Source organism: Streptomyces sp. NPDC047886, from assembly GCF_043204435.1.
In the GTDB taxonomy this organism is placed as follows: domain Bacteria; phylum Actinomycetota; class Actinomycetes; order Streptomycetales; family Streptomycetaceae; genus Streptomyces.
Genome location: NZ_JBIDCF010000004.1, coordinates 669,651 through 721,742, shown reverse-complemented (window position 1 = coordinate 721,742; position 52,092 = coordinate 669,651). Strand labels below are relative to the sequence as shown.

Here is a 52,092-nt window from a genome sequence, read left to right as displayed (position 1 = left end):
CCCGCGGAGCGGGTAAGAAGCTGCTGCGCAGCTTCCCAGCGAACACCCCCGCTTCGCGGGGGTGTTGAACAACACAACGCTTCGCGTTGTGAGTTGGGAAGTGAGGCCGGTCCGCGTTGCGGACCGGGACTCGGCTTCGCCGAGTTGTGTTGTCTCCGCTTCGCTCCAACAACACGGGCCAGGGGCGCTGCGCTTCCCTGTCCTGGGCCTCTCCGGCTTCGCCTTCGAGTCCTGGGCCCGCTTCGCGGGCCAATGGCTGGCTATGAGGGGTGGGTGACACTGCATCAAAGTGGCCCGGGATGAAGTTTCTCCTGAGGGGCTACTGCCCCCGTACTGGCGCTGCTTCCTTGCTCGAGAACTTTTGGTGAATCCGGATCTCGCGCTCGTGCCTCTTCTGAAAGCTCCGGGTGACCTCTCGCTGTTGCCGGCGGCCCTGACTGGAGCGGTGCCGGACCGCGTGGATCGGGGGCGCACCCGTCTCCAGGGGTGGGTGTAGGCGGTGCCGCATACGGCGCAGTGGGCGAGGTAGAGCGCGGAGGCGGGGGTGGGGGTGGGGGTGTACTGGCGCTGTTCGATGACGGTGATCAGGCGGGGCCAAGAGGTGGGGCAGAGGCAGGTGTCGTCCTGGTCATCGCTCATGAGCCTCCTTTGACGGGTGACTTGGCGGTGCGCCGGTTGGGTTCCCGGTGGACCTCGCGGGCCACTTCGGTGATCTCGTCCATCCCGTAGGCGGTGCGGATGCCGGAGATGGTCATGCCGCTGGCCTCGGCCAGGGACTCCAGCCGGTACGGGCGGGCGCCGTGGAACTCCCGGCCGTAGGCGAGGAGTCGGCGGATCTCGGCATCCGCCGCGGCCTTGCGCGCCCGGGCGTCCTGCAGCGCCAGGAGCAGCGGGTCGGCATCCAGGCCCTCGCTCGCGGCCTGGAGGTTTTCCGCCTCCTCGGAGCGGAGGCGTTCGGCCTGCTCGCAGGCCTCGAAGTAGAGGTCAGCCGGGGTGACCGAGCCCGGCGCGGGGAGCGGGAAGCGGATCGCCGCAATGTCACTGATCAAATCCATATTGCGATAGTCGCAAAAAATAGCGTTGAGTGCAATAGCTCAAGCGGCTTAAAAGGCAGGCGTGTTGGGACCTACCTCCCGCCCGCGCCGTAGCCCGCTGAATCATTGATCCATGCGGCCATGGACTCGAGGTAGCGCTCCAGGGTCGGGTTCTCCCAGCCGTCGCCGTTGGCGAGCAGATCCTCGCGCAGCTGGCGGATGTGGTGGATCAGGGCTTCTCGGGAGGTGACCGGGGCGTCTGATCCATACGTGGGCTGAGGCATGGCCGCGCCGTACAGCGGGGTCGGTGAAGCGGCTTCGGGCGAGAGCTGCCTGGTGGCCGTCCGGGCGGGGGCGTGGGCGTGGGCGTACCAGTCCCTCAGGTGTGCAGGAGCCGGTCAGTAGGGGGATCCGGACGGCGCCGCTCGTCCGGCGTGTCGGCGCCTGGGGACATAATCGGGCCGTGGACCTGAGACCGGAGCTGCTGCCCCCACCCGTGAGCCGGCAGCGGCTGGAAGAGCTGAGCTGTGAGATCGATCGGATCGCAGGCCTGTTGGCTGACCGGTCCGAGGACGCCGACGAGGCGATCCGGACCTTCAACACCATGACCGGCCACGACTACACGGCCTACGCCTTCACCCATTACTGGCGAGGCAGGGACCTGGAGGACTTCGCCAGGGGGGCGGCCCGGCCGGCCCGCCCCCGCGTCGCAGACATCACAAGGGACGAGCTCGTCGAAATCGTCCGCAGAATCCTCGCAGGCGACCCGGAGATCGACTACTACCTGGTTCTCCTCCAAGCGAACGTGCTCCACCCCGCAGTCACCGGCCTGATCTTCCATCCCCCGGACGGCCTCCAGAACGCAGCTGCGGAAGAGATCGTCGACGAAGCCCTGAAGTACCGGCCCATCGCACTCTGAACTCCATCCGCACCAGCAACGAGTCCCCGGCCCCGCGCGTCCAGCATTCCGGCCGTGCTCACCCCGTTGAAGGCGGCCATGGCCAAGGACCAGGAGGCGATGGCCCCGTGCGGTACACGCAGCAGCCTCACGTGGTCTCCCGCCGTCGCGACGACCGTCGGCGGGCACCGAGGTAAGTCGGCCTCCAGCAGCACCCGCAGCGCCCACCCGCCGTGGGCAAGCCAACGTCTGCCGGTGCCAACACCGCCAGACAGCGGTCCTGGTGCCGGGCAGTCCCGTCCGGCCCGGCAAGGCGACCAATGCACAGGGGACAGCGGCCCGCCTCCTCCGACACCAAGGGGACGATCCACTCGGCTGCCTCCCGTGGCGTCATCCACTCGTGGTCAGTCGTGCGCGAAGGGCGCCAAGCCACTGGGATTGGCTTGGCGTCCCTCACGATCGGAGAAGGACCTCAGCCCTCCGGCTCTCGCGGGACGACACGGGAGAAGAACTCCTTCGCGGCCTGCCCGTCGAGTTCCCCGTTCGTGGTCGCGGACCGCCGCAGCGCTTCGCCCGTCACCTGGGCAGGGATGCCGAGCTGCTTGTCTGCCTCACCCATGATCTCGCCGACGTACCACTGGGCCGAGGTCGGGAAGTGCTGGATGAACCAGCTGAGCATCTTCGCCAGGGGAACCGACAGGACGAGGTCGAAGGCCTTGAGCTGGCCGCCCCGGCGTTCGCTGACGCGCAGCGAGGTGGCGAAGTCCTCCAAGACGGCGTGGCGGATGGTCGGCCCCAAGGCGTCGGTCGGGATGATCCGCCTGAGGCTGTCGGCGACCTCGAAAGCCAGTTGGTCGGCCACCTCCCGCACGCTCGGTTCGTTGCGATGGCGCAGGCCCCACCGCTTGCGGATGTCCGGGCGCTTCCACAGGAAGCTGAAGAAGGTCTCGCTGAAACGGTCGCGGATCTGAGCCGCTCCCGGGGCGAGACGGTGCCGGTCGCCGGCCGACATGGCGTCCTTCAGCCCCTCGGAGGAGCGGCGCCGGGCTTCCGCCCAGTCCTCGGCGACCGGGCGTGACCACTGGGCCCGTCCGCCGACGGTCGCCTGGGGAAGCGGCACGTCGTTCTCGCCTCGGGAGATGTAACCCCGCAGCGTGGAGGCCGTGATGCCGCCCAGCGCGGCCATCTCCGGCACGCCGAGCAGCCGGTCCCCGGCGAGTTCGGGACTGGCCAGGTCGACGACGCACTTTTCCAGCGGCAGGGGGTCGTCCTGCTTCTGGTGGTGCTGCGCCCACCGGGTCAGATGGTCGAGCCAGTCCTTGGGCACCGCGGTGGCCGGGTCGAAGGTGGCGACCTTGTGCACGGGTGCGCGGTCCGGATGGGCGCGACCGTCGAGCATGTCGTCGGCGTGGACGGTGGCCGTGGCGCGTGCCGTGTGGCGTGCGTAGTCCTCGGTGACCGGGTCCCAGATCTGGCCGGGCCGGTACCAGGCGTCGCCGTCCCACCAGTAGCCGCCGGCCCTAAACAGCAGCGGAGCCCCCGCCCAGTAGGTGTGCAGGCTGGCGGTGTCCTCGTCGCGCAGCAGGAGCACGGTGCGGCCGTGCTCGGGGTGGTGGCGGACGGCCCAGCCCAGGTGGTGGGCCATCGGGTCGGTGGTGAAGGCCAGCCATCCTCCTTCGCGGGAGGTGTCGCACCGGCCCCACATGCCTTCGCCCTTGTTGCGGCCGACTGCCTCGATGGCGTCGGGGCCGTCGTCGAGCGGCAGGTGTGAGTCGTCGACGAACGGCAGGCCGGGGACCGGGTGGTCCGTCCGCAGCCCGTTGGCGAGCGGACGAATGTCGTAGACCAACGTGCTCTCCTTCTCAACTCAAGTGCTGTACTTGGCTACAGCACTGCTGATGCCCATTAGTACACGACTGGAAAGCAGATCGGCACAGCGATTTCTGGACAACGTTCCGCAGCGTCGGGGCAACGCGGCTCCCACGCCGGAACGGCACTCCGCCGACAGCCACTACGCCGCACACCGCTTCCCTGGGCGTGGAAAAGGGGGCATCTGCCTTGCGTGCCCGTGTCACCTTGGCCGGTTGGCCCTGGGACGAGGGGAAGGGGACGGGACATGGCGACACGTCACGAGCCTTGGCCGGCAACGGTCGTCACGGCGGTGGCAGGTGTGCTCGGCGGCACCGCTCACGGCTTGACCGGGCGGGAGATCGGGCAGCTGCTGGCCGTCGTGAAGGTGCCGGACGTCGACAGCGGCAACAAGCGGGACCGGCTGGCCGGAGCGCTGCTCGCGCAGCAGGCACGCCAGGGGGCGTCGAACTGCGTGATCGCGTTCATCAAAGTAGCGATGGCCCCGGTGCGTTACGCCCAGCAGCCGCACACGTTCTCGTGCCGGCAGGACGACCTCAACGAGGTCCTCGTCCATGTCGGGCTGCGGGTGAACGACCAGGGACAGGTTGCCAGGGGGCCGGCGGCCGCCACGTTGAGCGAGGCCGCACGGCACGCCAGTTCCCTGCGGACCGAGCTGCGCCGCCGCTCCACGCATCCGGAGGTGCTGCGCTACTGCACCCTGGAGATCTTGGCCAAGAACCCCTTCCACGCCAGCTTGGAGGCGGTCAAGTCGGTGGCCGACCGGCTGCGGCAGCTCACCGGCCAGGGCCTGGACGGGGCGCGGCTGGTCGACGCGGTGCTCATGCCGGGCCACGGAACGGCCCGGGTAGCCATCAACGCGAACGCCACGGGGCCAGAGCTGGATGAGCAGAAGGGGATGGCGAACCTGGTCAAGGGCCTGTTCAGCATGTACCGCAACCCGGCCGCGCACGAGCCGCGCCTTCACCGCACGGTCACCGACGAGGAGTTGCTGGAACTGCTCACCACGCTGTCGATGGTGCACCGGCGGCTCGACGGCGCGCACGTCACCCCCTGATGCCGTCATCAGTGCAACTCGTACCTGTGTCGCACTGACCGCAGCGTTGCCGAACCGGAGATCCGGGCTGCGGCATACAGCGACGCCGGCCGCGGCAGCGAAGGCAGTGCCGCCTCAGGCCCGGATGTCCTCCTGTGGCGGTGATGCCTGGAAGAAGGCCAGCAGGGGTTCGCTGATGGCGCGTGAGCAACTGGTGCAATCGGCTGCGGCGTCAAGACGAGGTGCGAGGTCTTGAGTGTCGCAGGGGGTGAGGATGAGCCAGCGCAGCACGACCTGCCGGACGAGCAGCCTGAGCTCACGCAGTTCGGCCAGCTTCTGGTCGGCGAGCAGGTCTCCGTGTACGTACTTCGAGCGCGCGCTGTACGCCTTCTGCACTCTGCTCTCGACGCCCTCGCGCAGAGGGCTAGGGAACAGAGCCGCCGTCCGCGTCCGGATCCTTTCGCTGATGCCCTCGTGCTTGTCGCCGGGGCTGACCATCAGTGCTTCCAGCGCGATGACGTAGTCCAGGTGCAGCTCGTCGGCTTCTTCCTCCCACACGCCGTCATCCCTGTGGGTGCGCTGGTAGGCCTGCAGCAGGTGACGGGCGGCTCGCTCCAGGCGCCGGGCGCGCTTCCTGGGCAGGCTTCGGCCGCTGGTGATGCCGTTCATGACTGCGTCGATTTTCGCTGTCACGGCGGAGCAGAAGGCCTGCAGCCGTGGGAGAGCGGCTGGAGCAGCGTAGAAGCTGCCTGTCTCGCGGACTTCGACTTCTCCTGGGATGCCGTGAGGGTCGTCGTAGATCTGGATGGTGGTGGGCACCTGGTTTCGGTTCAGGTCGAAGTAGCGGCCGCGCTCGACGCCGAACACCGCGTCGACGTGCATCAGCTCCTCACTCCAAAGGATCAGCGGCAGCAGCGCCCTCCAGTGCCGGGTTTCCGGACGCGGGCCAGCGCCGAGTCGGGCGTGGGAGAGACTGGACCCGCCCGGCGGTGCGCCCTGTGTCCGGCCGATGCTGCCGCCGCCGGGCACCGTCAGCGGCCGGCCTGCTGCCGCAGCAAGCGCCGCTCCACCCACCGGCACGAAGACGCGGTGACGCTCCTACGGGCGGCCTGCCGGCTCCTCGCGCCCGGCTCGACGCCCAAGGCCTCACCGCGGCAATCCGGGCCCGTCGTAGGTCACCGCCGACGCCTTCCGCTCGGCGACGAGGAGCACCAGGCGGTGGCTGGCGCCGCCGGCTCCTCGGCGGCCACGCCTTGCGGGCCGGGCCGGAGCGCCGTGCGCGCCGATCGCGGCCTCGGGGCGCTGGCGCTCCACACCAGTGGTGCGGACCGGGGCCCACCGGCGTGCGGCAGCCGGTACTGCGCATCGAACGCATGGGGGTCCGGCCCGTGCCTGTCTTCGGGGGCGAAGTGTTGGTTGCAGTCGACGAGTACAGCCTCGATGTAGCCGAGGATCTGCTTGGGCCGCAGGCCTGCTGCGGCAGCTCGGTCAGGCGCCTGTCGCCCTGCCGTGAGCGGTAGGAGGGCTTGGGTGAAGCGCAGCAGCGGTGGCCTGGTCGTGACCTGGTGTGGAGGGGGCGGTGCGGTGGGAGGGGCGTGGGGCGGCGTCGGCGGAGTGCTGGGCGGCGGCGGTTGCGTCTGGGGGTGGGAGGTTGCGCACCTGGTCGAAGGTGCGCCCGAGGGTAACGGACAGGGCGAATTCGGTCTGGGTGTCGGCGTAGCGCCGCTCTAGGCCCCGGAGGTCTTTCTCGACGGCGGCCAGGTCGTGGGCGGTGGCGTGCTTCTGGCCGAATTGGGGGCCCGTGTCCAGGCGGGTGCGGAGCTCGGTGCGGGTGCGGCGCCGCGTATCGATGAGCGGGGCCAGTGCGCTGAGGTCCTGGCGCAGCAGGTCCAAGGGGGCCAGGTGATTGCGCATCGCGTAGTTCCGGTGGCCGTCCCGCGGGATGTCGGTTAGCTGCGGGATCAGGTCGGTCAGGGCTTCGTGGGTGACGTCGAGATGGCGCTGGCGCAGGTGGGCGATGCGGGCTTCGCCGGCGGTGAGGACGGGGATGAGGTCGGCGGTGGCCCGCTGCTCGTCGTAGCCGTTCCAGGGCCCCTTCGCAGGGTCGTGCTGGGCGCGGCGTGTATTGGCGATGTCCCAGATGCCCTCTTGAAGGGTGCGCTGTGCCTTGTCGAGGGTGCGAAGGGAGGTGGCCAGTTTGTGCAGGTGTCCGCGAGCGGCGTGGATGGTCACGTGTTCGTCGTTGTAGTGGGTGGCAGCGGTGAGGGCTCGCTGGGCCGCTGCGATGGCTTCGCCCTTCTGCCGTGGTGTTCCGTCGGTGGTGTGGGCGCGGGCGAGGTCGTCAATGCGGTTCGTCTGGACGGTCATGTCCCAGCCGGCCTGCTCGGCTCCCCGGCCGGAGTGGCTGCGCCACAGGGTCGCGGCCTCATGACGGGATAGCGCCGATGGTTCGGCGAGCGGGGCGAGCACGGCGCGCAGCACCGTCTGCGCCTGCGTTTCGGGCGGGCTTGACGGCGGGCGCTCCTTGGTGGTGCGCGGGGCGTGGAGTTCTTCCAGGTATGCGGTGCGGGCCCGGTCGGTCCAGTCAGCGGTGTGCGGCCATAGCGGAAGCACGTGTTGCAGGTAGGCGTGGGTGGCGGCCTGGATAGGGGCGGCGTCGGGGTGGTCTCGGGTGGCGGCCAGGGGTGCGGCGGTGTCGGGGTGGAGGGCGGCGATGCGGTCCAGCAGCCGGTGTGCAGGAGTGCGCAGGTCGGTGCCGGGCCCGTATTTCGGGTCCAGCATCCATTCGTCGAGGTCGTGCAGGAGCTTCCAGGCGGCGTGCAGGTCGGCGAGGCTGTCATCGGTGGCGGGGGTGTGAGCCAGGGTTATCGCGTCCAGGACGGCGGTGGCCTCGGCGCGCAGCAGAGCTCTGCCTGCGGTGGTGGAGGGTGTGCCGGTCGGGATGGGGGGTTGCTCCAGGACCGACTCGCTGGGGGGTTCGCCCCAGACGGCCGCCCACAGGCGGCCGGCGCGGATCCAGTCCGCGGTGGCCGGCTCGTCCGGTACCCATGTCGAGGCGTCGTCGAGGGGCTCGCGCAGGACAGAGTCCAGCCAGTTCGCTTGGGTGTGCTCGATGAGACGGCTCAGGTCCGCCCAAGGGCGGCTGGGAGAGGCCTTCGTGCGGGGGTCGAGAGAGACGGCGTACATGGGGGGCTTCACGTACTGCTGCCGCAGGGCGCTTTCCGCGTCCGCGCGCAGGACGTGCAGCGGCAGTCGTGTCCAGGTGCGGCCGTCGGCGGTGGCGCTGCAGGTGATGGCCAGCGGGCTGGAACTGCTGACGGTCAGAGTGAAGTGCAGCGCGGCGATCGCATCGTCGCACAGCAGGTCCGGGCCGTCCTGTCCGCCAAGGAACTGATCGGTGTAGCGCGTGGTCAGCGAGTACAGGCGTGGTGCGGGTGAGCCAGGCTCCAGGGCATCGCCCTCGTCCTTCGTCTCCTTCTGCCATGTGGCGTCTGTGTCTGGCATGCACGGAGACTGCCCCCAGTTGCGGCTCATCGGGGTGGGGAGGCGGTCGGCTTCCCGTGGGACGGGCGGGACGATCGAACTGCCGGGGCTCCTGGTCCGTATGCGGGGACGGCTGGGCACACGTGGAACCGGTCAACGAAGCGACGTGTCGGAGCCAGGACTCCTCGTCGTGGCTATCGCTGCCGCGGACGAGGGGACGGCCATGGCGCTGCCCGACCATGACGACCTCCTCCTGCGCAGCCGTCCCGTAGAACGAACGGACCGGCTCTGCGCAACCGGCCCCGGTGCGCTTGTCAGGCATCGCCCCCTGGCGCAGGACCACATAGCAGCGCCGCCGCACGCCGGGCTGTCCCGGATCCCGGCCGGTGCGCTCCGAGGTCGCGGTCGCCCACCGGGCGGCGACCACCTCCTGGAACGCCGTGTTCAGGGCCTGTCGGACAAGGAGGTCAGAATGCCGGGGGTGGGGACGTGTATCGGTCGGCATCCCGGGCGGAGATCTCCGCTGCATGCGAGTGCGGGACGCAGAGGCACGATCACGGCCAAGGCCTAAGACGGTGTCCTATGTGGTGAGGCGGATGAGGCGTTTGTAGCAGCAGAGGGCGGCGGCGAGGCCGAGGAAGGCCAGGTAGTTGCGGGGGTGGCGTTCGTAGCGGTGGTTGAGTCGGCGGTAGCCGGTCAGCCAGGACATCGTCCGTTCGATGACCCACCGCCGGCGCCCTAATCGTTCGCTGGACTCGACCCCTTTGCGGGCGATCCGGACGCCAATACGTTTGCCGCGCAGCCACTTCCGCAGGTGGGGGATGTCGTAGGCCTTGTCGGCGTGGAGTCGCTGAGGTTTGAAGTGGCGGCCTCGGTGGGGGTCGTGTCTCGTTTGGTGACCGGCGACCATGGGCTTCAAGGCTTCGCTGTCGTGGGTGTTGCCCGCGCTGACGCCGACAACGAGGGGCAGTCCGTTCGCGTCCGACAGGATGTGCATCTTGGAACCCGGCTTGCCCCGGTCCACGGGGCTCGAACCTGTGAGTTCGCCCCCTTTTTAGCCCTGACGTGGGCGGAGTCGAGGACCACGCGGGAGAGGTCGAGGAGGCCGGCGTCGTCGAGGCGGTGCAGGATCTCCTCGTGCAGCCGGCCCCACACCCCAGCCCTGGACCAGATCAGGAACCGGCGATGCGCGGTTGACTTCGATATGCCGAAGCACGGTGGCAGAGCGCGCCACGCGCACCCGCTTACCAGTACGTAGATGATCGCCGCGAACAGCGTCTCATCAGGCGTGTCCTGTGTTCCGCCGCCCTGCGGCCGCACCTTCGACGGTGGGATCAACGGCTCGGCGATCTCCCACAGCCCGTCCGGAACAATCCAACTCCACGTACCCCGCCCCATGACCAGCCCAACGAGCCGAACCCACATAGGACACCGTCTTATTCCCCATTCTCAGCGGCAGCAACGGTGTGAGCCCCAACCCGGACGTCCGGACCGGGGCTCAGGGAAAGGCCCGGTGGGAGGCTACCGAATCCGACTGTCCGGAAGCCCTTTCACGGACCACACAACGACCCACGCAGAACGCTCGGCGGGGAAACCCGGCCGAGCGTTCTGCGTGATGACGCGGTGCCCCATTGGAACCCTCCGTCTGTCCGGCGGGTTCCTTGGCCGTTACCTCACTGGTCCTCCCGCAGAACGACCACGAACCTGTCGTCGTAGGGCTTGCTCTCGTCCTTCGGCATCAGCAGCAGCGACAGCGTGGAGCGTTCACCCGTGAAACGAACATCGGCGGAGGCTTCCTTTTCGCCCAGGCGGAAGTCCACCGTGGCGGGGCGCTGGGCGGCATCGCCCCAGCGGGCCACCCAGCGCTTCGCGTCCTTCTCCCTCTCGCCGCCCTCCGCGGCGAGCTCGGCCAAACCGTCGCCGTCGCGGGCCTTGAGGCGGGCCAGGACGTGTTCGGTGGTCGAGAGGGTGCCAGGGGAAGGGCGCCCGGTCACGGTCAGTTCAAGCTCGGCCGTGCCGTCCTTGATGCGGTTGGGCGTCTTGTCGGTGGAGAGGACATCGCAGCCGCCGAGCAGCAGCACGAGTGCTCCGGCCAGCCACACCGACGTACCCGCCCGCCTCAACTTCGCTTCCCCGGGCGAATGATGCTGATGGCACTCAGATTCTTGTTGTTCTTGAACCATTGGTTCAGTGTCGTGTGATGGACTCGGCCATGCTGGGTGATGCTGATGTTGCCCCCCTTCGCGGCGGTGACGACTCCGGTGTGGTTCCAAGCCTTGGAAGACCTGTAGTAGCCGAAGATCACGTCACCGGGCCGGGCATCGTAGCGCGAGATCTCGCGGCCACCCCGGTAGTTCTTCAGGTGCTGGCGCAGATTCGCCGCGGCGGCCCAGGTGTAGCTGTCGAGGCGGATCCAGCCGATGTTGTTGCGGAACCAGCGCGCCTGATTCTTGCGACCGCCCTTGCGCTGCTGCATCTTGCCGCCGTAGTGCAGCGCCTTGGAGACGAAGTTCGCGCAGTCGGTGTCGTAGTCGTACTTGATCTTGGCGTTGCGCTTGGCCCAGTTCGCGGTGCCGCTCGCATCGGGCGCGGCGGCGACCAGTGCCGAGAGCTGCATCGTCGTCGTGTCGGAGACGGGCTCCTCGGCGAGCATGCCGTCGGAGTCCAGCACGATCGGCAGCGCTTCCTCGCCCTCCGAGACGTCCTCGACCCTCTCCTCCGCGGGCGGTGCCACAGAGGCGTCCCGTACGGCGTCGCCCGTCGTGGGCAGCGTGACCTCGACAGCGGTGTCGTTGGCCTCGATGCGCAGGACGCCGTCGGCGAAGACGAAGCGGCCGGGCAGCTCGCCCTCCTCCGGCTCCTGGGTGCCGTCGGTGTGGGTGAGCACACTGCGCTCCGAGACGGTGGCGCGCACCACCACGGTGTTGTCGGGGCCGGGCCCGGTCAGCACGTCGTCGAAGGCCGTGGTGACCTCGGTGAAGCGGCGCTCGTGGCGGGCGTACGCCTCCCGACGGCCGTTCAGCTCGGGCAGCTGCCGCGCGAGCAGCTCACGGAACATCGCGCCGTGCGGGCTGCTCGCGGCGGCCTGCTCGACGGTGGTGTACGTACCCTTGAGGACTCCGGCGCGGGCGGCGAAGTAGTCGCGCACCGCCTGGGCATAACGTTCCTGCTCAGCGACGGCGACCGGCTTGGCCGTGGCCGACACGGCCGCCTTGGAGGTGCCGTGCGCGGAACCGGCCGTGACCGTCACGGTGTGGTCGGCGCCGTTGGTGAGGCCGTCGAAGACGGCGCGGGCGTCCTCGGTGGTGGTGCGGGCGACCTCGGTGCCGCCGCGGTGGACGACCACGGTGTAGCTGAGGGCGTCGGTGGCGGCGCCGGGGTCGGCCGGCGGGTTCCAGGTGGCCAGGAGCCCGCCGCCGGCCGGGACGGCCTTGACGTTCTCGGGGGCGCCGGGGGCACCAGAGGGGATGTAGGAGACCGTCAGCACCGGGCGCAGCGCCTGGTTGGCGGCGCGTGAGGAGTGGTAGACGACACCGGGTCCCGCGGTCTGCTCGTCGCCGAGCTGGAGGCTCAAGCCGTGGTTGTCGGTCGCGTACAGCCAGTCCGCGACGAGTGATCCCAGGTTCAGGTCACCGAGTGCGGTGGGCAGCTCGTCATCGGCGAGCAGCGGTTCCTCACTGGCGGCGGCGGCGAGTGCCTGGCCGCTGTGCGTCGGGTCCCACGCCTCGGCGAGATCGTGCACGGTGGCCGCGGGTTCGGTGCACTCGGCGGTCCCGGTCGCGCAGTCGGCTCGGTGCAGCTTGAGCCGTGCGTCGGTGATCCGGGCGCCGGCCGGCACGGCCGTCAGATTCGCCTTGAACCAGCTGCGCCAGGCGGTGCCGCCGGGCGTGCCGACGCGCAGCGTGCCGTCTTCGACGGCCGCGCACGGGCCGGCACCGCAGTCCGTGGGACCGACCGGGGCAGTGGCGTCGCGCAGGGCGGCGCCGGATATGTCGACGGTGCGCACCTGGGGGACCGGCTGGACGGCCGGGGCCTTGGCGGTGAAGGTGCGCCTGGGCGTCCACGCCGAGCACGCCGTGTCACCGCAGGCGCGCATGGCCCATTGGTAGGCGCGCCCGGGCACGAGCGTGCCTTCGGGGATCAGGGTGGCGACGCGCTGGCCGCTTTCCTGGAAGGACGGCGGCAGTTGCACGCCGGGCAGGGGCGCGCCCGTGGCGTCGTACAGGGCGAACTCGCCGTGCAGGTACGCGCCGCGGTTTCCGGACGTCAGCACGCCGGAGAGCATCGGTGTGGGGGTGTCCTGGGCGCCTTCCTGGAGTGCGCTCGGGGCATCCAGGGCGGGCAGATCGGCGGGCTTGGGTCCCCTGCCGAACTGGTAGGCGGTGATGCCGGAGAGTAGACCGGCCGAGTCGACGGTGCGGGCGTGCAGGGTGTGCCAGCCATTGGCCGGGGTGATCTTGACGGTCTGCGGCTTGCCGCCGGTTCCGGCGGGGTCGTTCACCTGCTGCGGGGTGTTGGGGTCGTCCAGCGCCCACAGGTAGCCGCGGCCGTCGGTGGACGTCGTGGTGATGGTGCAGCTGATCTCGCCGCTGCTGTCGGTCCACGCGTCCCGCGGGAAGCCGGTGCAGTCGATCTGTGGTGCGGCGGGCTTGGTCGTGTTCACCCGGAAGGGCACGTAGGCGCTCCACGCGCCGTACACGGAGCCGTCGTGGGCGCGTGAGCGGACCCGGTAGCCGAACGCGCCGAGCTTCTTGTCCTCGGGAAGCATCAGCATGGCGGTGCCGCCGGAGGCGACGGCACCACTGGTACCCGTCCAGCTGTAGGTGCCCGCGTCGTTGAACGCCGGGTCGGGGGTGACCTCGAACTGGGCGCGTACGGTGCCGCCGTCGGGGTCGGCGACCTTCGCCGAGAAGGTGGGGGTCAGCGAGGTGGCGTAGGTACGCTTGTTGAAGGGGTTGTACGACGACGGGGAGAGAGCCGTGGCCGTCGGCGTGCCCGGCGGGTTGTTGTACGTCACCGACAGGACGGGCACGTTGGTCGCCGCGTTGCGCGAGTGGAACCGCTTCCAGGCGTAGGGGTCCGTCTCGTCGGCGGCGCGGATGCCGAGGGAGTTCAGGTCGTACGCATTGGCCGCCCAGGCTCGGGTGAGTGCGGTGATGTCGGTGGCCACCCAGCCGTCCGCACAGCCGGTGCCGAATCCCTTGGTCTGCGCGGACGTCGCCCACAGGCGGTTCCAGGACGGCTGCGCGGTCCAGCGGCTGGCAGTGCTGGGGGTGCTGGTGTCCCACACCTCCCAGTCGCGCGCCTGGCAGGACCACGAGTGGTGGTTCCACAGCTTCAGCGTGGCCGACTTGACGTCCTTGCCCTTCACCGCACGGGTGTCGAAGCGGAGGAAGGAACGGGCGACCTGCCCCGAGCCGTTGTTGCCGAGCTTGAGCTCGGTGGCGGTGGACTGGTCGGTGGTGTAGCCCTCCTGCACGAACGTGGTGAACGTGGTCATCAGACTCACCGCCGGATCGACGGTGATGGGAAAGCGTGTGGCCGGATCTGCCAGGAACGCCGCGTCCGGAGTCAGGGTGAGGTCGATCTCGTCGCCCTGCTGGGTGATGGACATCGCGACGGGCGCGCGATGCGTGTGCTCACCCGAGCGTGCGTCGGTGCGCGCGTCCCACATCACGGGCGCGGGCAGCGCACCCGCGGGCTTGCCGGTGCGTGCGTCGGTGAAGGTCACTCCGCCGTCCGCGTCGGCCGTGGCGGTCAGGCCCTTCGCGGTGAGCGTCATCCGCAGGGTGCCCGCCCCTTCCACGGCCTGGCGGGAGTTGAGTACGAGGAACTGCTCGAAGCCAGTACGGGTGGCGGAGACGACGAGGTCGGCATGCGGCAGCGCGCCGGGATACGTCGCCCGGGTGCCGTCGATGCGCGGCGCGGGCAACGCACCCCGCCAGCCCAGCTCGACGTGTTCCCCCTGCGGCGAGGTGAGCGACACCAGGGGTGCGGCGGCGGCGACAGGCTCAGCGGCCCTCAGCCGACGGGTAGCCGACGCATCCTCCTGTTCGGATGCCGCCCCGCCCAGGGTGAGATCCAGCGGGTGCGCCTTCGCCTCCACTGTTCCATCAGCGGCCTTCGCGAGGCTGATGTCCACGGCGGTCCAGCTGCCGTCATCAGCGCGGAAACGGACCGGTCCGCTGGCTTGGTCCTCCGTCAGCGTGCCATCAGGATTGGCCCACAGGGTGAGCGTCTCCGTGCGGGCGTCGATGACCTCGACGCGCTTGCCTTCCAATCGCGCCCGCAGCAGCGCCGCGGTGACGTCGCCCTTGGGCAGCGGTGTGCCCGTGGGACGCGCGGCCGAGACCGCGGAGGTTGCGGTAGTTGCTATGGGTGCGGTGGTGGCCGAGAGCGACGTGGCCGGTGCGACCACGTCGACAGCCAAGAGGCCGGAAAGCGCCACAGAGGCCACCACCGGCCATCTGAATCTGGACATGCGTATGCTCCGCAAGAAGCCCCTCCCCTAAAAAAACGTTAAAGAGGGCGCAAGTGTAAACAGGAGTATTTGTCGCCGCACAACCGGGCCGATCACCCGAACCGGACAGAGCTGTCCGCGACATCGGCCGCAACGACCGGACGCCGCCCCATGCGCGCTCGCATCGCGTCAGCAAGAGGGTGGACACACGTGTTCCGCCGTCGGCGGCGACCGCACCGACGCTCGGCGTCTGGCGACCGCTCACCGCCGCGCCGTCGCCACCGCCTTCGTGACGGGCGAGCTCGGCGCGCGCACCCCCTGAGCTGCGTGGATGCGGCGCGGCGGTCACGGCGTTGTTCCCGGTCCGCTGGAGCGGGAACACCGGCGATCTCGTGACCCTCCGGGAGGACGGGAGTGTCGCCTTCGACATGGACGGCACGTTCGACCTCCCCGAGCCGTTCGACCGTGCCGTTCCTCCCACGTTGATCACCACCACGACCGGCATGGCGGTACTCAGAGCCGACCACCCGGCCAACCAGACCATCGAGTCCGGGTTCCGGTCTCTGAACATCCCGGTCCCCGACGTGATCCAGGCGCTGAGCGCCCGCGAGGCCGCACTCGCCGGCGACGGACCCACGATTCACTCCTTCACATCGGAGGTGCTGAAGAGGTGGAGCGGATGGATCGAGCCGGTCTCCACCGCCTTGCTCGGCAACTGGGCGGACCCTCTCTACGACCAAGGTCACCTACCCCCTGATGCCTTGGACAAGCTGAAGTCAGAGGCCAGTGTCATCCACCGGCAACTCACCCCGGTCTGGCGCCGCAAGGTCAACCAGTCGCGGCTGCTGCTACTCGACACCCCACTCGGCGAAGGGCTGACCCTGTACGACCTGGTCTGCGGACAAGCCGCCGTCGACCCCGGAATCGAGGCCGGCTTCGAGGACCCGCGCCTGACCCAGATTTTTGAGGTCCTCTCCCCGGCCGAGCGAGCGGTGACTCTCGCTCTCGGCACCCGTGGGGTCACCACCTGGACCGAAGCGGCCATGGCCGCAGGTGCTGCGGACCCTGAGAGGCAGGGCGCGAAGGTCCGCCGGAAGGTGAAGCGGCTCGCTGCGCGCAGCACCGGCAGCTCTCCCGCGGCCGAGGTGGCCACGGTGAGCGACCGATGAGCGCCCCCGCCCCCGTCGCAGCCCGCCCGGCCCGACGCCGGGAGGTGGTGTTGCGGATCGCCCTGCCGAGCATTCCGGCCTGCACCGCAGTACTCGGTACCGGCAGCGTCGGCGCGGCCCTGCTCCACGGCACCATCCTGGCAGCATCCCCGCTCGTGTGGCCGCTCGTGGTCCTCGCCCTCGGCACGATGGCGTACGACATCGGCCTCCGTGCCCTGCGCCGCCGCGACGGCTGATCACACTGCCGCACGGCAACGAGATCCCTCCCGGGCCAGGGTGAGTGCGGCCCACCCAGCGCCTGGCGCTCGCGGCGCTGGGCCTGGACCGCATTGTGCTCGGCCAGCTCCTGCTTGTGCTGAGCCTTCGTGCCCACCGCCTCGGCGGCACGCTCGCTCGGGTGCCCGGGGGGTGAGGACCTGCCTCTAGGCAGGCCCTCGCCGAGAGACGGAGCGCGGCGTGACTGCCCGCGCAGGGGCGTCCGCATAGGGTGCAGCGGCCCCGCGGGGTTCAACCGTGAGTGTCACGCAGGGCGTTGATGACGATCTGGACGGGACGTCCTTCGCGGAGCAGTTGGTCGGCGGTCTTGCCGTTGATGAGGCGGTCGAGCATGTCGGGGGTGCAGCCGTTGAGCCGCAGCTGGGTCGCGATGCCGGGGCGGTACCGTGCGGCGATCTCGGCCCAGACGCGGTCTTCCGCGGCCCGGGCGTCGCGCCGGGCTTGTTCCTCGCTTTCTCGGCGGGTCTTCTCCATGGCGGGTGTGACGCCCTTGCGTCGCAGGCGCAGCGCTGTGTCGAGACCGCCGAGGCCCAGCAGACTGATCCATTCCAGGGCTTCGTCCGGCTCGGTGATGCGGGAGGTTGCCCAGCGCTGTGCGTGCGCGACGGCCGTCTCGCGCGGGATGCGCAGCTCCGTAGTCGTGAAGCGGGTTATGGCTTCCAGCATGGTGGGCTTGCGTCCCCTGCTCCGGCGGGCGCGCAGAGGTCCCCCTCGGCCCAGCCGGTCGCGGCGCTGGTAGGGGGAGAGGTCGCCGAGGTCGAGGCCTTCGCGGCGGGCGATGTCGGAAGCGGTGGCGGCCGGCCTTCGGGACGGCATGTCTGCCGGGGTGGGAGCGCCGGACCCGGTAGCGGGGCGGGCGCCGGTGAGCCAGAGGTAGACGGGGTCATGGGAGACGTCGGGCATGGCTGTGCCTTTCGGGGTGGTCCGCGGCCGGGCGCGGGCATGGAAAAGGCCCCGCTCGGTGGTGAGCAGGGCCGGGTGAAGGGGTGATGCGGCAGCGGGCGGCAGACGGGGCTGCGCCCGCATGCGGGCATGAAAAAGGGCGAGGGAGGTATCTCCTTCGCCCTGGCTGTCCTTCCCTGCCAGTTTCCGGGCAGGGGTGATCTGCAGAGAACTTTCGTTCAGCGTCGCGGGAAAGGCAAGGCCGTCTGGTGACGTCCCAGGTCAGCGGCGTACTGGCGCCTGACGAGGCGACAAGTACTCTTGTCGCATGGCGGATCACCGGGACTGCTTGCACCTCTTGCACACGCTGATCCAGCGGCACGCGGCCAAGTCGGTGAGCTCGAGGGATGTCCGTGCCGGTCTCACGCTGCCGCTGAGCCGGTCATCCACCTCGTGGGGCGTCGAGAGCGACAAGGAAGCCATGCTGGCTCTGCTGGCGGCGGTGGAAGACCACCAGAAGGCACTGGACGATCTGCGGCTGATCTACGCTTCACGGGCCGTCGAGAAGGGCGCCAGCCTCGCAGACCTCGGGCGCGCCTGGCACGTCTCGAGGCAAGGCGCCCGGCACCGCTGGAGCGTCCTCAAGCGCCGGATCCGCCCGGACATCCCCCGGCAACGTCCCGACCCGCACCAGATCAACGGTGCGGGCTGACCCGCGAAGGCCGAGGCGGCGCTGGCACGCATGGGCCGTCTCTCCGCGCCGGTGTCAGTGCCGCGTGCCACACTGCCGGCCATGTCGCTCGCTGATCTCACTCTCGACCTGTGGCGGACCTTCGACGAGGTCACCGCCCGGCGGATCGCCCAGGATGCCGCTGACCACGTGGTCGGCCGGGTGTCACTCGTCGAGGCCACAGAACACCTCGGTGCCCCGCTGTACCGGGTCCGGATCGTGCGGGACGGGCAGGAGTTTGCCCTTATACCCGGAGGCCGGGTGTCCCTGGGCTTCGACCTCAACACCTGGCAGCCGACCGCGCAGCAGGCCGCCGACTACGCCGAGAGCCTGGAACAGGGCTACGGTTACGGGCCCGATCTGCGGACCCACCTCGCGCGGATCCTCAGCGCTCCCCGCAGCGTTCACCTGGCCACCGTCCTGATGGCCGTGGAGGACGAGAACCTGACCGAGCCTCCGGCCGACATGCCGGCTGCCCTCTCCGTCCGTGGTCTGCGGATGCCGAGCTCCGACGAGTGGGAACACGCCTGCGCCGCCGGGTCGGACACCCTGTTCCGGTGGGGGGACGACTGTCCCCTCGACCGCATCCCCTACGGGGACGACACCGGCCCGCACAATGAGCTGAACGCCTTCGGCCTGCACATCGCCTACGACACCTACCGCGCCGAGCTGACCAGCGATGTGACCGCAGTCCACGGCGGCGACGGGGGTGAGTCGGTGTGCGGCGGCTACGGCCACCTGCTGGCCTGGCTCCCCCTGGCGACCGCCAACCGCAACCCCGAGATGGTCGAGTTCGTGTACGGACCGGACGGAGAGGGCCTGTACAACAACTTCTCCACCCGACCGGTGCTCACGCTCTGAGCGACCGCGCGCGGACGGCCCGATCGACGACCGTGCCGCGGCTGGTGGGACAGACTCGCTCCCCCCGCCCCGTGGTGGGGGCGATCAGCGACTGGCTCGCCGACTATCTGGAAACGCCTACCGGTCGAGCTCCTTCTGCCCGCCGTGCCGCCCCTTCCTGGCGGACCGCTCTGTGGGACGCCTCTGTCTCCTCTCGACGCGTGTGCTGGATCCGTCGTAGGTGAGCGGAAGAGCTCATCGGTTAGTGGCCGTGGCGGCCCTTGTGCCACAGTGACCGCGGGTAGCAGACCGTGACAGGGGGCGATCGTGGGGCGTGGCGGAGATCTTCCGGTGCTGCGGGAGAGGGAGCTGGTGGCCGCCGGCGTGGACGTCGGGCCGTGCGGCAGGTCACTGTGGTCGTCGGACGGGCGGGCGGCGGGAAATGGCACGTTCCCGCCAAGGCCTCGGGGTGGCGGAGCCATTGCCGGTATGCGGAGCACCTGACGGGCAGTCGGCTCTCTCTGCTGGATGTCTGTGAGCAGGTGTGCCGTCACTGCGCCCGGGTGGTGAGTGTGGAGCCGGGCGAGGAGGCACTGTGGCGGGCGGCGGCCGAAGTCGTCGTGGCTGACGGGCGGGTGCGCAGGCTGGAGGAGCAGGAGGCGGGCCCGCGGTCCTGGGAGGGCTATGCGGAGGTGTTGTGGGAAGCGGCCCGCCACCGCGATGCAGACGTGCGCGGAAGGCTTGAGCCGTGGACTGCTGACGCCTCGGTGGGTGCGGGTGCGCGGCAGGTGCTTCAGGCGTGGTCGGGAGTACTGAAGCGTTCTGAGGCTGCGATGGCCAGTTGGCGGGCGGCGGCGCCCGCGGCGCGCGAGGTGACGTCGGTCAGCGGGGCGTGCGATGCGGTGGCCGCCGACGGGAACGTGCAGCGCACGGGCCAGGAGTTGGCGGCCGTGGTGCTGCGGTCCCGGTGGGCGGAGCCGTTCGACGTGTGGGCGGCCGTCCGGCGGGCGTGGAGCGGCGTCCGGGACCAGGGCGGCGAGGCGACTGCGGCACGTGCGGCGGCGATGCGGGCGGTGGAAGCCGCCTGGGGCGGGGCGCGGGTGCGTGATGTGACGGCGCTGCCGGAGCCGGCCCTCGTGGCGGGTGCCGGGTTTGCTTCTCCCGCGCATTGGGCGGATGCGGAGTTCCAGCACCGGTGGCAGAAGTACGTGTTGGACTGCTGCGACCGGCTGGAGGAGGCGCTGGGGGCGGCCACGGGTGACGGCGGCGACGGGTGGCAGCTGGTGCTGGTGAGCGGCTGGCCGCTGACCCGCAAGCGGGATGCGGAACTCGCCTACCTCGCGCAGTACGAGCAGCACGGACCCACCGTCCACAGCAGCGGCCCGCCGACCGAACTGGCCGCTGGGGATGCCTTGTTGACTAGAAGATCACTGATCCGTCCAGGCAACAGGGAGCGAGCTTTCCCTGATGTATAGGACCCGTGTCACGCGCTGACCAGCAGGTACCGCAAAGACAATGTGTCCTGTCCTGCAAGCGCCTGCATAGAGGTCTTCGCCATCCGTGGGGTACAAGGGCCTGGGGAACCCAGTCAGTGGTGTCCGCCGCCTACGCGGGGCGGCTGACCACGACCGGCCCGTGCACGGGCGGGGCAGCTGCCCAGCGCCGGCGGTGATGCCCTCCACGCCCCGCGCCCGGAAGGTGCTCAGCGGCCGGACGGGAGCACCGACGAACCTCTTGCCTGCGGCCTTTTTGCGTTCCGGAGCGCTCCGGCTGACCGCCTTCCCCCTGGTCAATAGCCAGTGTGGGAAGCGGCAGCGCCATGAGGGACGACTACCCCGCGAGGTTTCCTGCAGTACGCGAGAGGGGGTGTGGGTCCCTAGGGGAGCAGCGCCGTTGCGGATCCACGCAGTTGGGGCTGCGCTGCCGGGCACCCGGCAGCAGGACCTCAGAAAGGAACCACGTTCGTGAACACCAACCTCCCTGCCCCTGGCGGGGGCGACAGTCCGCGCCTGTCGGTGCTGCTGCTGGTAGCGGCCGCCGCCGTTACAGCCGCGCAGAGCGAGGCATGGGCGAGCGCTTTGGGAACTGCGGTCGCCCTGTACTCCGTCCTGACCGTCGGCAGCCAGGACCGGAGGAATTGACCATGCCCCGCACGAAGCCGTCCCCCGCCCACGAAGCCCTGGTCCGGGGCATTGAAGAGCAGGGGGGCAAGGCCACCACGACGCAGGTGGAGCGCTGGCAGCAACAGGGTTGGCTCCCCAGGGCCTCGGTCTGGTTCGAGCCCGACTCCGCCACGATCCGGCCCCTCATCCTTCATCGGGCCCTGTGGCTGGCGAGCACCGCGCGGCCCGGCCGCAGCATCGGGTGGGTCGGATGGTTCTTCTGGGCAGTCGACAACACCCCCGACAGCGCCAAGCGGCTGCGGAGGGCCCTGGTCGCGGCCCTGAAGCGGCCGCTGGCGCAGGCGGGTGTCGAGAAGATCCCCACCGGGAACTCCGACCGGGCCTTCCAGGCCCGTCAGGACGCCGCCGAGAAGATGCTGCCGAACCGTCGTGTACCTCGGCGCGACCTGGAAGCAACTCTGCGCGCCCACGCTGCCGAGGTCGGGCTCGAACTGCCCCGCCCGCAGGCGTCCGCCCTTCCGAACATCTCCCACCGGACCCTGCAGGAAGCCGGAGCCCGGCTGCTCCTCGGCGGCGCCACCGACCTCGGGATCGAGGGACTGCTGGAAGCGTTGGCACAGGCCATGCCGGACCACGCCGAGGCGATCAAGCACCTTCGTGAAGAGCACCGGCAGGCCGAACTCGCGGGAACCGACCTGCTGGCACAGTCCCCCTGGGCTCAGGGCATTCTCGGCATGGTGCGCACCGTCGAGACGGCCGACGACCAGAACTTGTGCCACGCCGTGCACATCTGCACGAGGGCGACAGGCGTCCTGGAGGAGTTGATGCGGCGTGCCCCGGAGAAGCCAGAAATCCTCGCCCACCTGACGGGGGATGAGATGTGGCAGCGCTGGGCCGTTGTCGGTGGCATCCTCCCAACAGAAAGGGCACCCGGCTTGGCCGCCATCGCCCTCAACGCAGTCCAGTTCCTCGCCGATCCAGACTGGGCAGCTGAATTGGAGCGCTACCTGTCCTTCATGTACAGCTTGACCGTCGCCTACCTTGGGGACCCGGACTCCCCCGGAGACGGAACGGCATGCTGAGCGCAGCGGGTGGTGACTCGGCCCTGCGGCGAGGTCGGCGACCCTGCAGCGGATCTACCGGGCATGGCTGAGAGCCTGGTCGGGTCTTGCCCACCGATCGCCCCGGCTCCTAGCACTCCCTTCTGCCAGGGCGGTCAAAGGTCCGTTGTATGGCCTCGTCGGCGGGCGGGAGGGGCGCGGTGACGCGTGGTCCGGTCGGAGTCCGGCTGCCCGGCGCTCGTCGGTCAGGCAGGAGCAGCGGGGGGTTCGGGAACCGTAGCGGCCCGGGCGCCCGGCACGGGGTGGGTGAGCCAGGTGACGACCTCGTCGGTCAGGTGCTGTAGCTGGTCGAGGGTCCGTGGCATCCGTGGCCGGTGCCAGGAGGTGTGTCCCCACTGCTGGTCCAGGGTCCACGGGGGGCCGCTGCGCTGGGCTTCTGCGAGGAAGCAGACGTCATGGTCGAGGACGGCCTCGAGGACGATGCGCCGTCCTTGGTGGAGGGCGGTGGCCATCCAGAGGGTTCCTCCGTCGGGGACGAAGCCGTCCTCGCTGTTGGGGGTCCAGCTGTACTCGCCGACGGTGGCATCGCCGCTGTCGTGATCGATGCCTTCGCTCCAGGCGCTCGCGTCGCCGGTCAGTGCCTCGGCGATGCGGCGGATGCAGGGCAGCATCATGGCCCGGGTGGCTTCCGCATCGCGGCGGTGACGGTCCAGCAGATCCGGACCCCATCCTCTGCCGATGCGCCGGCCCTTCAGAGGTGTGAAGCGGGCTGCGTCGGAGGCGTGGCGGTCGAGCCAGGCGCGCAGTTCGGCGTGGAAGTCGTCCATGGTCAGCCGGTCACGGGCCTGGAACTGTGTCGCAGCCTCCAAGACGTGCCCCAGGGCGAATGTGGCGTTGCCGCCGCCGAGGGCCCACAGGCTGAACTCCTCGGCGTCGACGCGGTGCGTCCCGTCCGGCGGATAGGGGCCCCGGCTCTGATGGGCGAGGACGAAGAGGGTCTTGGCGAGGGAGTAGACGTCGGCCCGCTCACCGCGGTCGCGGCTGTCAGCGCTGCGCATCTCGGGGGCCGTGAAGTTGGCGGGTCCGAGCTTCTCCCCCACCCGGGTCAGGCCGGCGGGGCTCTTGGTGAAGGCCGCGATCCCGAAGTCGGCCAGCACCGGCGCCTGGTCGTACCAGAAGAGGTTCACCGGCTTGATGTCCCGGTGGTAGGTGCCGTCCTCGGCCAGCGCGGCGAGGGTCTGGGCCACGGTGGCGACGGAGGTGACGACGTCCAGCACGGTCGAGGTGTCGCCGAACGCCTTTTCCAGCAGCTGGGCGCGGGGCATGGCATACCAGCGGGGCTCGCTGCCGTGGGCGTCGTCGATGTCCCAGACCGGAAGGATGCCGGGGGTGCCGTTCATCCGATGCATGTAGAGCGCTTCCTGGTGGAAGCGCCGGCGCCGTGCCCCGTAGACGTTGGACGGGAGGTGCTTGACGATGCCGGCACGGCCGCTGCTCACCTCGGTCGCCTTGCGCACGAAGGACTTCGGGCCCGGAACGAGGGCTCCGTCGTCCCGCCACCGCGGGAGACTGTAGTCGTGGGGTGCCGGGCGCTGTTGGCGGCGCGGGCGAGACTGCCGTGCTCTTCCTGTCATGACGAAAACGCTAGACCGCACCCGCTTCATGCGAAGGGGAAAGGCCGGATTCGATCTCCTCGACCGGGTTCTGGCTTCGCAGCCACCGCTCTGGGCACCGGCCCGCGAGGCAGCCCGGGAAGAGGGCGCCTACGCCACGGCGGCCGGGACGGCGCCCTCGGTCGTCCAGTCGCCGTCGAAGAGCGTGGCGACCAGGCGGGCGTGAGCCTCGGGGAGCTGGCCGTCGCGGTGCTTGGTGCGGGCTTTGGCGAGCCAGGCGCCGATCTTGACCGTGTCGCCGTCGACGCGGATCGTCTCGCGGGCGGCGGGAGCACGGCCTTCGCGGTGGAGGAAGAGCTCCAGGAGCTGCACGGTCTGCTCGAAGCTGCGGCGGGCGCGGCGGGCAGGGGTGAGGGGGTTGGTGTCGGGAGTGAGGCCGAGAGCGGTCAGCAGGTGCTGCTGGCCGGGGTGGAGGGCGGGCCAGGTAGCCAGTTGACGGTGCAGCCAGGAGCCGATCTTCACACCGCGTAGGAGGGTGCCACGGGTGAGGGCGGCCGGGTCGGCTCCGTCGGCGAGGTGGGTGCGCAGGAGGTGGTATTTGCGGTGCCAGTCGGCGCCGTGGGGCAGGCGCCAGTCGGGTGCGAGGGTGGTGAGGGCGTCGGCGCGTGCGGTATCGAGGGTGTTCTTGGTGGCGTGGTGGCGTTGTTCGGCGAGCCACGCGCCGACGGGGGTGGTGGCGGGGGCGGCGAGGTGGCCGTGGGTGCGCAGGTAGTCGGCGGCGGCGGCGAGTCGGGCGCGCCAGGCGGCGTCGTGCTTGTCCCAGATCATGCCGAGGGCGTCGAGTTCGGCGGTCCAGTCGGCTTCGAGGCGGCCGGCTTTGGCGGCGTCGCGCATGGTGGTGATGAAGGTGCCCAGCGTGTAGCCGGTGGGGTCGGTGTAGTCGGCGGGGACGTCGAGGTGGCCGTGCTGGTCGCGGTAGGACTGGGCGGCGGCGATCCCGAGGCGGCGGGAGCGGGAGACGGTCTGGTCGCGGGGGTCGAAGGAGATCAGGTCCATCGCTTGGGCGATGCGTTCGGGGTGGACGGTGAAGTCGAAGTGCCAGCGGCGCTGGATGACGTCGCTGGTCTCTTTCGGGAGGCGGTTGGCCTTGTTCGGGAGGCGTTCGAGGATGCGGTGGTCGTGGCTGGCCAGTGCGCAGGCGATCGCCCAGACAGGTTCGTAGGCGGTGCCGAGGATGTTCTCGCCGTCGGCGCCGGGCGGGATGTAGACGGGGACGATCAGTGAGGCGGTTTTGCCGCTCACGTCCAGGCGCAGGGCGCGGCCGAGGGCCTGGACGCAGCGGATGACGCTGCGGGTGGGGTCGGCGAAGACGATGGCATCCACGCTGGGGATGTCGACGCCTTCGGCGATCAGCTTCGAGTTGGCGAGGATCGCGCAGTCGGCGGCGGCGAAGGCCGCGAATGGCTTTGTTCACGGTTAGCGACAGCAGTTGTTCACGGGTTTGGGAGGCACTCCGATCCACGGTCGGGTGATGTTCACGAGTTTTGACAGCACTGGGGTTCTTGCCAGGGCAGCATCGGGATGCTCCTGGTGAAAGGTGCTGGTCATGCCGCAGATGTCGAAGGTCGAGCTGTATGCGGCAATCCGGCGTGACCACCGGGCTGGTGTCTCGATGCGAGCCTTGGAGCGCAAGTACGGGGTGACGTACCGGACGGTGCGGAAGGCGGTGAACTCCGCCTGGCCTGAACCCCGGAAGAAACTCCCGCCGCGTGCGACCGCGCTCGATCCGTACAAGTCCGTGATTGACCAGATGCTGCGGACAGACCTGGACGCGCCGCGCAAGCAGCGGCACACGGTCACGCGGATCTTCCACCGGCTGGTCGAGGAGAACGGGGCCGAGGACATCTCCTACCAGATGGTCCGCCGCTACGTTGCCGACCGGAAGCACGAGATCCTGGCGGCATCCGGGAAGGCACCGGTCGAGGCGTTCGTGCCTCAGAGCCACCAGCCCGGCATGGAGGCCGAGGTCGACTTCGGTGACGTCAAGGTGTGGCTGGCCGGCGAACTGGTCACCTGCTACCTGTTCTCCTTCCGCCTGTCCTACTCGGGCAAGGCCGTGCACCGCGTCTTCGCCTCCTGCGGGCAGGAAGCCTTCTTCGAAGGCCACGTGCACGCGCTCAGAACGCTGGGCGGAGTTCCGCGGAGCAAAGTCCGCTACGACAACCTGAAGTCCGCAGTCGCCCAGGTCCTGGGGCTGAGCCGGGCCAGGGTGGAGACGGACCGCTGGATCGCGTTCCGCTCCCACTTCGGCATCGAGAGTTTCTACTGCCGTCCAGGCATCGAGGGCGCCCACGAGAAGGGCGGGGTCGAGGGTCAGATCGGCTACTTCCGCCGCAACCACTTCACACCTGTCCCGGAAGTCGCCTCGCTCGCTGAGCTGAACGAACTGGTCGACCAATGGGACCTCCACGACGGACGCCGACGCATCGGCGCGAGGCCGCGGACGATCGACGAGTACTTCGCGGTCGAACAGCCGCTGCTGGCTCCTCTGCCGGACGAGCCGTTCGAGACCGGCCGTCTGTTCACTCCGCGGGTGGACCGCTACAGCCAGATCACCGTCCGCACCAACCGCTACTCGGTCCCCGTCCGGTTGATTGGCAAGAAGGTCAAGGTCATGCTGCACGCCTCTCACCTGGTGGTTTACGACCAGAACGTGGAAGTGGCCCGGCATGAGCGTCTGATCGCCAAGTGCGGAATCCGTCTGGAGCTGGATCACTACCTGGAGGCCCTGGTGCGCAAACCAGGCGCCTTCCCCGGCGCAACAGCCCTGGAACAGGCCCGCTCGGCGGGGAGGTTCACCCCGGTCCATGATGCTTGGTGGGCCGCTGCCCGCAAGGTCCACGGAGAGAGGGACGGCACCCGAGCACTGATCGAAGTGCTGCTGCTGGGTCGGCATATCGCGCACGAACACCTGGTCGCCGGCCTGGCCACGGCCCTTCGGGCTGGAGCGCTGACAGCGGACGCCGTTGCTCTGGAGGCCCGCAAGGCCGCCCAGACCGAGGACGAGTCCACCGCCCTTCCTGCCCCGCGCGATCCGCATCCGGCAGGCCAGTCGTCGGCGACCGTCACGTCCCTGCACGAGTGGCGGCTCGCGCACCTGCCGCCGGACACCAGGCCGCTGCCCTCGGTGACCCCCTACGACCAGTTGCTCCGCCGCCACCGCACCAGTGGCAGCACCCACCCTGAGGGAGAAGCCCAGTGACCCTGCCCCGCCAACGGAAGATGACCGAGCAGGCCGCCGACGCCGCCATCGACACCGCCTGCCGTCTCCTGCGGCTGCCGACGATCCGGGCCGAGTTCCCCGACATCGCATCCGCGGCGGCCAAGGACCAGATGACCTACCGCGGCTTCCTCGCCGAGCTCCTGATGGCCGAATGCGACGACCGGGCCCGGCGCCGCTCCGAACGGCGGATCAAGGCAGCCGGCTTCCCCCGGGAGAAGTCGTTGCGGTCCTTCGACTTCGACGCCAACCCCAACATCGACCCGGCCACCATCCACACCCTCGCCAGCTGTGAGTGGATCAAGAAGAGCCAGCCGCTCTGCCTGATCGGCGACTCCGGCACCGGCAAGTCCCACATGCTCATCGCCCTGGGCACCGAGGCCGCGATGAAGGGCTACCGCGTCCGCTACACACTCGCCACCAAGCTCGTGAACGAGCTGGTCGAGGCGGCCGACGAGAAGCAGCTGAACAAGACCATCGCCCGCTACGGCCGCGTCGACCTGCTCTGCATCGACGAGCTCGGCTACATGGAACTCGACCGCCACGGCGCCGAGCTCCTCTTCCAGGTCCTGACCGAACGCGAGGAGAAGAACAGCGTCGCGATCGCCTCCAACGAGTCGTTCGGCGGCTGGACCAAGACGTTCACGGACCCCCGCCTCTGCGCGGCCATCGTCGACCGGCTCACCTTCAACGGCACCATCATCGAAACCGGCACCGACTCCTACCGCCTCGCCAGCACACGAGCCCGCGCCGAGCAGACGGCAGCGGGCTGATCAACCACTTCAACGCCTGGCCGGCGACCGCTGAAGACCGGCCAGGCCGACGTCACGCGAGCGGGACACGCCCTGGAACCAAGGGCCCGGCGTCCAAATGAGCCGCGATGCGCGTGATGGTCCGGGCGTTGTCCTCGAACAGGTGCGCCTGCATACCCGCCGCCCGAGCGGCCTCGACGTTGACTGCGACATCGTCGATGAACAGGCAGTTCTCCGGCCGCACGTTCAAGCTGGCGCATGCGGCCTCGAAGGCACGCAGCTCGGGCTTCTCGATGCCGATCTCGTGGGAGTAGACGATCTGCTCCACCAGTTCGTCGAAGTGATACAGCCTCGTCTCCCGTTCCCGGGCGCCGACGAAGCTGTTGCTCAGGATGCCCAGCCTGCAGCGTCCCTGCAGCCCCTGCACATAGTCGATGAGGTCCTCGTTCGGCGTCCCCAGATACTCCGCCCAGAGATCAGCCATGAAGGCTTCACCCTGGGGGGCGTCGAGCCCCAAACGGACCTCCACCTGCTCGTGCACCTCTCGCTCGCTGATGCTCCCGACGCTCCCAGCCCGCCACACGTCGCGCATCCGCTCATGGATAGTGCCCAGTGGCAGCTCCAGCCGCTCTTCCCACCGTTGCACCCATCCGGTTTCCGGCGTGATCTCCAGCACGCCGCCGATGTCGAGAATGACGCAGGTCGCGGTCACGCGAACTCCCCCTCTTCGTCCTTGCCCAGCGAGCACAGACTGCCCGCTCATGAGATCGACAGAGACACTGTCGACTCTCCCTCTGGGGCAAGGTCAAGCGATCTTCCAGGCTTGTGACAGCCCTGTCGCAACCCGCTGGCCCGACTCATCAGCAAGTGCCGTCAAAACTCGTGACGATCCGCGAAGCCCCCGACCGGACGATGCCGTCAAAACTCGTTAACAAACGCTGTCGCAAGAAGTGATCGAAGCCATCCACCGGTGTCGAGTTGGTAGGTGACGGGGCCCGGTTCGAGGTCGACGACGCCGTACAGGACGGTGAGGGTCTGCCCGGTGAAGGGGCTGGCGGTTTCTGGAGTGCCGGGCACCGGCCGGTAGGTGAGCTGTCCTTGGCCGGGTTCGTCGTCGGGGTCGAGAAGGGAGATGTCGGGGTCGCCGTGCCATTGGCCGTCATGGTCCCGGAAGGCATAGATCAGAAGGGTCACGCGATGCTCCAGTAGGGCGGTCAGTAGTGGAACTGGATGTGGTGCAGATCGGTGATGGTCGCCGCGGCCTGTTGCTGGTCGGGGCGCAGGGCGCGGAAGAAGTAGGCCTCTCCGATGCCGTCGGCGAGGATGCGGCGCAGGTCTTCCTCGTCGGCGTCCTCGTGGTGGGCGTCGAAGAGGCGGCGGGCGTGCAGGGTCGGCAGGTCTTCGGTCAGCCGCCGCAGGCGGGGATCGTGGAATTCGCCGCTGGCGGTGGTGAAGCTGAAACGGGCGTGGAGTTGGACAGTGACGCAGCCGTCGTGTTCGAGGATCTGCTGGTGGGCGCGGCGGCGTACCTGGGGCTGCCAGGTGCGGTAGGTCTCGCGTTCGATCAGGGTGGCGTTGACGGGGGTGAGGTCGTCGGTGTCGCTGTCCGCCCAGCGGGCCAAGGCCTGGGGCGAGCAGAACAGTCTGGGCGCGAGCAGGGAGGCGGGTTGGGTGCGCAGGAGGTGGCGCACGCGGGCGTGGGGCCGGGTCGGGGGACGGCGGGTCCAGTGCCGGGCATCGGCGATGTCCAGGGCCTGGGCGGCTGAGGTGTTCGTCGGCGGCACGTGGTGAAGGCTCCTGCGAGGCGGCGGCGTTGCCGTGGCTGTGGCCGCGTCGTTGTCCCTGGCAAGAGTCCTTGGAGCGCGGACGGTAGTTAGGTGGAGGCGGTGGAGACGGTTTTCCCCAGGCCGGTGGGGCTGGATCCGGTGCCGGGCGAGTCGACGGGGTCGTTCGTCCGGAGGCTGGCGCACGTCAACGCGGTGCCGGTCGCTGAGGTGCTGAGCGAAGTGGGCGTGCGGGGGCAGCCGAGGGATCTGGAGCCGCGGGCATGCGAGGTGTTCCTGCATGCGCACGCGGTCGACCGTCTGGCGGTGATGGCGTGGCAGAGTCCTCAAGTCTTGCGGCGGGCCCTGCCCACACTGGGTGAAGCGGCGGGCTGCAGTACGCGGCAACTTGTGCGGGTGGTGCCGTGGCCGACGCAGTGGACGGTGCTGGAGGCGTGTGCGTTGTGCGTGGCTGGGCGTGAGGACGCGTCGGTGCCGGTGGTGTTGGCCAGTGGTGAACGCTGGCAGGTGTGTGTGCGCCATGGCCGTTGGTTGCGGGTTCCGAATGGCGGTGGGCCCGCGCAGGTGAGTCTGGCCGGCTTGGAGTCGGTGGTGCGGGCGCATCGGCGGTGGTTGCGTCTGCGGCAGCGGGTCGGGCCCTACGCGCGGGCGTTGCTGGCTGACGCCGTACAGGTCAGTGCGTGCTGGTGGCAGAGCCGTCAGATGGGTGCCGAGACGGTGTGGGCGCAGCGTGAGCGGCTGGTGGGCGTGCAGCGGCAGCAGTGGTCGGTTCCGCTGGTGGTCTACCCCGAGGCCGTGGTGGTCGCCGAGGCGATGGCGGTGTACGAGAGGCAGCGTCGGTGGAACCGGGACTTCGGCAACGGTGCGCCGGGTTGGGTGTCTCGGCGCTGGATCGAGTTCGTCGGGCAGCGGCTGGGGATGCCTGATCAGATACGGCGGGGCGGTTACCGTGTGCTGCGCGAGTGGACGCTGCTGCATCGCGTCACGGCCCCGGTCGCGGTGCGGCTGGCGCAGGAGCCTCCGCCGTCCGACTACCTCTCTCGGCGTCTGGAGCCGATGGATCCGCATCGGGCGCTGCCGGCGCGGGGGGCGTTGGAGGACGCCTCGTGTCTGGAGTGGAGGCTCGGCCGACCGGTATCCGACCTGGGGTGAGCAGTGTGGCTGGGGTGGAACACGGGTTGTGTTCGGGCGGGAAGCAGCGATGCCGGTGGCGGTCACCATGACGGGCAGGCTTCCTTCACGCTCTGTGCGGCGTTGAGGCCCTTGGCGCACTGTTCCGTGAACCAGGTCATGGGGCGGACCGCAACGGGCCTGGCGTGGCCGCATGCGATGCCGAGAGTGAAGGCGCAGTCGGGTCGGTCGGTGACCTCGCCGAGGTGGGGGGTGTGCGTGGCGTACAGGACGTGGTCGCCTGCGACGGCAAGGGGGAAGTAGCCGGTGGCGGCCGCCGTGAGGGACAGCTTGCGGTGCAGGTTGGCTCGGGCGTTGTCCCTGACGGCTGCGAGCAGGTCGGGGCGCCAGGTGGGTTCGGCGGGGGTGGCCCATGCGATCGGGGCGAGCTCGTCGGGTTGGGTAGGGGGCTGGGCCAGTTCGGTCAGAGCGTCCTCGGCGGTGGCGTGGATGGCGTACAGGAGCGCCCGCTGTACGGGGTCGCTGTGGGGCGGGTTCGTCAGGGTCTGGTGGACGTCGGCTGTGTCCGTGTGCCCGGTGACTCCGAGGCCCTCGAGGACGGCGAGCCGTGCCGCGCGGATGCGCTCGTAGAACGGCTTGAGGTAGGGGCCGGCCGCGGTGGCGGAGCGCAGCCATCCTTGGGTCGGTTGGGGGCGTACCTGGCGCGTCACGGCGTAGTTGAGGGTCGGGGTGGTGTGCCAGGCCGGGCCGCTGCCCGCGAACGGCGCGGGCAGCAGTGGGTGCCGTTGCGCGGTGGAGAGGTCGACGAGCCAGCTGCCGGGCGTCTTGCTGTGGAAGTCGGGGCGGGTGACGTACTGGGCGGGTCCCGCGGAGACGCGGATCTCCGCGCTGCCGGCCAGGGGGAGCAGGTTCACGGCCAGGCAGACGACGTGTGCGCGGGAGGCCTCGTCCGCGGTCGGCGGCCGCCACCAGTGGATGTCGGCGTTGGGGTCCTTGGCCGTGGGGTCGGTGGCGAGTCGGTGTCCGGGCGGAGCCTCGCACGGGGCGGGGTCCACGATCTGGGTCAGTGCTCCGCGTGTGCCTGCTGCGATCAGGGCGCCGGTGACGCTGTGGCGGTGCGAGGCAGGGCGCAGATCGCGCATGAGCTGGTGTCCGGTGGCCCCGGGCGGGCCCACGGGGGTGCGCAGCAGCGAGGTGTACTTGCCGAGCAGGCGTGCGAGTCGGCCGGGGGCGAGGTCGGTGGGCAGGTTCCAGGCATCGTGGTGGAGGGCTCCCCAGTCGATGACGGCCAGGTGGATGCTGTCGCAGGCCGGGTCGCCGGTGCTGGGATGCAGCCGCATCCAGGGGCCCAGGCCGTTCTGATCGGTCTGCCAGCCGACGGCGCGGATCTGGCGCAGCAGCGGGTGATCGCTGCGGGGATGGCGCTCCGCGCCGGTCGGGACGGTGGAGGGCAGAACCAGGCGGGCGAGGGCTGAGGAGGTGAGTACCAGCAGCGGTCCGGCGGGCAGGGCTTCGGAACGTAGGGGCTTCGCTCCAAGTCGCTGGCGCAGGGTCCAGTTCAGCAGGTCGGGCAGGTCGCCCGCATCGCATGGGCGGGCGCTGCCGTCGACGAGATGGGCTGTCAGGCCGTGGGGGACGGCCTCGAGTACGGCGAGAGGGCCGTCGTTGGTGCGCCGCCTACTCAGGGGCGGATACGCCAGGCGGGCGCGTGCGGGCACGGACGGCTGGGGGCTGCGCGAGAGGGGGAAGGCCCCAGACGGCTGGGGGATGACAGCGGGATTCTGTTCGGCTGATGCCGGGGGTGACGGAGGTTGGGGAGCGGCCGGTGGCGGCGATGCTGTGGTGGGGGCCGGGCAGCGGGTGCCCAGGTGCTGGGGACGCCCCCCTACGCGCTGGGCTGTCGGCTGCTTACAGCGCCAGCAGGGTTCCTGGGCCGATGCTCGGGTGGGCAGTTCATGGCCCAGGCCTCCTAGTGCCGCCCAGTCGGGCGATGCAGCCGTTGTCGGGGGCGGTCCGGGCGTGCCGGTCAGTCTCGCGTCCAGGGCGCTGAGGAGATGCCGGTAGGTGCCCGCGTTCTGCCGCGGTGTGGTCGTGCCCTGTTCCCAGGCGCGGACCGTGGTCTCGCTCACGCCGCAGGCATCGGCCATCTGGTGCGGTGCGAGCCGGGAGTCCTCGCGCAGCCTGCGCCGCTCGGCGGGGTCCGGCAGGCCTCCCGCCCGTTGTTGGGTGCTGTCGGAAAGGTCGCTGAGGTCGAACAGCCCGTCCACGTCTCTGACTCCCCCGGAAAAGTCGCTGTCGGCGCTCTCGCGTGGCGACGCGAGGGGCGCTTGCCAGCGCAGCTTTCCTTAAACGCATAGCCCATGCGGGTGGCACAAAAGCGTTTCGTCATCAGCCGGAGGGTGGCCGACCTGCGGCGATACGACTGTCGGCACGCACAGATGTGCGCTCGTTCGAGGGAGGCGCACGGCCGGTGTTGCCTTGCGCCCCCTGCGCCCACCGCCGCGGCAGCGCATCGGCGCAGGTGACGGCGGCCGTGGCCGGGGCTTCGTTCTGGAGATCGAGGGGCGCACGGGCCGTTCCTTCACGCTCGCTCGTTCGAGCGCGTTCGAGGCCGATCGCTTCTTGTCCTGCTCCACGGCACGCCAGGGTGTTCGGCACCGCCCGCTCGGTTTCGAGAGCAAGGCGATGTCCGTGCTGCGTGGAGAGGTGTGCCGTGGTGAGTGATCTGGTCTGGGCGCAGGTTCGGTCGCGGGCGGGCCGGCTGGTGGAGCGGCCGGTGCGTGAGCTGCGCGGCGAGAGGTTGGAGGATCACGAGGCGGTGTGGCAGCCGCCGCGGTACCAAGGCAGGCGGGCGATCGCGACGTGGTGGCGGCCGGCGGACCGGGTGCGGCATGCCGGGTGCGCCACCCTTGCCGCTTTGGAGGCGGCGGTATCGCTGGAGGCCGATCGCGAGGTGGCGGCGTTCGCGTCGTGGCCGGTGCGGCTGGGCTGGGCAGGCAGCGGTGAGGGTTACGTGCCTGACTTCTTCGTCCGGCTGGCCGACGGACAGGGCCGGCTGCTGGTGTGCCGCCCTCGAGGAGACACGTCTCAGCGGTGGGAGGAGGCTTCGCGGCTGCTTGAGGCAGCGGGCCGGCAGACGGGCTGGCAGGTACGGGTGCATGAGGGCCTGGCGGATCCGGTGGCCGCGCAGAACATGCAGCGGTTGTCGCGGTGGCGGCATACCCGGCTGGCGGACGCCGGCACGGCGCGAGTCCTGCACGATGTGTTCGCGAAGCCGCAGCCGCTCGCGGCCGGCGTACGCGCGAGCGGTCTGCCGGAGCTGCCCACCGTGGCCAGGGCGCACCATCTGATCTGGACGCGTGAACTCCTCATCGACTGGAGCAGCCCGTTCGTTCCCGCGCGCTCACTGGTGTGGACGCCGGAAGGAACAGGCTGATGACCGCGACCCACACGCCGGCAAGGCCGGCCGAGGTGGGGGTGGGCAGCACGGTGCGCTGGCATGGCCGCAGCTACCAGGTGACGGCGCTGCAGGGCAGCAGCGTGCATCTGCTCAGCCGGCATGCCGACGGCGAGGACGCTGTCGTACTGCTGGACGCCCTGGTCCGCTCCTCTGACTTCGCCGTCCTCAGCACACCGAGCGCCTCGTCGGCCGGCGACAGCAAGAGCGCCGCTTCCCCCGCTACGAACCGAAGCCTGGGAGCTGCGGGCCTGCTGGACGGGCTGCCGGAAAAGGCCCGCGAACAAGCGGAGTTCTGGCTGGACCACGTCCTGGAGGTGCACTGCGGGCTGCCCGGCTTCGCCGATCCTGGAAGCTGGCCACGGCCTGGCTACGACACCGGTGTGACCACACTGCGCCAGCGCTGCGAGACCAAGGCGGACGAGCTCCGCGCGGCCCACCTGCACGTGTCCGCGGCCACGGTCGAGCGCAAGCGCCTGGCGTGGCTGCGCGAGGGCGTGTGGGGGCTTGTCGACAAACGGCGGGTCCGCCGGCCCAGTGCGCATGGGCGCGTCGACGAGCAGGTGGTGAAGCTGCTCCTGAAGATCCACAAGCGGTACGAGGACAGGTCCGTCGGGACCAGGTCACGGCTGTTTGAGCTGTTGCGGAGGGCATGCGTGAGGAAGTTCAAGAAGAAGAGGGCCGAAGAGCTGATGCCGTCCACGGCTACGTTCTACCGGCTGTTGGACCGACTGGGAATCCTGTGTGGAAAAGAGGCTGGGCGCCGCGGCGGTGGCGGGCATCGGCCTGCGCCTCCGTTCACTCTGGCGACGGCGACCACGCCGGGCGAGCAGGTCCAGATCGACACCACCGCGCTCGACCTGCTGGCGCTGGACGAGACCGGCCGGGTGGTCTCTCTGGAGCTGACCGCGGCGATCGACGTGGTCAGCCGCACCATTCTCGCGGCTGTCATCCGGCCCAAGTCCGGAGGCACCAAGACCGGCGCCAGAGCCCGCCGCCACGGCGGGCGTGCCACGAAGGCGGTGGACGCCCTGCTGCTCCTGGCCGAGATGTGCACGCCGCAGCCGATGCGGCCGCACTGGTCACCGCGGGCCGGCGCACAGGGATCCGGTCTGCCGTACGCGCAACTGGTGGAGGCCGACGAGCGGATGCAGGGGGCGGCCGCCCGGCCGGTGATCATCCCCGAGATGATCGTGATGGACAACGGAAAGGTGTTCGCGGGGCGGGCGTTCATGGACGCCTGCGCCCAACTGGGCATCTCCGTGCGGCCTGCCTGCTACAACTCCCCCACCCACAAGGCGATCATCGAGCGGACCTTCAGCTCGGTCAAAACGCTCTTCAGCCAGTTCCTTCCTGGCTACACGGGCAAGGACCTTCGTCATCGCGGGAAGAAAGTCGCCAAGGAGCGACTGTGGCGGGTCGACCAGATCAATGACTTCCTGCAGCAGTGGATCGCGATCGGATGGCAGCAGCGCCCGCACGAGGAGCTGCGCAATCCGTTCCTGCCGTCGATGCCGGCGCGTACTCCGAACCAGATGTTCGCCGCTCACGTCGCTTCCAGCGGCTACGTTCCCGTCTGTCTCGGCGAGGAGGACCGGCTGCGGCTGCTTCCCACGGAGTGGGCGAGGGTCACGGAGAAGGGTGTGCGGCTGAACAACCGCACCTACGACAGTCGGGCCCTCAACGTCTACCGCCATGCGGCGTCGGGCTGGCCGGGTAAGGGACAGCGCTGGCCAGTGCGCTTCCACCCGCATCAGCCGGAGAAGGTGTGGCTGGAGGACTTCCGCAACGGCAGCTGGGCGGAGGCCGGTTTCGTCTATCAGCGGCGGATCGGTGACACGTGGAGCGAGCACGTCTGGGATCAGGCCACGGCCACGCATCTTGAGAGCGGGGGCAGCAGCCGGGACCAGAGCGCGATCGCCCGCGTCGTGCGCTCGCTGCTCGAGCGCGCCGGCCGCGGCCCGGCCCGCACCTCCAGCGTGCCGGCCGCGGCCCGGCCCGCACCTCCAGCACGCCCCCGGTGCCAGCCGACCGCGGGATGGCCGTCGGTCCCGGCTCTGCCAAGGATCCCTACGCAGGCATCCCTGTTCCTTGCTTCGACAGCGTCGCCAGCCTGCCCAGCGGGCCGGAATGGCTCTCCCCCGCCCCGGCATCGGCGTCACCCGACGACACCGGCCCCGGACCGGACAGCTCGCACTGACCACCCCAGGCAGGAGGAGACCCAGCGCTCTGCCTGCCTGCAGCCCTGCCAAGGACCTCCCGTGGAACCTCGCCCCATTGACGCCGTACCCGGCGCGTTCCTCCCGCCGACCACCCGCGACGGCTGGCGCGCCCTGATGCGCCAGAACGTGAAGCCGCCGGAACTCGCCGACCACCCGCCCCCGGCGTCCCCTACCCCGGCGGACGACCCACGGCTGCGGTACCACGCCACGATGTGCACCGTTCCCACACCCGCCATGAAGAAGGCCAACACGGTGGCGCGCCGGCTGTGGCTGGCCGGCAGTCCACGCAGCGAAGGCCCCATGCATCTGGCGATCGACGGTCCGGGCGAGACCGGAATGACCACCGTCCTGCGCCAGATCGGCCGAAGCTTCGAGAAGATCCTTGCCGACCAGCTGCCTCCCCACCCCAAGCGTGTCCCCGTCGTCCACATCAACACGCCACTCGCCCCCGGCAGCAAGCTCGACATGTCCATCCCGTTCGCCGAGTTCCTCGGCCACAGGCACACCAAAGACCCCGAGACCAATCCACGCAGCACCGACATGACCGGACCCATCTGCCACGTCATGAAGACCCTCGGCACCCGCCTGGTCCTCGTCGACGGCATCGACCGGCTGGACAACGCAGAACTGAAGACAGCGTTCGACTACTTCGGCTACCTCGCCGACGAATGCAACGTCTCCTTCGTGTACTGCGGTCCCGGCTCACGCGACGTCGTCAACGATGCCCGCCACGGCAAACGTCCTGGGTCGCCCGACGGCGGATCCGGCGGCATCCCCACCCTGGCCGTTCTCCCCATCCCCTACAGCACCGACGACCACACGACCTTCCACGAGATCGTCAAGGCCTTCGACCAGCACCTGCGCCTGCACCAGCACACGCCCGGGGACCTTCTTCACCTGGCGACACACCTGCACCGTCGCACCGGCGGCTACATGAAACCCCTGTCGCTCCTCATCTGCATGGCTGCGCAGGAGGCCATCGAGACCGGCGCTGAAGCCATCACCGAGGAACTCCTCGACGACCAACTGGTAGGGCGTTTCTGTGACGATCCGATTCTGCAGACCTGACGCACATCCCATCGGATCATGCGCTCGTTTCACAACCTGGATCCGCCCGTCCGCGAACCCTTACTCGGATCGTTCGCTCTAACGAGCTCCATCCGCCCGCCCCCGCGCGGCCGGTACCGCAACAGTCCCGGGTGGGCGGGCGGTCGTCAATCCGAGGTCTCAGGGTGCGCGCACTGCGCCGTCCGCATACGAACCGGAAACAAAGGAAGTTCACTTTGAGCAAGCGCAAGAAGCCCGGGCGACGGTCAATGGCAGGATTCCCCGGCCGCCGGACCGTGGTGGTCGACATGCTCGAAATCGGAGCCGTGCACGGCAGCTTGACTATGCGCGCGGGACGGGACGACGGGCAACTCGTCTGCATCGTCCTGCCCGCACCGGTGCTCCCGAGCTTCATGGAGAATCTCGCTCACGCCCGTCTGGACGCAGAGGAGGAGTACTGGCGCGTGATCCACCACGTCACCGCCTCCACACCGGTGAACGGCCCCGGCGGAATCCCGCGAGCCGTCGAGAAGTGGCTGTTGGCGCAGAACTGGAGCAGCGTGCTCGCCGCAGCAGCAGACGATGCGCCCGACTCCCTGGCACTGATCACGCACGTGGGGCACATCGGTCTGCGGCTTGCGCCCCCGTACGCAGCCGGCAGGGCCTTGGCCATCTTCGACCCTCTGCAGTTCCAGCGGCTGGAACGGAGCCTGCTTCATGCCTGCCGCACAGCACACGAGCAAGCGGTGAACAGCGCTGTCCATCCCCTCGAGACAGCCGCCCTGGCCCTGCGCCACATCTCGTCTCAGCCCTGGCCGCCCCCCGCGCAGCCCACACTGCCCTCCCAGGAGGAAGCTGCCTCATACATGCAGGGAAGGTACGAGGCGTTCCAGCGCCGCTCCCCCTACATCCGTGCGGACGACAAAACGTTGAATCTCTCCTCCGAAAGCCTTTGAGCGACGGAAGCCTGGCACCGCGGGCGCGCAGGCGACCTCACAGTCGGCGTGACACGTCACCAGAGCGTTCGGCCCGGGACTTTCACGGTGGCCAGCACGCTGAGGCTGCCGACTGAAGACCTGGCCGTGAGGGGACGGCGCCATCATCCATGAGCGTCGGCGTCGCCGTCACGAGTCGACAGGGCACGACCGGGGGCCCGTGCGGGCCGGTCAGATATGGATCATGTTGGGACACGGGCAGTGGGAGCAGGGCTCGCCTTCTCCAGGCGTGCCGGGGTGACAGCTCCAGTCGTGCCCGCACTCACACAGCAGGCCGCCCACCGACGCGGCAAAGGAACACACGTTGCACGCCGCACTCGTCGGCTGCGTGCTGGGCGGCTTGGCCGTGTCCAAGGCAGCCGCATGCTCAAGCAGTTCCCGGGGCAGAGCGGATCGCCCCTGATTGAGGATGATCTCGGTCAGTTCGTGGTCGAGCCATTCCTGGGCGGGGTTGTCCGCGTGCGTCATCAGCCAGCTGCGGAAGGCGTGAGGCGCGCCGGCAAGCAGCTCGGCATCCCCCTGGCTCGCCTTCTCCATGAGGGAGGTAAGACGACTGGCGAGTTCGGCGCCGAGGGGCACGTTGTCACCTGTCGCCTTGCGGACCTGAAAGTAGACGCCCGGGAAGGCCAACGGCGATACGAAGTGATGGTCGGGCAAGGAAGCCGGCTCCGCGCCGCCCAGCGTCGGCTCGTGCCAGGGGCACTGCTTGGCCAGCCGGGTGATGAACCACTCTTTGAAGACGAAGGGGTTGGCGGTCTGGCTGGACCAGCCCCAGTCCGCGACGCATCCGCAGACGTGCTTCAGCGGTGTCCAGCTGACCGTCGCCGGCGTCCGCTTGCTTCCGTCGCCCCGCCCTCCCGTCTGCTTGCCATGCGGCTTGTTCTTCTTGACGCGTCCCATTGCCATCCCCTGTGGTCAAAGGGCGCCGGTCCGGCCGGGCCCGCTGCTGTACTCCCGGTGGTCTAACGACCTTCTCGTGCGGCGAGCAGCAATTACGACGTACCTTTCGCCATTTCGTGTGGTTGTCGAGCATTCGGTCGGTCACGAGCGAGGGTCCCTACATGACGGTCAGCCATGGGTTTTCTGGCCGCTGGGCCGGTCGGGACTGGCGACGGCGACGACGCTTCAATCTCGCTGCTTCGCAGCGTTGACCAGAGGGTGCGGGACACGGCACGGCGCGCACGCGAGGCGCGGATCGATGGCTGCCACGTCGAGACGTATCTGAGGCGCGCGTGGAGCCGCCAGAGCCCACGGTGACTCCGAGCGCGGCCGCCCGAGTGCTCGCGTGTGAATCGGCCCTGCTCAGGCGCCTGCGACGGCTTGAGGATCACCCGCATGGCCGTCGGCCACCGTGATGAGAGTGATACCCCCTTTTCACCCTGATTGTCACAGGTGGGTGCTGCACTCTTCGCCACGGCCCAAAAGCGCGCATTTCGACATGAAAGGTGGTTCTTGTCTTGGGTGACGATCTCGATGGTGCGGATCGGCTGTTGGACAGCGAGGAGCGACAGCTGCTGGCCGCGGCTCCCGGGCCCAGCGACACGGGCGGGTGGAAGTCGCTGGTGTCCGACCCCGGTTTCGTGAGGCGCAGTACGGTCCTGGCCCGCTCGAGCCCGTTGCACCGCCTGGACCTGAGACAGGCGTGGCAGCAGTTCCCTGCCGGCGTGTACGACCCTCGGACCCTGGCGCTGGCGGCGCTGGAGGCGGTGATGCACCAGCAGGGCCTTGACCAGGAGGCGACCACCGAGGCTGTGGTGGAGTTCCTGGTGGATCTGGCTCGTGACGCGGGACCCGGCCGGGGCGGTGACGAGCACGAGGCTGTGGCTCGGTTCGTGCTGCGAGAGCTTCTCAACGACCAGCACGGCGGCATGGACTTCGCCGTTGCCTACAGCGACTACCGGCAGGGGCACTGCCGGCAGGAGCTGGGGGTACGGCTGCTGAGCGAGGAAATCGGGCGGGACGGGCGGGCGGTACTGCGGTCGAGTGTGCCGGCGATCAATCTGCTGCTGGCCGGGATGGACGTCGATGTGGAGGACCACCAGGCGGCGAAGGACGAGATCCTGCGCCGCCAGGTACGCACCGGGCGGTGGGGCCGGGCGGAGGAGAGCGCCGGGGAGAGCCTGAAACTGTCACTGGCGTACGCGGAGCGGATCCGGGTGGTGCTGCGGGAGACCGAGCGGGACGTGCGGGCCGTGGACTGGGGGCGTCACGTGCCGGATCTCCTTGACGCGGCGCGCAGCCACCTGCTGGAGCGGCAGCGGGCCGAGCAGGGGCTGATCGAGCTGATGCGCACGGCACGTGACGGGATCAAGGAGAGCGATGTGCTGCTGACCTGCATGCGCATCCTGCAGCTGCTTCAGCGAGCACATCACCGGCATTCACAGCTACTCAAAGAGGTGCTGGGGGCTCGGTCGACGTTCCTTCAGTCGCAGGCCCAGCAGCGCTTCCGGCCGATCCCCCAGCTGTCGAAGGTGGCTCTGCAAAGCGACGTACTGCTGCCGCTGCTGGAGCTGGGCGCGGCGGAGGCTGCTGAGGTGACGGAGGTGTTCACCGATGCGCTCAGCGGTCCGGTCGTGGCGCGTCTGCCGCGGCTTCGGGACTGGTGGAGCCTGCTGCTGGCGCCGGTGCGGGAGAGCGGTGGGACGTTCGAGGACGACGAGGTCGTCGAGCTGACGGACGACGATCTGATGGCGGACGCGGCGGGTCACAGTGATCTCGACTATGCGCGGGCACGCAGGGTGCTGGCGCAGGCTTTGGCCGGGCCGGTCAGGTTGTCGCAGTTGCTGGCCGATGCTCTGCAGTTCGGTCCGGCGGTGGCCGACGTTCTCGCGCTGACGGTGCTGGCGGCGTTCGCTCCGGATCCCGAGGGCGACGACGAGGAGGCCGGTGTGCACGACCTGTCGGACCTGCTGGGCGAGCACCTGGTGGTCCTGGACGACGGAACCTGCTTCGACGACGGCCTCTACGGCGGCAGCGACCTGCTCGTCGTTCCGGCTCACTCCCTGATCGACGAGGAACTGCTCGAGGAGGCTGCGGCATGAGCGCGGTTGCGGCTCTGGAGGATCTTCAGGACGCGGCGGAACTGGTGCGGCACGGGTGCCGGCCCAGGCTGCGTCCGCTGGCCGACGCACGCTACCGGGACCTGCTGCAGCGCTACCGGATGGACAAGGCCTTCCGGGACCGGGTCGAGGCGATCAGCCAGGGGCTGGGTGTGCAGGTGATCGCCGCACACCCTCAGGAAGGTCTGGTCCTGCATGCCCAGGACGGAGGACTGTTCACCTACCGGCTCAAGGACGACCTGAAGCGGTCGGCGGAGCAGCGCCTGGTGCTCGGGCTGGTGCACGTCGCGATCGCGGCTCGCGTGTATCCGACCGAGCACGACCTGGAAGACGAGACGGTCAAGCGCATCAGTGTCGGCGAGGTGGACGCCTTCCTGCGGCACCTGGTGGAGCAGCTGAGGGAGGCGTCGAAGGGCGAGGACGGGCTACCGGTGCCGGAGCCGGCCGTCGATGCCGTGTGGCGGATGTATGACAGGCGCCCGCCGGCGAAACCGACCGCGGGAGGACGCGGGGTGACGCAGTCGAGCACGCAGGTCGTGATCCGCGAAGCGCTGGAGTGGCTGGTGCACCAGGGCATGGCAATGCCGGCGCCGGAGTTCGGCGCCGGGCACTACCGGCTGCTGCACAGGTTCCGGCTGCAGGTCGGTGAGGCGGCGGCGTTGCCGGCGTTCGAGACGCTGCGCGACATCCGGCGGGCTCAGGACGCAGACGCCGCCCCCGGCACCGACTCCGACTCCGACTCCGACTCCGACTCCGACTCCGAGGAGATGTGACATGCACCGTCTGCGACGTCTGCGGCTGGTGAACATCGGGCATGCGGCTGCGGGGTTCAAGTCGCTGGTCCTGGATCTGACGGGCGGCGTGAGCCATGTGGACGGCAGGGTGGTGCCGGCCGTCGACGTGATCTTGTGGCTGCGTAACGGTGGCGGCAAGTCGAGCCTGCTGTCGTTGATCTTCAGCCTCTTCCTGCCGGCGAAGGGCGACTTCATCGGCCACAAGAAGGGCAAGTCCCTGGCCGACTACGTGCCCGACCAGAAGGTCTCCCATGTCATCGCCGAGTGGGAGGACACTTCCCTGCCCCGCGGGGGCCCTGCCCTGGTCACCGGAGGGGTGTACCAGTGGCAGGACGGGCACCGGCCTGCTGACGTGGAGCACGGCTGGGAGCTGCTGGTGCGTCGCTGGTATGCCTTCCGGCCGCTGCCGGGGCTCCTCGACCTGGACTGCCTCCCGGTGCGTACCGAGGGTGGGCAACTGACGCAGAGCGCGTTCCTCAAGAAGCTGGGCGACGCGGGCAAGGCACAGCGTGGGCTGCATCTGCGCATCGCCAAGGACCAGACCGAGTGGCGCACGCTGTTGTCCGATCTCAGGCTCGACCCGGCTGTCCTGAAGATCCAGCGGGACATGAACCGGGAGGAGGGCGGGATCACGGAGCTGTTCCAGTTCTCCACCTGTGAGGACTTCGTCGACTTCCTCATCGACCTGGTCTGCGACCCGCGGGATCCCGCTGTGGTCCGGGCGTCTTTGGAGGAGACGGCGGCAAAGCTGGCGCGGCGTCCTGGCCGGGAGAGGGAGCAGAGTTTCCTTGCCGCGGCGCTGCTGGCGCTGAGGCCTGTCACCGAGCACAGCGCCCTGGCGGCCGTGCAGCAGGAGACGCTCGCGCAACAGGTGTGGGTGGCCCTGCGCGCGGCGGAGCACCTGTCCGACCGGGCTCAGGCACTGGAAGGCACGGCGGCAGCGGCCGCTGCGCAGGCCACTGCAGAACAGGCGGCCGGAGCCGAAGCCAGGAGGCATGCCGAGCAGGAGGAGCGGAGCCTGGTGGTGCTGACTCGGCACGCCGCGCAGTGGGCCGCGGACGACGCCGGCACGGAGCTGGGACGATGCGAGGAGAAGGCGGCCGAGGCCCAGCTGGCCCATCACGCGTGGGAGCTGGTGGACACGGTGCTCGAACTCGATGCCCAGCGGGAGGAAGAGCAGCGTCTCAGACAGCTGCTGGAACGCCAGGACGTACGGCAGGCCCCGTTGCGCGAGGCGATGCAGGCTGCGGGAGCGGCGCTGCGGGACAGGCTGTCCGGTGCCGTCGAGGAGCTGGCCGGTGAGGTGGCACAGGCTCGGCAGGAGAGTGAGGAGGCGGCTGCCGAACGCCAGGTGGCGGAGGACGGCCACGCGCAGGCGGCGAAGGCGCAGTGGCAGGCGAAGGACCGGCTGCGCCGCGCCTCCGAGCAGCTGGCGACTGCGGAAGCGGCTGTCGAGACCGCCCGCCGGGACGGGCTGATCGGGGCCTTGGAGGATCCGGGCGACGCGCTGACCCGCTACACGGACGAGCACACTGTTGTGGGCCAGCTGCTCCAGGACCACCGAGCACGGCAGGCAGCTTCGCTGTCGCTGTTCTCTGAGCTGGCAGAGCAGCAGGCGGCCTGCGTCGTACGGCTCGCGGCGGCCCAGGAGCGTCACAGCGCGCAGTGGGACCGGTTGAGTTCTTTGCAGGCCGACAGGCGCGAGCTAGCGTCCGACCGGCGGCTGCTGGAGCTGGCCTGCGCCGAGTCCGGGACTGTGCTGGATCTGGACCAGGTGGCTGGGGACCTTCTGAATCTGCTGGCAGCGGCCGGGCAGCAGAGCGACGCTCTGATGCTGCAGGAACAGGTGGACGGCGTCGACGACCGGCGTGCTGTGAAGGCACTCCAGGATGTCGGCTTCCTGCCGGCTCCGGTGGAGGTCGAGCGGGCGGTGGAACGTCTGCGGGCGCTGGGTGCTCCTGCCGTGTCGGGACTTCAGTTCCTGCGCGAGGTGTTCCGTGCCGACGAGCACGCCGCGGTGGTGGCCGCCGTGCCTCATCTGATCGGCGGTGTGGTGGTGTGCGGGGCGCTTCCTGAGGGAGAGGACCTGGCTGCGCTCGCACAGCGCGCGGGTGTCACGGCGTCGGTGATCGCAGTGGGTGAGGACCAACAGGCGCGGCAGGCGATCGCGGCTGCCGGCGCGGGCGCGGTGGTGCTGCCCGTTCACCCGGGGCTGCTGGAACCGGACGCCGCTGAGCGGGAGCAGTTGCGGCTGGAACACCGGCTGGAGGGGCTGGAAGAACGCGTACGGGATCTGATCCACAGGCGGGAGACGGATGCTGCTCTCGCACGTCGGCTCCAGGCCCACATGGACGTCTTTGGCGCCGGTCCGCGCGAGGGGCTCGAGGCAGCCGTTGCCCGTCTGGAGCACGAGGCCGACACCCTTCACGAGAAGCACCGTCTGCTGAAGGAGCAGGCGCGGCGTGCACGTGAGGACACGGACGCGCTCGGGCCGGAGATTGATGCCCTCACCGAGCGGCTGGTGACGCTGACGGATCTTCTTCCCCGGGTGCGGGAGCTGGCACAGGCGCATGAGCGTGTGTTGCCTGCCTGCCGGGCGGAGAGGGATCAGGCCCGCCAGGCACTACCGGTACACAAGGCGGACATGCGCCGGTACGCGGAGGCCCGCGAGGAGGCCGAAGCCCGGCAGGGCGCGGCTCGTGACCTGCTGCGGCGGCTTGAGGAGCGTCAGCGGCGCCATGCCTCGGAGATCAAGCGGCTCGATGCCGACCTCCCCGCCGGCTGCGGTCACCCGCTGAGCGCGGCCGAGCTGGCCGCGACCGCGGTGGAGACCCTGCGCAGCCGTTTCGATCAGGCCCGGCGGGACTGGGAAGGAGAGATCGGGGACGCAGACCTGCGGGCGCGGGCCGAAGTCTGCGCCAAGCGCATCACAGACCTCACGCAGGCTCTCGGTCGCAAGCCCGGGGAAGTCTGCGCCAAGGCCGAGCAACTCGCGCGTTCCCCCCACGCGGGCGAGGCGGAGGATCGCTCCAGGAAGCGGGCCGAGGCCGAGGCGGCCAAGGAAACGGCCATCGAGCGTCGGGGCGTTGCCAAGGAGGCGAAACTCCGGGCGGACACCGCCTGGGAGGAGGCATCGGCTGCGGTGGAGGCACTCGACCCTCCCTACGACGCGCATGCCGACCAGGCAGGCCCGTTCCACACGGCTGCCGGCGCCTTCAAGGCCCAGGCAGAGGTCCGGAGATCTGTCGACCGGGCGCACACGGCGGCCCAGGAACACCAGCTGAAGGTAAGAGACCTGCACATCGCCACCGAGAAGGCGAAGAGCGCAGCGCACCGGGTGGCCCGATGCGCCCAAGGAATGAAAGACACGGCCGGCCGTCACCGCGACACGGTGCACGACGCGGCGCCGGACAACGCAGGTGCCGCGCAGCTCGACGCCCAACTGTTCGGCCTTGTCGAGCAGTTGCAGATCAGTGCCTCGTCGCTGGCCTCTCTCCCGCCCGAACAGGCCGAGGCCTTGGAGGAGACGGTGACCGGCGCGGTTGACACCGCGGCGAAAGCCCACGACGACGCCCGCAAGAAGCTGGAGAAGTCGGTGCGCAAGGTGCACAGCCTGGCTCAGGACCAGACGCACCGCGACGTGGTCGAAGGCCAGCTGCTGGAACGGCTGCTGAACGATCTGAGCCACCCGGCACGGCTGGCAGAGCTGATCGAGGAGATCGATCTGCGGGAGAAGGTCGTCCGCGGCGAGCTGGCCGAGCTCGCCGACGACCAGCTGATGGTCGTGCAGACCTGTCTCGCGCTGGTGAAAACAGTCCTGGACGACGTACAGCAGGTGGCCCGTCATTCCCGGCTGCCGCAGGGTTTGGGAAGCTGGTCGGGGCAGCAGTTCCTCAGCCTGGAGATCCGCCACCTGCCCGACGACGAGGTCCTCGCCCGCAGGCTGTCGACCGAGATCGACCGCATGACCGCCGCCGTCGCCACAAGCACCGCGGCCAAGGCCACAGCCTTGCCGGAGGCCATGACCCTGACCAAGGAACTGGTCCTGGCCGCTCTCGGCGGACGCGGCAACGTCGTCGCGAAAATCATCAAGCCGACGCAGTCGCTCGACATCGTCCAGCGCAACTCGGTCACTCAGATCCAGAAGTTCAGCGGCGGCGAACTGCTCACCGTGTCGGTCCTGCTGTACTGCACCCTGGCCCGGCTGCGTGCGGCCAAGCAGGGCAGCAAGGCGTCGGGAGGCGTGGGCACCCTGGTGCTGGACAACCCGTTCGGGAAGGCGAACTACGCGCCGTTCATCGGCCTGCAGCGCAAGGTCGCCGCGGCCCATGGCATCCAGCTCGTCTACACCACGGGCTCCAACGACCTTCCCGCCCTGGAACGCTTCCCCCTCATCATCCGCCTGCGTAACGGCATCGACGCCCGTACCCGCTCGCAGTACGTGCAGATCGCCGACCGCTACGGAGACGCCGTCAGCCGCGGCATGCAGCACGCCTACGACGACGGCATCACCTCCGCACGCCTGCACCGCCACAGCGCCCAGGACACCGAACAGGAAGACACCGGGCCGGGCATCCCCCACCAGAGCGGTGAGACCGAACCCGGCGACGCCGGGAGCGACCAGTGACGCCGGCCGAGCACATGACCGTCTTCCTCTCCGGCCAGACCCGAAACCGGGTCGGGTTCGATCTGCTGGCCCAGGCCGCCGACGCGGGCGACTCCAGCCTGTCCACCTCTCCCCTGCGGCGCCGGATCCTCGCTGGCGCCGCAGCACAGCTCGCCGGCGCGGGCACCGTCCGGCTGCCCGCCGCCGGCGGCCGGGGCTGGGACCACAGCGCCGAACCCCCACTCCCCCTGTGGGTGGAACGGCTCACCCCCCGCCGGGCCCGCGCCCAACGGCCGGGCCCCCGGGCCTGGGTCGAGCCCCTCGCCTTCGCCGCACATCTGCCGCTGAGCCGGGCCGACCTCGAACTCCTCTCCCCCATCAACGACCACCTCCGCGACCACCCCGACGCCGAACCCGTCCCGATCCCCGAACGCTCCTACGAGCTGTACGGCGACGAGAAACGCCTCGCCCGCATCACCGCCCACCGCCTGGTCACCGCGGGCCTGCTGAGCATCACCGACCACCTGCGGGCATTCCCCTCCCCCGCACCCCTGGCGATGTACGAGCTCGGTCCCGCGCCATGGATGCTGATCGTCGAGAACAGCGCCGCGTTCACCAGCCTGCGCCGCATCCTCAACCGCTGGCCCAGACGCGACGAGGTGGGCTGGCTCGCCTACGGAGGAGGCGACCACCTCGTCGCCTCCCTCACCACCTGCCTCGAGACCTTCGAGGAACGCGACCACCCCATCGACGACCTGCTGCTGTACACCGACCTCGACCTCGACGGCCTCGAATGCGCCCAACAGGCGGCCGAACGCGCCCGCGAAGCCGGCCTGCCGCCACTTGTTCCGGCCGCCGGCCTGTACAGCACACTCCTGACCCGGCCGCCCCGTGCTGTTCCGGGCGCAGACGCAGACCGCATCCGGGCGGCTGCAGCCTGGCTTCCTGAGCCTCTGGCTGCGAATGCCTGCATGCTTCTTACGCAAGGAGAAGTTCTCCGGCAGGAGGCTCTGCCAAAGCCCCGGCTGGAACAACTGCTACGCCCCGACCAACCATTGCTGCCTCAGCTGCGAGAGCAGCGAAGCCGTACTGCAGCCTGCTGACGAGCCCAGGCACCGTCCCGAGCACGGGACCCCAACTACTGCGATGAGGGTGCCGTATCCGGCCAACTTCGAGCGAGAGACAGTGAGACATAGTGAGATGCCGTGGGACTCACTCGGACACCGCCGGACACCCACGGACAACCACGGACGATGGAAGGCAGTGGCCGAAGGGTGCGGGGCCCGAGGGTGGTTACCGTTTCGCCGGGCCCCGCATGCGTCACACTCCCTCGTATGCCGAGCTTTCAGAGAAGGAAGGCGATCGGTGACGCCCACGAAAAGCGCGTCACCCAGGAATTCAACCGACGCGGCTGGCACGTCAGCCCCTGGGGGCAGGGAGTCATGGGCGAGCCCGTACGGCTCGCCCTGCACCACACCACCAGCTCCCTGCGCTGGACACCCGACCTCATCGCCGCACAGGGACGACAGGTCGTCCTGATCGACTGCAAGAGCCGCATGACCAGCCAGACCAGCCGGCGGCACGCCATCGAACGGGCCGCCGTCACCGCCCACCTCCAGCTCGTCGCCTGGACCCAGCTCCCCCTCTACTACGTCTTCGACAACCTCGACCTCCTCACCCCGCACGACGCCCTCGGCCTCGGGCAGGAAGGCCCCCGAACCACAGCCGGCTCCGGGACGCCCTACCTCCTCGTCCCCGCCACGCGCGCCTCGGCGTTCGACGATGTCTTCGGCGCCCCAGACGGGCTCATGGCCGCCTGAACTCGGCTGCACGCGCTCTCGGGCATCCGATCAATCGGCCGCCGGATCGAGTCGGGCATCATCTCTGTTCCGGTGGGGTTATCGAGGGCGGATCTCCATGGTGGCGCCGCAGCAGTGTGAGTGGCGGCCTGTCGGCGGGCGTCGTCACTCAGGCTCCGTGCTGGGATCCCGTGGTGCGGGCGATGAATCCTGAACGGCCCTCCCCGACGGGATGCTGCCATGCCCCGCCCGCGCTGCGCTCGGCGGCGAGACAGCGCAGCTTGAGAAGGCCAAGACTCAGGAAGTAGCGGTCGGCCAGGGAGACTTTCCCTGGCTGCACTTGTCGTGCGCTCATCCATTCCATCAACATGGCGGCCGAGTGACGGGCCATCCAGGGACGGGAAAGGTCTGCTTCAGGCTCCAGCCCTAAGGTCGCGCGGTGCCACATCTGATCGACGGCTGTCCGCACCTCTTTACGCAGGTCACGGAGCTCTTCCTGGCTCGTCCCCAGAAGCAGTTCGAAACGCTCCTCGGAAGAGGTCTCCTTATAGCGGCCCATCTGGGATGAGTGGGAGATGGCCGCGTACTCCCATACCGCAAAGACGTCCTGGTCGTACGGGGTGCAGTCGAAGGCCAGCGCTGCTGAAAGGTCGGCCATGAACTCATGGTCGTCCTCGGGCAAGCGCAACATGTTCAGTCCCACGAGAACGCCGATAAGTCGCTCGTCGACCTCGCGCAGCGGCGCACCAGCAAGGTCCGGAAGACGTCGCAGGTTGCTCCTCATCTGGCGCACCACTCGTCCGCCCGTGGCCAGCTCGGTCCGGGCCTCGGCTTCCGCCGCCTCGTACTCCTTCCCGAGAACTGACTCCCACCCTGCAGGAACACGTGCCGCGGCCTGCGCGACCGCATTCTCGTGACGGACACGGCCGTTGAAGTACGCGCACGCAATCGCGAGCTTGAGCGCCGTTTCTGGGACATCGGCGCCGTCGAAGAACGCAAGAAGTGCCAGATCGTCGCTTCTCCGTCCAGGAGTACTGTGCCGGGCGAGTGCACAGACAAGGTCACTCGTCCCGTCCGGGTAGACCGAGGCGGTACCGTGCCAGCCGCGGTAGACACGCGTCGGTTGCGGCAGCAGGCCGCGCCGGCGCCATCGCTCGAGCTGACTCGCGCTGACCGCATAGCCCTGCGCGCGGGCATGCTGCATCAGCCCCTGATCAGCTTTGCTGGGTTCACTTCGAGGCATGACCAGGACGCTACTGAGGACGTCACGGCAAGCCTCCGCACCCACCGCGCGGGGGTCTATCGACCGGCGTGCTGTGTTCAGTGTTCTCAGCTCTTCCTCCTGGCAATCTGGGCTCGTCACAGGCAGCTTGCAAGAGACGGACGTCTGCTTCCCCTCAAGATCCCCGCTCTGGCGGCTGCGTTCGCCCTTGCCAAGCAGCTTCGGGGACGCAGAAGAGCTGGTATGGGGCCTCGTGGCGGGCCGAGCCGGAAGCGAGATGAGCGAAACGTGTGATGCCACGGGCAGAGGTCAGTTAGCGTTGTTTTGGATCCGGGTTGTCGATCGCATCGACGGCACCAGTCGCTTGGCCTTTTTATGCGCTGTCCGGGGATGCGGCTGCACCGCGCCTACCAGCAGCCTTCCTTCGTCTGTGGTCGGCCAACGGTCGGCTGCGCATCACCGGAGTACCCATGACGGCTTCATCTGTTGCATCCGTTCCCCGCGACTTCCTCTGCGAACACACCCTCAACAAGAGCCGGGTCCTTGTTCTGCTTGCCCACCGCGGCGGCCCTGAGTCCCTGCAAGCTGTACTGACGTGCCGCGATGCAGGACTGGCGCAGCAAGCAGCACGTCTCCTGACCGCCGCTGCCGCCAACGGCGCGCTCACGACACGGGAATCGGCCGCCGCACAGAGAGTGAGCGAAGAGCTGCCGGAAGCTCCGGCCTCCTCCTTCCGGCAAGCTCTTGAGCGGGCCCGTTCCGGAGAGTGGCCGACCAGTCCGCACGCCCTTTCCTCCTGGTCGGCGAACGCTCTGTCGGCAGGCGGGAGCGCGGACGGCGCTCCTGGTACTGAGCTTCCGGTGTCCGCGGCCCGTTCCCCGAAGGATGCCCGCCTTGCGGATCTGCCCGGCTCGGTCGTGCGGGTCGTCCAGCTGCGGGAGTTCCACATCTACGACGAGGACAGGGCCCTGGCGGCTGCTGCGGCCGGCGGCTGGGAGCCCATGCCGGATGAGGAGCTGGGGGACGACGATCCGAAGGACCTTGTGGGGGCGGTGATGTTCGCTGCGGAGACAACGGGTGAGCTACCTGGCCTGGACTGGCTCACCGACGCGCAGGAAGCCAGTCTGCTGCTGCCTTCGCGGGGCGACGAGGTCGCTGACTGGTCCACCGAGGCCATCCGCGTCAACTTCGGCACGGGCTGGCGTCTTCGGCAGGCTCAAAGCCCCTACAGTGCGCCGTCTACCCAGCCCGACTCCCCGTCTCCGGACTTCGCAGCCCTGTTCCCATCGCCCCCTGCCTGTGACTGCGGCGAGGAAGACTGCGAGAAGTGTGACTGGCAGCTGACACCACGATCTGCAGACCTGCTGTACAGCGCGTTGGTGTGGCTGGCGGAGTCAGCTTATGACGATGCGGCCGAGTTGCGGGAGCGCCCTGTGACCGAGGACGATGACGGTACCTGGGGAATCTTCTCCCGCCTGCCGGAAGTGACGTGGAGTCAGGGAAAGCAGTGGCGGCGCGGGCTGGCCCGTGCCTGTGACGACCTTGCCGGTGACCTTGCGGGCGGGAGCTGGCCTCAGCCCACCTGCGCGGCCGAGGAAATGGTCCTCCACCTCGCCGTCCAAGACGCGCCCGATCACGTGGGGACAGCGGACGAGGACCCAGCACACGCGGCTCTGCCCACTCATCGCGACGATTACGACTTCGGCGCCTGCTCGGATCTCTTTTTCCAGGACCATGACGTCCTGTGGCTTTTTAGCAGCCGCTTCAACCAGAGCCCTGTTCCGCCGGACAGCAACCAGCCCCATGTACCGGATGCGCTGAGGCCGGACAACTGGTTCGAGAGTTTCCTCAACGTGCCCGCGCGTGCTGCCGACCGCGGGTACCGCCGCTGACCCTGCCAAGGCTGCTCCCTGCCCCAGGGCGCGGCCTGGCAATGGTCCTGGGGCCCTGGCCGATATGTCAGCCGTCCCCTCCCCCGTTCCCGTAGCGGAAGGCTGCGCCCAATGAACGTGACCACTCCCCCGGTGTGGGCCGATGAACAAAGAATCGAGTCGAACAAGGTCCGTCAGCTGCTGGTTCCCGCTGGTGTCCTTGAGGTTTCCGGGCAGAACGGAACCTTGCAGGTGTCGAGTGTCTTCGGCCGCTGGCCGGCCAGCCATGCCGGGCAGGAGCCGCCTACGGAGACGCTGACGGCGGTACTGCCGACAAGCAACGGTGACGTTGCCTGGCGTGGGAGCCTGCAGGCGCACACCCCGGAGACGGTCGTCGAGTCCTACAGGGGTGCCATCGGTTTCCGTCACCATGACGAGCCCAACAGTTTGCGTCGCCCGCAAGTCGGTGCGCTGCATGCGGTCATGGGGCACTGGGCGTCGGGGCTTGGGGAACCGGGCATCGTGGTGATGCCTACCGGGACGGGCAAGACGGAGACGATGCTCGCTCTGCTCGTCGCAGCCCGCCCTGAGCGTTTGTT

Annotated in this window: 39 protein-coding genes and 3 pseudogenes (1 of these 42 cut by a window edge); 23 read left to right on the top strand and 19 right to left on the bottom strand. The window is 69.4% G+C overall.

Annotated elements, in window-relative coordinates:
- Positions 1–635 precede the first annotated feature (635 nt).
- Together ACGF5U_RS18035 and ACGF5U_RS18030 are read right to left on the bottom strand one after the other, a co-directional pair.
- The gene (locus ACGF5U_RS18035; RefSeq protein WP_392716273.1) at positions 636–1,055 is read right to left on the bottom strand and encodes a hypothetical protein; all 420 of its coding nucleotides are present in this window, start codon (positions 1,053–1,055) and stop codon (positions 636–638) included.
- A gap of 71 nt (positions 1,056–1,126) precedes the next feature.
- Positions 1,127–1,318 (bottom strand): hypothetical protein, encoded by a 192-nt coding sequence (locus tag ACGF5U_RS18030; protein ID WP_392716275.1) that lies wholly within the window; start codon positions 1,316–1,318, stop codon positions 1,127–1,129.
- Positions 1,319–1,497: 179 nt separating this feature from the next.
- On the opposite strand from ACGF5U_RS18030, the gene ACGF5U_RS18025 reads away from it, so the two are divergent.
- Positions 1,498–1,953 carry a hypothetical protein gene (locus ACGF5U_RS18025; RefSeq protein WP_392716278.1) on the top strand — a complete coding sequence of 152 codons (456 nt, stop codon included), beginning with the start codon at positions 1,498–1,500 and terminating at the stop codon, positions 1,951–1,953.
- 451 nt (positions 1,954–2,404) lie between these two features.
- On the opposite strand, the gene ACGF5U_RS18020 is transcribed toward ACGF5U_RS18025, so the two are convergent.
- Entirely contained in the window at positions 2,405–3,781 is a 1,377-nt protein-coding gene (locus ACGF5U_RS18020) for a helix-turn-helix transcriptional regulator (protein ID WP_392716280.1), read from the bottom strand.
- 267 nt (positions 3,782–4,048) lie between these two features.
- Between ACGF5U_RS18020 and ACGF5U_RS18015 the strand changes: the two genes are divergently transcribed.
- On the top strand, positions 4,049–4,858 hold the full coding sequence (locus tag ACGF5U_RS18015) for a TIGR02391 family protein (RefSeq protein WP_392716282.1): 810 nt from the start codon (positions 4,049–4,051) through the stop codon (positions 4,856–4,858).
- 114 nt (positions 4,859–4,972) lie between these two features.
- On the opposite strand, the gene ACGF5U_RS18010 is transcribed toward ACGF5U_RS18015, so the two are convergent.
- Entirely contained in the window at positions 4,973–5,719 is a 747-nt protein-coding gene (locus ACGF5U_RS18010; protein WP_392716284.1) for a hypothetical protein, read from the bottom strand.
- Between the two features lie 606 nt (positions 5,720–6,325).
- Positions 6,326–8,341, bottom strand: coding sequence for a hypothetical protein (locus ACGF5U_RS18005; protein WP_392716286.1), 2,016 nt, complete (start codon positions 8,339–8,341; stop codon positions 6,326–6,328).
- Here ACGF5U_RS18005 and ACGF5U_RS18000 point away from each other — a divergent pair.
- A pseudogene (locus tag ACGF5U_RS18000) lies at positions 8,340–8,546 on the top strand (DUF6207 family protein); the annotation flags it as partial. The gene ACGF5U_RS18005 and the pseudogene ACGF5U_RS18000 overlap by 2 nt on opposite strands.
- Before the next feature lie 114 nt (positions 8,547–8,660).
- On the opposite strand, the pseudogene ACGF5U_RS17995 reads toward ACGF5U_RS18000, so the two are convergent.
- From ACGF5U_RS17995 to ACGF5U_RS17980, 4 genes and pseudogenes are all read right to left on the bottom strand, one after another.
- Positions 8,661–8,825, bottom strand: a pseudogene (locus ACGF5U_RS17995) (DUF6207 family protein); the annotation flags it as partial.
- A 75-nt stretch (positions 8,826–8,900) separates the two neighbouring features.
- Positions 8,901–9,718 (bottom strand): IS5 family transposase gene (locus tag ACGF5U_RS17990; RefSeq protein WP_392716288.1). Its coding sequence is split into 2 segments (ribosomal slippage): positions 8,901–9,376 and positions 9,376–9,718, totalling 819 coding nucleotides; the frame shifts between segments, so codons are not numbered across the junction.
- Positions 9,719–9,993: 275 nt separating this feature from the next.
- Positions 9,994–10,401 (bottom strand): hypothetical protein, encoded by a 408-nt coding sequence (locus ACGF5U_RS17985; protein WP_392716290.1) that lies wholly within the window; start codon positions 10,399–10,401, stop codon positions 9,994–9,996.
- Positions 10,402–10,439: 38 nt separating this feature from the next.
- Positions 10,440–14,801 carry a DNRLRE domain-containing protein gene (locus tag ACGF5U_RS17980; protein WP_392716292.1) on the bottom strand — a complete coding sequence of 1,454 codons (4,362 nt, stop codon included), beginning with the start codon at positions 14,799–14,801 and terminating at the stop codon, positions 10,440–10,442.
- Between the two features lie 371 nt (positions 14,802–15,172).
- Here ACGF5U_RS17980 and ACGF5U_RS17975 point away from each other — a divergent pair, with 371 nt between their 5' ends.
- Both ACGF5U_RS17975 and ACGF5U_RS17970 read left to right on the top strand, forming a co-directional pair.
- Positions 15,173–15,949 (top strand): hypothetical protein, encoded by a 777-nt coding sequence (locus ACGF5U_RS17975; RefSeq protein WP_392818808.1) that lies wholly within the window; start codon positions 15,173–15,175, stop codon positions 15,947–15,949.
- Positions 15,946–16,185 carry a hypothetical protein gene (locus ACGF5U_RS17970; protein ID WP_392716296.1) on the top strand — a complete coding sequence of 80 codons (240 nt, stop codon included), beginning with the start codon at positions 15,946–15,948 and terminating at the stop codon, positions 16,183–16,185. The genes ACGF5U_RS17975 and ACGF5U_RS17970 overlap by 4 nt, the downstream gene beginning before the upstream one ends.
- Before the next feature lie 271 nt (positions 16,186–16,456).
- Here the strand turns inward: ACGF5U_RS17970 and ACGF5U_RS17965 are convergent, their stop codons facing one another.
- The gene (locus ACGF5U_RS17965) at positions 16,457–17,128 is read right to left on the bottom strand and encodes a hypothetical protein (protein ID WP_392716298.1); all 672 of its coding nucleotides are present in this window, start codon (positions 17,126–17,128) and stop codon (positions 16,457–16,459) included.
- A 307-nt stretch (positions 17,129–17,435) separates the two neighbouring features.
- Between ACGF5U_RS17965 and ACGF5U_RS17960 the strand changes: the two genes are divergently transcribed.
- The 5 genes from ACGF5U_RS17960 to ACGF5U_RS17940 all read left to right on the top strand — a co-directional run bounded on the left by ACGF5U_RS17960 (position 17,436) and on the right by ACGF5U_RS17940 (position 21,882).
- Complete coding sequence (locus ACGF5U_RS17960) at positions 17,436–17,819, top strand: hypothetical protein (protein WP_392716300.1); 384 nt, start codon at positions 17,436–17,438, stop codon at positions 17,817–17,819.
- Positions 17,820–17,900: 81 nt separating this feature from the next.
- Entirely contained in the window at positions 17,901–18,698 is a 798-nt protein-coding gene (locus ACGF5U_RS17955; protein WP_392716302.1) for a hypothetical protein, read from the top strand.
- A 377-nt stretch (positions 18,699–19,075) separates the two neighbouring features.
- The gene (locus ACGF5U_RS17950; RefSeq protein WP_392716304.1) at positions 19,076–20,152 is read left to right on the top strand and encodes a hypothetical protein; all 1,077 of its coding nucleotides are present in this window, start codon (positions 19,076–19,078) and stop codon (positions 20,150–20,152) included.
- 489 nt (positions 20,153–20,641) lie between these two features.
- Positions 20,642–20,818 carry a hypothetical protein gene (locus ACGF5U_RS17945; RefSeq protein ID WP_392716306.1) on the top strand — a complete coding sequence of 59 codons (177 nt, stop codon included), beginning with the start codon at positions 20,642–20,644 and terminating at the stop codon, positions 20,816–20,818.
- Between the two features lie 2 nt (positions 20,819–20,820).
- Entirely contained in the window at positions 20,821–21,882 is a 1,062-nt protein-coding gene (locus ACGF5U_RS17940) for a hypothetical protein (protein WP_392716308.1), read from the top strand.
- 224 nt (positions 21,883–22,106) lie between these two features.
- Here ACGF5U_RS17940 and ACGF5U_RS17935 read toward each other — a convergent pair whose 3' ends face one another.
- The 3 genes and pseudogenes from ACGF5U_RS17935 to ACGF5U_RS17925 all read right to left on the bottom strand — a co-directional run.
- Positions 22,107–23,495, bottom strand: coding sequence for a protein kinase (locus ACGF5U_RS17935; RefSeq protein WP_392716310.1), 1,389 nt, complete (start codon positions 23,493–23,495; stop codon positions 22,107–22,109).
- A 129-nt stretch (positions 23,496–23,624) separates the two neighbouring features.
- A complete protein-coding gene (locus tag ACGF5U_RS17930; RefSeq protein WP_392818832.1) occupies positions 23,625–24,776 on the bottom strand; it encodes a helicase associated domain-containing protein in 1,152 nt (383 codons plus the stop codon).
- A gap of 15 nt (positions 24,777–24,791) precedes the next feature.
- Positions 24,792–24,923, bottom strand: a pseudogene (locus ACGF5U_RS17925) (helicase-related protein); the annotation flags it as partial.
- A gap of 166 nt (positions 24,924–25,089) precedes the next feature.
- On the opposite strand from ACGF5U_RS17925, the gene istA reads away from it, so the two are divergent.
- Together istA and istB are read left to right on the top strand one after the other, a co-directional pair.
- Positions 25,090–26,736 (top strand): IS21 family transposase, encoded by a 1,647-nt coding sequence (gene istA, locus ACGF5U_RS17920; protein ID WP_392818830.1) that lies wholly within the window; start codon positions 25,090–25,092, stop codon positions 26,734–26,736.
- Complete coding sequence (istB, locus tag ACGF5U_RS17915) at positions 26,733–27,527, top strand: IS21-like element helper ATPase IstB (RefSeq protein WP_392716312.1); 795 nt, start codon at positions 26,733–26,735, stop codon at positions 27,525–27,527. The genes istA and istB overlap by 4 nt, the downstream gene beginning before the upstream one ends.
- 52 nt (positions 27,528–27,579) lie before the next feature.
- Here the strand turns inward: istB and ACGF5U_RS17910 are convergent, their stop codons facing one another.
- From ACGF5U_RS17910 to tpg, 3 genes are all read right to left on the bottom strand, one after another.
- Positions 27,580–28,218 (bottom strand): HAD family hydrolase, encoded by a 639-nt coding sequence (locus ACGF5U_RS17910; RefSeq protein WP_392716314.1) that lies wholly within the window; start codon positions 28,216–28,218, stop codon positions 27,580–27,582.
- Positions 28,219–28,424: 206 nt separating this feature from the next.
- On the bottom strand, positions 28,425–28,700 hold the full coding sequence (locus tag ACGF5U_RS17905) for a hypothetical protein (RefSeq protein WP_392818806.1): 276 nt from the start codon (positions 28,698–28,700) through the stop codon (positions 28,425–28,427).
- Positions 28,701–28,720: 20 nt separating this feature from the next.
- On the bottom strand, positions 28,721–29,290 hold the full coding sequence (gene tpg / locus ACGF5U_RS17900; RefSeq protein ID WP_392818804.1) for a telomere-protecting terminal protein Tpg: 570 nt from the start codon (positions 29,288–29,290) through the stop codon (positions 28,721–28,723).
- Between the two features lie 93 nt (positions 29,291–29,383).
- Between tpg and ACGF5U_RS17895 the strand changes: the two genes are divergently transcribed.
- Entirely contained in the window at positions 29,384–30,442 is a 1,059-nt protein-coding gene (locus ACGF5U_RS17895; protein WP_392818802.1) for a TniQ family protein, read from the top strand.
- Between the two features lie 62 nt (positions 30,443–30,504).
- On the opposite strand, the gene ACGF5U_RS17890 is transcribed toward ACGF5U_RS17895, so the two are convergent.
- Entirely contained in the window at positions 30,505–32,139 is a 1,635-nt protein-coding gene (locus ACGF5U_RS17890; RefSeq protein ID WP_392818801.1) for a hypothetical protein, read from the bottom strand.
- Positions 32,140–33,137: 998 nt separating this feature from the next.
- On the opposite strand from ACGF5U_RS17890, the gene ACGF5U_RS17885 reads away from it, so the two are divergent.
- From ACGF5U_RS17885 to ACGF5U_RS17875, 3 genes are all read left to right on the top strand, one after another.
- Positions 33,138–33,857 carry a TnsA-like heteromeric transposase endonuclease subunit gene (locus ACGF5U_RS17885; RefSeq protein WP_392818799.1) on the top strand — a complete coding sequence of 240 codons (720 nt, stop codon included), beginning with the start codon at positions 33,138–33,140 and terminating at the stop codon, positions 33,855–33,857.
- Positions 33,857–37,168, top strand: coding sequence for a Mu transposase C-terminal domain-containing protein (locus ACGF5U_RS17880; RefSeq protein ID WP_392818797.1), 3,312 nt, complete (start codon positions 33,857–33,859; stop codon positions 37,166–37,168). The genes ACGF5U_RS17885 and ACGF5U_RS17880 overlap by 1 nt, the downstream gene beginning before the upstream one ends.
- A 215-nt stretch (positions 37,169–37,383) precedes the next feature.
- On the top strand, positions 37,384–38,103 hold the full coding sequence (locus ACGF5U_RS17875; protein WP_392818796.1) for a hypothetical protein: 720 nt from the start codon (positions 37,384–37,386) through the stop codon (positions 38,101–38,103).
- Positions 38,104–38,313: 210 nt separating this feature from the next.
- On the opposite strand, the gene ACGF5U_RS17870 is transcribed toward ACGF5U_RS17875, so the two are convergent.
- Positions 38,314–39,042: a hypothetical protein gene (locus ACGF5U_RS17870; RefSeq protein WP_392818794.1), complete on the bottom strand. Its 729-nt coding sequence runs from the start codon at positions 39,040–39,042 to the stop codon at positions 38,314–38,316.
- A gap of 557 nt (positions 39,043–39,599) precedes the next feature.
- On the opposite strand from ACGF5U_RS17870, the gene ACGF5U_RS17865 reads away from it, so the two are divergent.
- The 5 genes from ACGF5U_RS17865 to ACGF5U_RS17845 all read left to right on the top strand — a co-directional run bounded on the left by ACGF5U_RS17865 (position 39,600) and on the right by ACGF5U_RS17845 (position 48,421).
- Positions 39,600–41,183, top strand: a complete 1,584-nt coding sequence (locus ACGF5U_RS17865; RefSeq protein WP_392818792.1) for a hypothetical protein — start codon at positions 39,600–39,602, stop codon at positions 41,181–41,183.
- Positions 41,180–41,974: a hypothetical protein gene (locus tag ACGF5U_RS17860; RefSeq protein WP_392818791.1), complete on the top strand. Its 795-nt coding sequence runs from the start codon at positions 41,180–41,182 to the stop codon at positions 41,972–41,974. Before ACGF5U_RS17865 ends, ACGF5U_RS17860 begins: the two co-directional genes overlap by 4 nt.
- Before the next feature lies 1 nt (position 41,975).
- Entirely contained in the window at positions 41,976–46,622 is a 4,647-nt protein-coding gene (locus ACGF5U_RS17855; RefSeq protein WP_392818789.1) for a hypothetical protein, read from the top strand.
- Positions 46,619–47,704, top strand: coding sequence for a hypothetical protein (locus ACGF5U_RS17850; RefSeq protein WP_392818788.1), 1,086 nt, complete (start codon positions 46,619–46,621; stop codon positions 47,702–47,704). The genes ACGF5U_RS17855 and ACGF5U_RS17850 overlap by 4 nt, the downstream gene beginning before the upstream one ends.
- A 231-nt stretch (positions 47,705–47,935) precedes the next feature.
- Complete coding sequence (locus tag ACGF5U_RS17845; RefSeq protein ID WP_392818786.1) at positions 47,936–48,421, top strand: hypothetical protein; 486 nt, start codon at positions 47,936–47,938, stop codon at positions 48,419–48,421.
- Positions 48,422–48,569: 148 nt separating this feature from the next.
- On the opposite strand, the gene ACGF5U_RS17840 is transcribed toward ACGF5U_RS17845, so the two are convergent.
- Positions 48,570–49,643, bottom strand: a complete 1,074-nt coding sequence (locus ACGF5U_RS17840) for a hypothetical protein (RefSeq protein WP_392818784.1) — start codon at positions 49,641–49,643, stop codon at positions 48,570–48,572.
- Between the two features lie 449 nt (positions 49,644–50,092).
- Here ACGF5U_RS17840 and ACGF5U_RS17835 point away from each other — a divergent pair, with 449 nt between their 5' ends.
- Together ACGF5U_RS17835 and ACGF5U_RS17830 are read left to right on the top strand one after the other, a co-directional pair.
- Complete coding sequence (locus ACGF5U_RS17835; protein WP_392818782.1) at positions 50,093–51,514, top strand: hypothetical protein; 1,422 nt, start codon at positions 50,093–50,095, stop codon at positions 51,512–51,514.
- Positions 51,515–51,625: 111 nt separating this feature from the next.
- Positions 51,626–52,092, top strand: partial view of a DEAD/DEAH box helicase gene (locus ACGF5U_RS17830; protein ID WP_392818780.1) — the beginning only. 2,707 nt of this gene lie beyond the right edge of the window; the window shows 467 of its 3,174 coding nt (coding positions 1–467); it begins with the start codon at positions 51,626–51,628; the stop codon falls past the right edge of the window.

What these genes read in the sequence shown, in the direction of transcription:
- istA (WP_392818830.1), top strand. Translation starts at nt 25,090, where the DNA reads ATGTCGAAGGTCGAGCTGTATGCGGCAATCCGGCGTGACCACCGGGCT.
- ACGF5U_RS17980 (WP_392716292.1), bottom strand. Translation starts at nt 14,801, where the DNA reads ATGTCCAGATTCAGATGGCCGGTGGTGGCCTCTGTGGCGCTTTCCGGC.
- ACGF5U_RS17840 (WP_392818784.1), bottom strand. Translation starts at nt 49,643, where the DNA reads ATGCCTCGAAGTGAACCCAGCAAAGCTGATCAGGGGCTGATGCAGCAT.
- ACGF5U_RS17880 (WP_392818797.1), top strand. Translation starts at nt 33,857, where the DNA reads ATGACCGCGACCCACACGCCGGCAAGGCCGGCCGAGGTGGGGGTGGGC.
- ACGF5U_RS17855 (WP_392818789.1), top strand. Translation starts at nt 41,976, where the DNA reads ATGCACCGTCTGCGACGTCTGCGGCTGGTGAACATCGGGCATGCGGCT.
- ACGF5U_RS18015 (WP_392716282.1), top strand. Translation starts at nt 4,049, where the DNA reads ATGGCGACACGTCACGAGCCTTGGCCGGCAACGGTCGTCACGGCGGTG.
- ACGF5U_RS17935 (WP_392716310.1), bottom strand. Translation starts at nt 23,495, where the DNA reads ATGACAGGAAGAGCACGGCAGTCTCGCCCGCGCCGCCAACAGCGCCCG.
- ACGF5U_RS18010 (WP_392716284.1), bottom strand. Translation starts at nt 5,719, where the DNA reads ATGCACGTCGACGCGGTGTTCGGCGTCGAGCGCGGCCGCTACTTCGAC.
- ACGF5U_RS18030 (WP_392716275.1), bottom strand. Translation starts at nt 1,318, where the DNA reads ATGCCTCAGCCCACGTATGGATCAGACGCCCCGGTCACCTCCCGAGAA.
- ACGF5U_RS17960 (WP_392716300.1), top strand. Translation starts at nt 17,436, where the DNA reads ATGGCGGATCACCGGGACTGCTTGCACCTCTTGCACACGCTGATCCAG.
- ACGF5U_RS17955 (WP_392716302.1), top strand. Translation starts at nt 17,901, where the DNA reads ATGTCGCTCGCTGATCTCACTCTCGACCTGTGGCGGACCTTCGACGAG.
- ACGF5U_RS17835 (WP_392818782.1), top strand. Translation starts at nt 50,093, where the DNA reads ATGACGGCTTCATCTGTTGCATCCGTTCCCCGCGACTTCCTCTGCGAA.
- ACGF5U_RS17870 (WP_392818794.1), bottom strand. Translation starts at nt 39,042, where the DNA reads ATGGGACGCGTCAAGAAGAACAAGCCGCATGGCAAGCAGACGGGAGGG.
- ACGF5U_RS18005 (WP_392716286.1), bottom strand. Translation starts at nt 8,341, where the DNA reads ATGCCAGACACAGACGCCACATGGCAGAAGGAGACGAAGGACGAGGGC.
- ACGF5U_RS18035 (WP_392716273.1), bottom strand. Translation starts at nt 1,055, where the DNA reads ATGGATTTGATCAGTGACATTGCGGCGATCCGCTTCCCGCTCCCCGCG.
- ACGF5U_RS17940 (WP_392716308.1), top strand. Translation starts at nt 20,821, where the DNA reads ATGCCCCGCACGAAGCCGTCCCCCGCCCACGAAGCCCTGGTCCGGGGC.
- ACGF5U_RS17860 (WP_392818791.1), top strand. Translation starts at nt 41,180, where the DNA reads ATGAGCGCGGTTGCGGCTCTGGAGGATCTTCAGGACGCGGCGGAACTG.
- ACGF5U_RS17970 (WP_392716296.1), top strand. Translation starts at nt 15,946, where the DNA reads ATGAGCGCCCCCGCCCCCGTCGCAGCCCGCCCGGCCCGACGCCGGGAG.
- ACGF5U_RS17965 (WP_392716298.1), bottom strand. Translation starts at nt 17,128, where the DNA reads ATGCCCGACGTCTCCCATGACCCCGTCTACCTCTGGCTCACCGGCGCC.
- ACGF5U_RS17845 (WP_392818786.1), top strand. Translation starts at nt 47,936, where the DNA reads ATGCCGAGCTTTCAGAGAAGGAAGGCGATCGGTGACGCCCACGAAAAG.